The sequence below is a fragment of the Streptomyces sp. NPDC050988 genome (assembly GCF_044456225.1).
Taxonomy (GTDB): domain Bacteria; phylum Actinomycetota; class Actinomycetes; order Streptomycetales; family Streptomycetaceae; genus Streptomyces.
On record NZ_JBITFQ010000001.1, the window covers coordinates 672515 to 721666 of the forward strand.

Annotated in this window: 31 protein-coding genes, 1 pseudogene and 2 riboswitches (1 of these 34 running past the window's edge); of the genes and pseudogenes, 11 read left to right on the forward strand and 21 right to left on the reverse strand. The window is 70.7% G+C overall.

Features of this window, described 5'->3' with window-relative positions:
- Positions 1-1722, forward strand: partial view of a PQQ-dependent sugar dehydrogenase gene (locus ACIBEI_RS02945; protein ID WP_398884407.1) — the 3' portion only. 384 nt of this gene lie to the left of the window's left edge; 1722 of the gene's 2106 nt are visible here — the last part of the coding sequence; its start codon lies beyond the left edge, outside the window; it ends in the stop codon at positions 1720-1722.
- Here the strand turns inward: ACIBEI_RS02945 and ACIBEI_RS02950 are convergent.
- The 5 genes from ACIBEI_RS02950 to ACIBEI_RS02970 all read right to left on the reverse strand — a co-directional run bounded on the left by ACIBEI_RS02950 (position 1712) and on the right by ACIBEI_RS02970 (position 8647).
- Positions 1712-3184 carry a beta-1,6-galactanase gene (locus tag ACIBEI_RS02950; protein ID WP_398884409.1) on the reverse strand — a complete coding sequence of 491 codons (1473 nt, stop codon included), beginning with the start codon at positions 3182-3184 and terminating at the stop codon, positions 1712-1714. The genes ACIBEI_RS02945 and ACIBEI_RS02950 overlap by 11 nt on opposite strands.
- 170 nt (positions 3185-3354) lie before the next feature.
- Positions 3355-4611 carry a glucarate dehydratase family protein gene (locus tag ACIBEI_RS02955; RefSeq protein ID WP_398884411.1) on the reverse strand — a complete coding sequence of 419 codons (1257 nt, stop codon included), beginning with the start codon at positions 4609-4611 and terminating at the stop codon, positions 3355-3357.
- A 118-nt stretch (positions 4612-4729) separates the two neighbouring features.
- The gene (locus ACIBEI_RS02960) at positions 4730-5779 is read right to left on the reverse strand and encodes a maleylacetate reductase (RefSeq protein ID WP_398885091.1); all 1050 of its coding nucleotides are present in this window, start codon (positions 5777-5779) and stop codon (positions 4730-4732) included.
- Between the two features lie 23 nt (positions 5780-5802).
- A complete protein-coding gene (locus ACIBEI_RS02965) occupies positions 5803-6678 on the reverse strand; it encodes an intradiol ring-cleavage dioxygenase (protein ID WP_398884413.1) in 876 nt (291 codons plus the stop codon).
- Between the two features lie 184 nt (positions 6679-6862).
- Complete coding sequence (locus ACIBEI_RS02970; protein WP_398884415.1) at positions 6863-8647, reverse strand: FAD-dependent oxidoreductase; 1785 nt, start codon at positions 8645-8647, stop codon at positions 6863-6865.
- Between the two features lie 191 nt (positions 8648-8838).
- Here ACIBEI_RS02970 and ACIBEI_RS02975 point away from each other — a divergent pair, with 191 nt between their 5' ends.
- Both ACIBEI_RS02975 and ACIBEI_RS02980 read left to right on the forward strand, forming a co-directional pair.
- A complete protein-coding gene (locus ACIBEI_RS02975; protein WP_398884417.1) occupies positions 8839-10689 on the forward strand; it encodes a helix-turn-helix domain-containing protein in 1851 nt (616 codons plus the stop codon).
- Positions 10690-10864: 175 nt separating this feature from the next.
- Complete coding sequence (locus ACIBEI_RS02980; protein WP_398884419.1) at positions 10865-11935, forward strand: LacI family DNA-binding transcriptional regulator; 1071 nt, start codon at positions 10865-10867, stop codon at positions 11933-11935.
- Between the two features lie 37 nt (positions 11936-11972).
- Here ACIBEI_RS02980 and ACIBEI_RS02985 read toward each other — a convergent pair whose 3' ends face one another.
- The 3 genes from ACIBEI_RS02985 to ACIBEI_RS02995 all read right to left on the reverse strand — a co-directional run bounded on the left by ACIBEI_RS02985 (position 11973) and on the right by ACIBEI_RS02995 (position 17102).
- A complete protein-coding gene (locus ACIBEI_RS02985; protein ID WP_398884421.1) occupies positions 11973-13220 on the reverse strand; it encodes an alginate lyase family protein in 1248 nt (415 codons plus the stop codon).
- A gap of 364 nt (positions 13221-13584) precedes the next feature.
- A complete protein-coding gene (locus tag ACIBEI_RS02990) occupies positions 13585-15339 on the reverse strand; it encodes a putative Ig domain-containing protein (RefSeq protein ID WP_398884423.1) in 1755 nt (584 codons plus the stop codon).
- Positions 15340-15503: 164 nt separating this feature from the next.
- Positions 15504-17102: a glycoside hydrolase family 43 protein gene (locus ACIBEI_RS02995; protein WP_398884425.1), complete on the reverse strand. Its 1599-nt coding sequence runs from the start codon at positions 17100-17102 to the stop codon at positions 15504-15506.
- A gap of 798 nt (positions 17103-17900) precedes the next feature.
- Here ACIBEI_RS02995 and ACIBEI_RS03000 point away from each other — a divergent pair.
- A pseudogene (locus ACIBEI_RS03000) lies at positions 17901-18935 on the forward strand (RNA polymerase sigma factor); the annotation flags it as partial.
- A gap of 147 nt (positions 18936-19082) precedes the next feature.
- Here the strand turns inward: ACIBEI_RS03000 and ACIBEI_RS03005 are convergent.
- The 4 genes from ACIBEI_RS03005 to ACIBEI_RS03020 form a co-directional block, all read right to left on the reverse strand.
- Positions 19083-21470 carry a SpoIIE family protein phosphatase gene (locus tag ACIBEI_RS03005; protein ID WP_398884427.1) on the reverse strand — a complete coding sequence of 796 codons (2388 nt, stop codon included), beginning with the start codon at positions 21468-21470 and terminating at the stop codon, positions 19083-19085.
- Between the two features lie 120 nt (positions 21471-21590).
- Positions 21591-23003, reverse strand: coding sequence for an NtaA/DmoA family FMN-dependent monooxygenase (locus ACIBEI_RS03010; protein WP_398884429.1), 1413 nt, complete (start codon positions 23001-23003; stop codon positions 21591-21593).
- A 22-nt stretch (positions 23004-23025) separates the two neighbouring features.
- Positions 23026-24300: an LLM class flavin-dependent oxidoreductase gene (locus tag ACIBEI_RS03015; RefSeq protein ID WP_398884431.1), complete on the reverse strand. Its 1275-nt coding sequence runs from the start codon at positions 24298-24300 to the stop codon at positions 23026-23028.
- Positions 24301-24374: 74 nt separating this feature from the next.
- On the reverse strand, positions 24375-24497 hold the full coding sequence (locus ACIBEI_RS03020) for a putative leader peptide (protein ID WP_398884433.1): 123 nt from the start codon (positions 24495-24497) through the stop codon (positions 24375-24377).
- Positions 24498-24780: 283 nt separating this feature from the next.
- Positions 24781-24926: riboswitch (SAM riboswitch) on the forward strand.
- Between the two features lie 209 nt (positions 24927-25135).
- Between ACIBEI_RS03020 and ACIBEI_RS03025 the strand changes: the two genes are divergently transcribed.
- The 3 genes from ACIBEI_RS03025 (at position 25136) to ACIBEI_RS03035 (ending at position 30397) form a co-directional block, all read left to right on the forward strand.
- Positions 25136-25846 carry a glutathione S-transferase C-terminal domain-containing protein gene (locus ACIBEI_RS03025; RefSeq protein WP_398884435.1) on the forward strand — a complete coding sequence of 237 codons (711 nt, stop codon included), beginning with the start codon at positions 25136-25138 and terminating at the stop codon, positions 25844-25846.
- A 134-nt stretch (positions 25847-25980) separates the two neighbouring features.
- On the forward strand, positions 25981-29352 hold the full coding sequence (locus tag ACIBEI_RS03030; protein WP_398884437.1) for an AfsR/SARP family transcriptional regulator: 3372 nt from the start codon (positions 25981-25983) through the stop codon (positions 29350-29352).
- A gap of 184 nt (positions 29353-29536) precedes the next feature.
- The gene (locus ACIBEI_RS03035) at positions 29537-30397 is read left to right on the forward strand and encodes a DUF4394 domain-containing protein (RefSeq protein WP_398884439.1); all 861 of its coding nucleotides are present in this window, start codon (positions 29537-29539) and stop codon (positions 30395-30397) included.
- 93 nt (positions 30398-30490) lie between these two features.
- On the opposite strand, the gene ACIBEI_RS03040 is transcribed toward ACIBEI_RS03035, so the two are convergent.
- The 4 genes from ACIBEI_RS03040 to ACIBEI_RS03055 all read right to left on the reverse strand — a co-directional run bounded on the left by ACIBEI_RS03040 (position 30491) and on the right by ACIBEI_RS03055 (position 36142).
- The gene (locus ACIBEI_RS03040) at positions 30491-31960 is read right to left on the reverse strand and encodes a C40 family peptidase (protein WP_398884441.1); all 1470 of its coding nucleotides are present in this window, start codon (positions 31958-31960) and stop codon (positions 30491-30493) included.
- Positions 31961-32055: 95 nt separating this feature from the next.
- A riboswitch (cyclic di-AMP (ydaO/yuaA leader) is annotated at positions 32056-32228 on the reverse strand.
- 268 nt (positions 32229-32496) lie between these two features.
- Positions 32497-34398, reverse strand: a complete 1902-nt coding sequence (locus tag ACIBEI_RS03045) for an LLM class flavin-dependent oxidoreductase (RefSeq protein WP_398884443.1) — start codon at positions 34396-34398, stop codon at positions 32497-32499.
- Positions 34399-34543: 145 nt separating this feature from the next.
- Positions 34544-35458, reverse strand: a complete 915-nt coding sequence (locus ACIBEI_RS03050; RefSeq protein WP_398884445.1) for an SGNH/GDSL hydrolase family protein — start codon at positions 35456-35458, stop codon at positions 34544-34546.
- Between the two features lie 153 nt (positions 35459-35611).
- Entirely contained in the window at positions 35612-36142 is a 531-nt protein-coding gene (locus ACIBEI_RS03055) for a catalase (protein ID WP_398884447.1), read from the reverse strand.
- On the opposite strand from ACIBEI_RS03055, the gene ACIBEI_RS03060 reads away from it, so the two are divergent.
- The gene (locus ACIBEI_RS03060; protein WP_398884449.1) at positions 36141-36647 is read left to right on the forward strand and encodes a hypothetical protein; all 507 of its coding nucleotides are present in this window, start codon (positions 36141-36143) and stop codon (positions 36645-36647) included. The genes ACIBEI_RS03055 and ACIBEI_RS03060 overlap by 2 nt on opposite strands.
- A gap of 54 nt (positions 36648-36701) precedes the next feature.
- Here the strand turns inward: ACIBEI_RS03060 and ACIBEI_RS03065 are convergent, their stop codons facing one another.
- Positions 36702-39941: an AfsR/SARP family transcriptional regulator gene (locus ACIBEI_RS03065; RefSeq protein WP_398884451.1), complete on the reverse strand. Its 3240-nt coding sequence runs from the start codon at positions 39939-39941 to the stop codon at positions 36702-36704.
- 161 nt (positions 39942-40102) lie between these two features.
- Here ACIBEI_RS03065 and ACIBEI_RS03070 point away from each other — a divergent pair, with 161 nt between their 5' ends.
- Positions 40103-40465, forward strand: coding sequence for a winged helix-turn-helix transcriptional regulator (locus ACIBEI_RS03070; RefSeq protein ID WP_398884453.1), 363 nt, complete (start codon positions 40103-40105; stop codon positions 40463-40465).
- A gap of 155 nt (positions 40466-40620) precedes the next feature.
- Positions 40621-41658 (forward strand): zinc-binding alcohol dehydrogenase family protein, encoded by a 1038-nt coding sequence (locus tag ACIBEI_RS03075; RefSeq protein ID WP_398884455.1) that lies wholly within the window; start codon positions 40621-40623, stop codon positions 41656-41658.
- 352 nt (positions 41659-42010) lie between these two features.
- Here ACIBEI_RS03075 and ACIBEI_RS03080 read toward each other — a convergent pair whose 3' ends face one another.
- The 4 genes from ACIBEI_RS03080 to ACIBEI_RS03095 form a co-directional block, all read right to left on the reverse strand.
- Positions 42011-42580 carry a sigma-70 family RNA polymerase sigma factor gene (locus ACIBEI_RS03080; protein WP_398884457.1) on the reverse strand — a complete coding sequence of 190 codons (570 nt, stop codon included), beginning with the start codon at positions 42578-42580 and terminating at the stop codon, positions 42011-42013.
- A gap of 222 nt (positions 42581-42802) precedes the next feature.
- Complete coding sequence (locus ACIBEI_RS03085; protein ID WP_398884459.1) at positions 42803-43060, reverse strand: anti-sigma factor family protein; 258 nt, start codon at positions 43058-43060, stop codon at positions 42803-42805.
- An 87-nt stretch (positions 43061-43147) separates the two neighbouring features.
- Positions 43148-44542, reverse strand: a complete 1395-nt coding sequence (locus ACIBEI_RS03090; protein WP_398884461.1) for an FAD-binding oxidoreductase — start codon at positions 44540-44542, stop codon at positions 43148-43150.
- Between the two features lie 210 nt (positions 44543-44752).
- Positions 44753-47920, reverse strand: a complete 3168-nt coding sequence (locus ACIBEI_RS03095) for an AfsR/SARP family transcriptional regulator (RefSeq protein ID WP_398884463.1) — start codon at positions 47918-47920, stop codon at positions 44753-44755.
- A gap of 259 nt (positions 47921-48179) precedes the next feature.
- Here ACIBEI_RS03095 and ACIBEI_RS03100 point away from each other — a divergent pair, with 259 nt between their 5' ends.
- Entirely contained in the window at positions 48180-48974 is a 795-nt protein-coding gene (locus tag ACIBEI_RS03100; protein WP_398884465.1) for an SDR family NAD(P)-dependent oxidoreductase, read from the forward strand.
- Positions 48975-49152: the final 178 nt, after the last annotated feature.

A 49152-nucleotide genomic window follows, 5' to 3' on the forward strand; every position in this document is an offset into this window, starting at 1 on the left:
GGTCTCGGCATGGGCTTCGGGTTCGTCACCTTCGACCCGCGCTTCAAGAAGAACGGCCGTTTCTACACCGTCCACACCGAACTGGCCTCCGCCACCGCCGCCGTGCCCGACATGCGGCAGGCGTCGAACACGGTGTACCACGGCATCGTCACCGAGTGGACGGCCGACGACCCCTCGGCCGACACCTTCGAGGGCACGCGTCGCGAGGTCCTCCGCATCGGCTTCGCGGGCCGGGTCCACGGCATCCAGCAGATCGACTTCAACCCCACCGCCCGGCCGCACGACAAGGACTACGGGCTGCTCTACCTCGCCGTCGGCGACGGCGGCCAGGGCGCCAGGAACAGTGAGCCGCAGAACCTGGCCCTGCCGCACGGCAAGATCCTGCGTATCGACCCGCGGGGCAGCGACAGCGCCAACGGCAAGTACGGCATCCCGTCCCGCAACCCCTTCGTCGGCACCCCCGGCGCCCTCGGTGAGATCTACGCGTACGGCATGCGCGACCCGCACCGGTTCAGCTGGGACACCGGCGGCCGCAACCGGATGTACCTCGGCCACATCGGTGAACACGCCATCGAGGCCGTCTACGAGGTGAGGGCGGGCGACAACCTCGGCTGGAGCGAACGCGAGGGCGCCTTCGCCTTCGACAAGGCCGCCACCGATCCCTGCGCCAAGATCCAGCCGCTGCCCGCCGACGACGAGAAGTACGGCTACACGTATCCCGTCGCCGCCTACGACCACGACCCGCCCGCCGACTGGAACTGCACCTCCGACGTCGGACGGGCCGTCGTCGGCGGCTTCGTCCTCCGCGACCGCGACCTGCCCGAGCTGTACGGCAAGTACGTCTTCGGCGACCTCGTCGACGGCCGGCTCCTCTACGCCGACACCAAGGACATGCGCCGGGGCGGCACGGACCTGGCCAAGCTGTACGACCTGATGCTGTACGACGAGAGCGGCACCCGGGTGACGCTGCAGGACCTGGCCGGGGACAGCCGGGTCGACCTCCGCTTCGGGCAGGACGCCGACGGCGGGCTCTATCTGCTCTCCAAGGCCAACGGCAGGATCTGGAAGGTGACCGGTACCCGGAAGTTCGCCTCCTGCGACACCGACGGCACGAAAGTCACCAACGTCATGGCCGGACACAACTGGGCCCCGGTCACGCCGTCCAAGTGGCGGTTCCCGGGCCGCGAGGCGATCCTCGCCGAGGCGGGAGTGGCCCGCCCCGGTCCCCGACGTCCCTTCGAGTACGCCCTGCTCACCGCAGGCCCCCCGGCCTTCGGCTCCGTACGGATCGACGCGCAGGTCCGTCTCGACACGCCCGTCGAGGTCACCAACCGGGACGTGATCATCGTGTTCGGCCACCAGTCGGACACGAAGTTCTATTACGCGCACCTGTCGACCGACAACACCATCTATCCGCACAACGGGATCTTCGTCGTGAACGACGCCGACCGGCTGCGTCTGGAGGACCAGTGGAACGGCACCACCGGTGCACCACCGGCCGTCACCGACTCGGCCTGGCACAAGGTGCGGGTGGTGCACTGCCCCGGCACCGGTGAGATCGCGGTCTATCTCGACGGCTCGAAACAGCCCCTGATGACGGCCGTCGACACCACGCTCTCCTCCGGCCGGGTGGGCTTCGGCTCGTTCGACAACATCGGACGGATGCGCGACCTGAAGGTCACCGGTGCGGCCGGTACAGGAGGGGCCGCCCTCACACGGTGACACCGTCGATCTCGAAGGTCTGCACCGAGGCGGCGGCGAACGGCACGCTCAGGCTCTTGCCGTTGAGGTAGGTGTCCGAGCGTGCCGTGTAGAGGTCGCCGCCGCCCGAGGTGAGCGTGTTCCAGCGCCGTACGAGCCCGCCGCTGCCACCCGTGACCGTGGTGAAGCGGGACAGGTCGAAGGTGAGCGTCTGTGCGGCACCGGAGTTGACGGCCACGATGACCAGGCGCTTCTGCGTGGCGTCGTGGGCGGCGACCGCGTAGCCGACGCCGGTGTCGAGGATGGTCATCCCGGGGCGGATGTGGCGGCTGAACTGGGCCATCACGTAGTACTTGGTCTGGACGGTGGTGGGCTGCAGGGTGCTCGCGTCGTACGCGATCATCGCCCAGCCGGTGGAGGGGTCCATCACCTGCCAGTAGACCCAGGCGGTCGGGTGCAGCCAGCGGAAGTCCAGGCACAGGTTGCTCGCCAGGGTGAGGCCGGAGCCGTCACTGTCACCGGTCTCGGAGTTCCAGAGCTTCTTGCCCGCGGTCGTCACGACATCCGTGTGGAGGAGGTCGCGGCGGCCGCCCGAACCCTGGTAGCCGTGCACGTTGACCTGGCTGACCAAGGCCTTCGTCGATGCCCCGAAGGAGTTCCAGGTCGTACGGGCCAGGTCGTAGCTGGTCTCGTCGGACGCGGAGATCCTGATGCCGGACAGGCCTCGCGTGTCGAGTTCGGTGCGCATGTACGGGAGGACGGCGGCCTGGACGGCGGCGTCCATGTGGCAGCCCTCCTGGGTGCCGGTGGCGGTCCACCAGGAGGACGAGGGTTCGTTGAAGGGGTCGACGGTCGCGAAGTTCACGCCCCAGTTGTTCTTCGCGCGCAGGGCGACGGCCGCCAGGTGGGAGGCGTGCTGCCGGTAGTTCCAGGACTGGAGGTTGTTGCCGCCGCCCGAGGCGCCCGACGGGTTGTGGTTGAGACACATCCACCACATGGGCGAGTTGGCGAACAGCTCGGTGACCGCGCCGCGTTGGACGGCCTTCACCAGGGCGGCGCGCTGGTTGGCGTCCGCCGTCCAGTCCCAGGCCGAGGAGGCGGGGTCCTCGTTGTTCCAGTCCTGCCAGTAGCCCTCGATCTGCTTGAAGGCCGGGATGTTGGGCGAGGCGACCATGGACTGGCCGCCCACGCTGTTCGGGCTGCACGCGCCCAGGTTGTAGCGGGCGATGTTCATTCCGAGGCCCGGCAGCGTCCTGCCGCCGTACGCCACGGACTTGGTGGTGAAGAAGATGTCGGCGAAGTCGTCCCGCGCGCCGAACACATTGGCCCACCATGCGAGCGAGGTGCCCCAGCCTTCCCAACTCCCGTACCTGGTGCCGGGGTTGACACTGATGGTCGCGTCGGCGCGGGCGGTGCCCGTCGCCAGCGCACTGCCCAGCAGCGTGCCGCCCGCCGCCGCCAGCAGCGATCTGCGCTTCATCATGGAGGTCTCCTGTCGCGCTCATGCCACAACCTGGTTGAAGAATGAGGCGGGGGCAAACGGTTGTCGAGACGCGTGACAGCGCTTTCTCTTTCGATAGTTTTATGGGCGCCCGTGTCACGGCTGTGGCGTATGGGAGCCCGTGTCCCCACGGCCTCATGGGCGCGCCGGCGTCACCACCGAGGGAGCTTGAGCTCGTACTCCGGGTGGACGCGCCGCATGTAACCGGTGTCGTCGCGGCCCTTCGTGCCCGAGTCGAGATGGACCCGGTGGAGCCGTTCCAGTGCGTCGTGGTCGAGTTCGACGCCGAGCCCGGGACCCGTGGGGACCTTGACCGCGCCGTCCCGCAGTTCCAGGACGCCGGGGACGACGACATCGTCCGCGAGGTTCCACGGGTAGTGGGTGTCGCAGGAGGTGTCGAGGTTCGGGATCGCGGCGGCCACATGGGTCATGGCGGCGAGGCTGATGCCGAGGTGCGAGTTGGAGTGCATGGACAGACCGAGGCCGAACGCCTCACAGACGGCGGCGAGTTCACGGGTGCGGCGCAGACCGCCCCAGTAGTGGTGGTCGGTGAGGAGGACCTGGATGGCGTCCTGCTCGACGGCCGGCTTCAGGTGCTCCCAGGCGACCACGCACATGTTGGTGGCCAGCGGCATGGGCGAGGTCTTCGCTACTTCCGCCATACCGGGAATCGTGGGGGTGGGATCCTCCAGGTACTCCAGGCAGCCGTCCAGCTCCCGTGCCACGTACCGCGAAGTCTCCACCGTCCAGGCCGTGTTGGGGTCGAGCCGCAGTGGCTGTCCCGGGAAGGCCTCGGCGAGCGCCTTCATCGCGGCGATCTCCTCGTCGGGCGGGAAGACACCGCCCTTGAGCTTGAACGAGCTGAATCCGTAGCGCTGTTGCATCAGCCGGGCCTGCTCGACGATGCCCGCCGGGTCGAGGGCCTCGCCCCACTCGTCGCCGACGGCCGGGTTGCCGTCGAGCGCCGGGTGTTCGGCCCACTTGTAGAAGAGGTACGCGGCGAAGGGCACGGCGTCACGGACCGCGCCGCCCAGCAGGTCGCTGACCGAGCGCCCGAGAAGCTTGCCCTGGGCGTCCAGGCAGGCGACCTCCACGGCGGAGGTGGTCCAGCCGCGCTCGTGGGAACTGGGCACGGTGGGCAGCAGGACGGTGTCGATCGCGGCGGCGACGGCGGTGGTGTCGAAGACGTCCATGCCGACGACGGCCCGCGCCGCGGCCCGCAGCCGGTCGCTACGGATGTCGCCGCCGGTCGACTCGCCGAGGCCCACCGTGCCGTCCTCCAGGACGAGTTGGAGGATCAGCCGCAGGGCGAGGGGCTCGTGCACACCGCTGGAGTTGAGGAGCGGCGGGTCACGGAAGGCGATCGGCGTGACGACCAGTTCGCGGATCCGACTGTCGGGGGTGGTCATGCGCGGGCTGCCTCCAGGCCGTGGTCGACGAGCTTCACACACACGCCATTCACGTCCATGAACCTGCCTCATGAATCTAGATGGCCCGCAGCCAGCTAAGAATCGTTTCAGGTGTATGTCAAGACATGGAGAACTCGACGAGAGGGGCGTCCCCCGCGAACGCCGCCCTCAGCACGGCGAGCGCGCCCTCGTGCGTGACCTCGCGCGGATTGGCGTACGCCTGCCCCGCGACCTGCTCGGCCGCGACTGCCAAGTCGGCCTCGGCCAGACCCAGTTGAGCGAGGGAGCGAGGTGCCCCGAGCTGTCCGGACAGGGTCCACAGAGCGAGCGGGGCGTTGTCGGTGTCCAGGGCGCGATCGAGGGCCCCGATCGCCTCGGGAGCGGCGGGCGCGTTGTACGCGAGGGCGTACGGCAGGACGACCGTGTGCGTCTCGGCGTGCGGCAGGCCGAACGTGCCGCCCAGCACATGGCAGAGCTTGTGATGCAGGCCCATGGTGGTCGCACCCAGGCAGGAACCGCAGAGCCAGGCCCCGTAGAGGGCGCGGCTTCGGGACTCCAGGGACGAGGGCTCGGCAGCGATCTCCGGAAGTGCCGAGGTCATCGCCCGTACGCCCTCCTCGGCCATCAGGGAGACGAGGGGCGAGGTGTCAGGGGCGTACAGCGCCTCGACGGCGTGCGCGACGGCGTTGACGCCGCTCGTGACGGAGAGGGGCACGGGCATGGAGAGGGTCAGCTCGGGGTCGTACACCACGCTGCGCGGAAGGACCGACGGGTCCCGGCCAGTACGCTTCGCGCCGTGCTCGGTGAGGCCCCACACGGAGGTCATCTCAGAACCGGAGTACGTGGAGGGCACGGCGATCAGGGGCAGTCCCGTGCGCAGCGCGATCGCCTTACCGAGGCCGATCGACGAACCGCCGCCCACGGCGACGCAGCCGTCGGCGCCCGCCTCGCGAGCCACCTCGACGGCACGGTCGGCGACCTCCACCGGGACGTGCATCCGGGCTTCGGCGTGCAGGCCCGCGCACAACTCGCCCAGCGAGTCGGCGACCCCCCGCGCGGTATCCGCGCCACGCGCGCCGGACACCACCAACACCCGCCGCAGACCGAGCCGTTGGACCTCGCCCGCCGTCGCACTCACCGAGGCGCCGGGCCGGAGGACGACCCGCATGGGCTGGGCCTCGTACGAGAAGTTCACGCTTTCGCCCCAGGAGTCAGTACGAGGTCGAATTGAGCATGCCGGAAGGGGTTCGGGACGCCGAACTCCCGTGCCAGGGAAGGGTCGTCGGTCGCCGCGAAGTCCTGGACCAGGCTGTGCTTCACCGCGAAGACCGCGTCCGAGTCGAGGTAGTCGCTGCCCGCCACGAAGATGTGTGTGGTGACGGGGGCGTGGCCCTCGGCGGTGGCGATGAAGTGGATGTGGGCGGGGCGGTAGGCGTGCCGGCCGGTGGCGCGGAGCAGGTCGCCGACCGGACCGTCGGTGGGGATGGGGTACGGGCTCGGCACGCAGGTCCGGAACCAGAAACGGCCCGCCGCGTCCGCCGTGAACAGCCCGCGGCCGTTGCCCGGTGGCTGGAGGTCAGGCTGCTGCACGTCGTAGAAGCCGTCGGTGTCGGCCTGCCAGACGTCGAGGACCGCGCCGGGCAGCGGGGTGCCGTCCTGGGAGAGCACCCGGCCGCTCACGACACACGGTTCGCCGCTGCCCACCAGGTCGATGTCGGCGCCGAGTTCACGGACCGGGGACTCGGTCATGTGGAAGGGGCCGAGGACGGTCGACTCGGTGGCGCCGGGGCCGCGGTCGGCGTTCAGGGTCTCCACCAGCATCGAAAGGCCGAGCACGTCCGACAGGAGGATGAACTCCTGCCGGGTGTCCGTGCACGTCTGCCCGGTCGCCGTCAGGAACCCGATCGCCCGCTCCCACTCCTCCTGGGTGAGCCGCGTCTCCCGCGCGAAGTCGTGAAGGTGACGGATCAGACCGGTGAGCAACTCCCGCAACCGCGGATCGGTATCCTCCCCAAGACTCCCGACGGCCTCCTCGGTGACCGCGGTCTCACTGGCATCGATGGTCATGACGACTCCTGATCCACTGTGTCCCGATTCCCACGATCACTGTCCCGCACAACCTGCCTCGCCCGGTGAGCGACGCAAGCCCTTCGCACTCAAGGGGCGCGGGGAACTGCGCGACCAGCCCCCACAAGCCCGCAGCCACACGACGACGCTCACCACCCCGAAGCCCACCCGCACAACCGCAGAGCTACCCGTGACCGAGAATCCGCCGCACCGCACCCCCGAGCAACTCCTCGGCATCGCCGACCGCCGTCGCGTAACGAAACGCCACATACCCGTCGGGCCGCACCAGCAGCACCCCCGAGTCGGAGACTTCACTCAGCCGCGCCCAGTCCCCGTACGGATCCTCGTACTGCTGCCCGGGTCCGATGACAGCGGTGGCGATATCGAGGCCGACGGCCTCCGCGGCCCGCACCCACCCCTCACCACCGATACCGGTGAACAGGGTGAAGCGCCCCCGACCGGCCGCGTCGAGCGTGGACAGGGTCCGGTCCCCGGCCGTGATCCACGCGTGGGGCAGCTTGGCGCCGGGCCGCGAGGACGGCTGGTGGTACAGCTCGGGATCGCGGTCGAACCCGGGATCCTCCGTACCGTCGGGGACGACCGCGTCCGACACGTACCGCTGATTTAGATCGACGCCGTGCGCGTTGAACTCGTACACCTTGAAGGCGATCGCCTCGCGGAGTCTGGCGCGCTGCTTCTCGGCGGCCTCGGTGGCGTCCTTGCGGGCGGCGATGTTGGCCCACAGCTGCTCGGGGCTCTGCGGGGAGAGGCCGTCGAGCGCCTCGAAGATCGGCGCGGTCTCGCCGATGGACTTGTTGGCGCGGGTGACGATCTGCCTGCCGACCGGGGCGCGCTCGGCGGTGTACGTGTCGAGGAGCTTGGGCGAGGCGGTGCCGTCGAGGACGAGCTTGAGCTTCCAGGCCAGGTTGTACGCGTCCTGGACGGAGGTGTTGGAGCCGAGGCCGTTGGACGGCGGATGGCGGTGTGTGGCGTCGCCCGCGCAGAAGACGCGGCCGTTCGAGTACGTCTCGGCGTACATCTCGTTGACCGTCCATGCCGAGGAGGACTTGATGGTCACGGGGATCTCGTCGTCGCCGACGAGTCTGCGGACGATGGACTCCGCGTACTGGGTGGTGAGGTCGGGCGCGCCCGCGGTCACGTCGTAGCCCCAGACGATCATCCACTCGTTCCAGGGGCGGACGTTGCGGACGAGGCCCGCGCCGATGCCGCCGACGGTGGCGCCGGGAGCGAGCACCCAGTACAGCGTCGAGGGCCGGTGCGCGGTGTACTTGCTCAGGTCCGCGTCGAAGACGATGTTGATGCTGCCGGCCACGCCCATCTGGCCGCCCATCGGCAGACCCGCGTCCTCGGCGACCTTGGAGCGGCCCCCGTCGGCGCCGATCAGGTACTTGGCGCGGATGGTGTACTCGTCGCCGCGCAGCCGGTCCTCGACGGTGACCGTGACTCCGTCGGCGTCCTGGACGAACGACTTGTAGACCGTGCTGAAGCGGAGGTGGGTGCCGCGCGCCACGGCGGTCTCGACGAGCACCGGCTCCATGAGGTGCTGGGGCATGTCGCACATGCGGGTCGGACTGGCGAGGTCGTGAGCGGCCTGTACGAGGGGGTCGTTGCCCCAGGAGCGGACGCGGCCGAGCTCCTCGCCGGCCAGGCTGGTGCAGAAGGTGGTGTTGCCCATCAGGTGCTGGGGCGTGGCCTGCGCGACGACGTCCTGCTCGACACCGAGGTCGCGCAGGACCTCCATCGTGCGCTGGTTGGTGATGTGGGCCCGGGGTGTGTCGGCGAGGCTCGCGTAGCGGGTGACCACGATGTTGGGCACGCCGTAGGTGCTCAGGGCCAGGGCGGCCGAGGCGCCCGCGGGGCCGCTGCCCACGATGAGTACGTCGGTCTCGACTACGGGCTCGACGTTGTGCACGGGCACGCTCCAGGGGATGAGAACAGCACCAACCATTCATGATCATGGTGCGATACGCGGGAACGCGGGTGTCTCATTACGAGACACCGACGCGGGTTTGCGGGAACCGGTGCGGGTTCGGCAGGGCACAGGTGCGGGTCCGACGGGACACCGGCGCGGGGCGCGGAACAGAGCGGGGGCGCCCCTTTGTTACCTCTTCAACCATGCCCGGTACGGTGGGAGGCGCCGTGACGACCACCGAAGAGTCCCCCGCCCGTCCCGCTCTCACGCCGCTGCGCCAGGCGCGAGAGCGGTTCCTGACGGGACGCCCGCTGCCCGACGGAGTACCGGACGAGATCGTCGCCGCCTGGCGGCGTGCCCGCTTCTTCGGCGTACGGCACGACCTGACGGAACCCGCCGAGCCCCTGCCTCCCGTGCAGTCGGCCCTGCTGACCGCCGCGCGGCCCGTGCTCGAACGGCTCGCCCCCGCCCTCGCCTCGGGGCAGTCGTCCCTCGTCCTCACCGACGAGCGGCTGCGCGTGCTCTGGTCGGCCGGGAGCGGGCCCGGCGACGAGAAGTGCCACGACATGTCCGAGCAGGAGGTCGGGCACAACAGCGCGGCCCTCGCCCTGCGCACCCGGCGTCGCGCGGAGGTGCACGGCCCCGAGCACTTCCTCGACCTCTGGCAGGACGTGTCCGCCGTCAGCGTTCCGGTGCTGGCCCCGGAGAACGGCCAGGTCCTGGGCACGGTGACCGTCGCGTGCGGCCTGTGCACCGGATGCACACCGCATCCGGGCGCCGCCCTCGCCGAGGCCACGGCGACGGCCGTCGAGGCGGAGCTGCTGGCGCGGTCCCGCACGACGGAACGAGTGCTGCTCGACGCCTTCCAGCGGGCCGCCGCGCGGCCGGGGGCGGCGGTCGTGGCGCTCGACGGCAAGAACCGGCTGCTGAGCGACGCGGCGGCGGGAATGCTGTCGCCGGGCGCGGTGGCGGTGTTGGAGCGGACCGCGGCGGCGAACGGCCCGGGGCGGGACGACACCGACCTCTCCGAGTCGTACGGCCCCTGTGAGCCGGCCGGCCCTTCTGAGGCGTACGGCGGCTCCGAGCCGACCCGCCCGCCCGAGCCCTACGACTCGGCACGGAGCAGGAACGGTTCCGCCGCCTACGACCTCGAACTCCCCGACGGCACGGGCACGGCGCATGTCACCCCCGTACGCCACGAGGGCGCCGTCATCGGTGTGGTCGCCGTGGTCGAGCCGCCCACCGACGAAGCCGTGCGACCGCACACGCAGCAGCCCCGTGTCGCGCTCGCCGGGCGCTCGGTCCCCTGGCGTCACGCGACGGCGAAGGCCGCGGAGCTGGCCCGTTCCCGGGAGCCCCTGCTCCTGACCGGGGAACGCGGCACCGGAAAGACGGCCCTGGCAAGGGAGTTGCTGAGGGCGCGCGGGGATCTGGATCCGCTGGTCGTGGACGCGGCGGAGGGCCCGGTCGATGAAACCGGCAGCTGGACAACGGCACTGGCTAGCGACCGCGCGCTCCTCCTGCGCCATGCCGAGCGCCTCGCCCAGGCCGACGTCGCCGCCCTCAACTCCCTGCTCGACGAACGCCCGGACGCGCCCCTGCTCCTCACCTACACACCCGGTACTCCCCCGGGTCCCTGTCTCCAGCGGTTGCTCGACACCCTGGCCGTCCGATCGGCGACCCTCCCGGCGCTGCGCGAACGCCCGGACGACATCAGGGAGTTGCTCCCCGAGCTGGCGCCGAAGCCCGTACCGGGACGGCCGCCTCTCACCTGGACGCTGGACGCGCTACGGGCCATGGAACGCCATCCGTGGCCCGGGAACATCACGGAACTCGCCCATCTCGTCCGGGCGTTGGCCGAGCACCGCCAGGTGGCAGGCCCGGTGCGGCGCACCGAACTCCCGGACCTCGTCCGGGAGGGCCCCGCGACACGGCAGTTGAGCCCGATGGAACTCGCCGAACGCACCGCCATCCTGGAGTCGCTGCGCCGCCACGGCGGCAACAAGGCACGGGCCGCGGCGGCGTTGGGCATCGCCCGCGCGACGCTGTACCGAAAGCTGCGAGGCTATTCGCTGTGACAGCGGAATGCCGCTCCCTGTGACTGCTGAATTCCGCCCCCTCCCCGTCCGCCGTTCCCCCTGCTAGCCTCCGGCCCGGGAACCGGTTGCCACGAGCGTTGCCGCACTTCCCAGGGGTGGGGCGTACCCGGACGGCGGACGAGTCGCTTCCGGGGCGGAGAAGAGGGGGCGGGTCATGACCAGGAAGACCACCGGCGACGTCGCGGGCCGACGCACCATCCGGGACGTGGCCGCACGGGCCGGCGTGTCGGCGTCCACGGTGTCGCGTGTCCTCGGCGGCGACTACCCGGTCAGCACCTCGACCCGTACCCGCGTGATGCGGGCGGTCCGCGACCTGGACTATGTGGCGGACGCCCGCGCCAAGGCCATCGCGGGGGCGGGCACTCCCACGCTCGCGTTCGTCCTGGACGACATCACGGGCCCGTCCTTCGCGCACATGGCACACGGCGTGGAACGCGAGGCGACCCGTCTCGGCCATCTGTCCCTCGTGTGCAGCACGGACGGCGACGCCGAACGCCAGCTGGAGTTCATCGAGATGATGCGCGCCCAGCGTGCCGCCGCGGTGATCCTGGTCGGCGGCACCGCGGACACCGCCGAGTACCGCGAACGCATGGCCCGTATCGCGGACTCCCTGGCGTCCGCGGGCTCCCGGCTGGTCCTCTGCGGCCGTCCGCCCCTGGACCCGGGGACGCCGGTGACCGTCATCGAGTACGACAACGAGAGCGGAGCGTACGCGCTCTGCGCCCATCTCCTCGCCCAGGGCCACCGCCGTGTCCTCTTCCTGGGCGGCAAACCGTCCAACACCACGGCCCAGGGCCGCGAGCAGGGCTACCTCGCGGCCCACCGGGCCCGCGGCGTCACCCCGGACCCGGCCCTCCGCCTCTTCGGCGACTTCACCCGCGACTCGGGCCACCGCCTCGTCCGCCAGGCCCTCGCCCAGGGCCTCGACTTCACAGCGGTCATGGCCTCCACCGACATGGTCGCCTCGGGAGCGCTGACCGCCCTGCACGAGGCGGGGCTCTCGGTCCCGGAGGACGTCTCGCTGGTCGGCTACGACGACATCCCCTTCGCCCGGGACCTCAATCCGCCGCTGACCACCGTCCATGTCCCCTACGAGGACCTGGGCCGGCTCGCGGTCCGCACAGCCCTGACCCGCACCCCGGACGCCCCCGACGAACACCTCCTCCTGGGCACGCACGTGGTCGTACGGGCTTCGGTGGCGCCCCCGCCGGACACACGTCGGTGACCGGCGGACCGCGCCGCCAAGTGCCGGGCGGCAGCGCCTACTTGGCGTACATCAGCGTCCCGAAGCCGAGCTGGTCGAAGCCTCCGCTGCTGGCGCCGTAGTCACCCCCGCCGCCCTCGGGCCGCGCGCTCTCGGCCATGGCGGTGATGTACGGGACGGACAGCCCGCGCCGGCGGGCGTAGTGGTAGTGGAGGATGTCCCACACCGGCCTGACCTGGCCCCGGCCCGAGGCCGAGATCACGGTGTGCGCCTGCTGGGCGCAGTTCTGGCCCGAACCCCACGTGTACCTCGTGAAGGGCACGTCCTGTCCGAGGTTGTACTTGGCGACGTACTGGGCGGCCTTCATGAACCGGTTGTCGCCGTAGCCGTACAGGTCCTCGCCCTGCGACCAGGCCATCTCGCAGAACGCGCCCATCTGGCCGATGCCCATCATGGTGTGGCCCTGGTCGCGCCCGCTCTCCTGCCACTGGGCGAGCCCCTCCGAGTCGTACACGAACGGGACGGCGTGGTTGATGGAGCCGTTGCCCGCGCCGTTCTTGAAGTAGTTCACGGCCTGGTCGTACTTGGCGGCGTCGTCGCAGAGAATGCCGATCGCCAGGACCGAGTTCATGTTGCACAGGTCCCAGTTGGCCCAGTAGTTGGTGATGCAGGCGTCGTTGTGACCGTTCAGGAACTGGTTGTTGAGCGGGTAGAAGACGTTGAGCATCATCCGCTTGAACCGTTCGAGGTCGAACCCGCTGTAGCCGCGCATGAGTTCGGCGGCGTTCGCGAACTGGTAGCCGTAGATCCCGGCGGCCAGGAAACGGTCGGCGTTCCCGGTGACCGTGGTGAGCGTGGCCGACCAGGCGTTGAGGATGTCGCGGGCCTTGTCGCCGTGGGCCGTGGTCCCGGCGATCCTCCAGCGCAGGGCGTTCTGGTAGGCGGCGTGGATGTCGTTGTACAGGAGGCTGTAGTTCTCGCCGGTGCCGCCGCGGATGATCGTGGCCTGCGGCCTGGGGGCCCAGGTGCTCGCGGAGTGGGAGTTGGCGGTCAGCCGGTTCCAGCCGGACAGCCAGGGCTCGTTCCCCGCGGCGACCCGTACCTTGGCCCGGTTGAGTTCGCCGTACGCGTGCAGCGTGCCCGGGTGGGTGAAGGTCGCCGGGGCCGCCGCCGCGGTACTGCCGGTGAGGGCCGTGGCGGAGGCACCGACCGCTAGGGCCGCGGTGAGACCACCCGCGGTCCTCAGCAGACCTCGGCGGCTCAACTCCGTGCTGGGGAGGTGCTGGTGGGGGGATGTGCGGCTCATTGTGTGCATCTCCAATCCTGGGAAGGATCAGCGGCCCGGAGGCAGCACGGGAGCACACCCGCACTGCGGGGGACCGTTCAGGTGGGGGGCGTCGCCGAAGCCGGGGATCTCTCCCTCGGCGAGGGGGTCCGGGCGACGCCGTCATCGGGGGAAACAGCCGCGCCCAAGGCAGTCCCGGTGCGCTTCGGTCACGGCACAGTCGCGGCACGGTGGGGAGGCTGACGGTCGCCGCCACCCACCCCGAGTTGCTGCCGCTTGCCTCCTGCGGGTTGGTGGCGGAGACCGAGCAGTAGTACGTACGGCCCGCGCGTACTGCTCGGTTCGCACGGAAGGCGTTTCCGGTCCCGACACGACCGACTCCCTCTCACACGTTCCGGACGGTGAGCCTGAGGGACTTGGTCGCCGTGCCCGCCGCGTTCGTGGCCGAGACGGTGACCGTGCCGGTGCCGGGCTCCTTCGGGGTCCCGGAGATCAGCCCCGTGGCCTTGTCGATGACCAGGCCCTTCGGCAGCCCCTCCGCGTCGAACGACGTCGGCAGGGCGGTCGCGGTGACGAGGTGGTTGAAGGCGCGGTTCCTGATGGCCGTCGCCTCGCCCGCGCTGGTGACCACCGGGGCCACCGTGGAGGCAGCCGTCGCCTCGTCGAGGAAGCGAAGGTTCCACACGTGCTCGTTGGCGAACATCGGCACCATGTCGGTGGTCAGGAACCAGCCCGGCTTCTCCATCCCGTCGTGCACGACCGTGCCGTTGACCGTCAGGTTCTGGAAGGTGACGTTCTTGACGGGCCGGTCGGCGTCGTAGCCGGCCAGGACCGCCGTGTCCGCATGCGTGCCGTCGTACGTCAGGTTCCGCACGTACACGTCCTCGATGCCCCGGCCGGGTGAGGCGTTGTACCGGTTGGCCATGACCCGCAGGTTGACCAGCTGGCCACGGGTGAAGTCCTCGACCCGGACGTCCTGGATGCGGACGTTCCGGATGAGGTTGGAGTCACCGGGATTGAGGGCGAGGCAGCCCTGGTAGAGCACCTGCGGCTCGCGGTGCTGGAGGACGTCGATGTTGCTCAGGACGATGTTCTCGATGACCTCGGGCTTCTCCGGGTTCCCGTGCGTGCCGATGTTCACCGGGTGTGCGACATCGGCCCACAGGGTGGAGTCGCGGACGGTGACGTTGCGGCAGTCCCCGTAGTAGTCCCAGCGGTGGGCGTAGACGGCGACACAGTCGTCGCTGTTCCGCATGAAAACGCCCTCGATCAGGACGTCCTCGCTGCTGAACACGTCGATCCCGTCGCCCCATTGGCCACAGCTGTACGAGTGCAGGTTGCGGACGGTGACCTGCCGGGACTGGCCGATGGCGCAGGAGTAGCCGGTCCTCGGGTCGAGGACGAGGATGCCGTCGATCTCGATGTTCCTGGAGAACGCCACCGTGGTGCCGCCGTCCGTGTCGTACAGGATGCCCCGGCCGATCAGCCGGGCGTTCTCCACGTCGGTGAAGTCGACCCGGGCCTTGAGCACCGCGCCGCCGGCCAGGTAGACCGTCTTCCCGCTGGGCACCCGCAGCACGTCGTCCGGGACGGTGTGGATGCCGGTGCCGAAGTAGAGGACGTCGGGGTCGTGGGCGTCGGGCCGCTGCCGCTCGATCGGGTTGGCGTGCAGATGGAGGTTGCCGTAGAGGTCCCCGTCGATCTCGACGGAGAGGTTGCGCGGCCCGGTGAGGCTGAAGCGGACGGTGTCGCCGCTCACCTCGTGCTCTACGGCGTACGACAAGGGGCGGATGCGTACGGAGCCGATGGCGCCCTTGGCGGAGGTGACCTCGACCTCGACCGTGCCGGTGAAGTCCAGGTTGGCGACCGAGGAGTTCCTGACGAGGCCCGCGCCGGTCGTCTCGTCGACGGTCCTCGTCCGGGCACGCAGAACGGGCACCGTCCGCCACCCGCCGCCGGGTGTGCGGGCCTTGACGGAGAAGCCGGTGTTGAGCGGCAGCCCCGTCGGCACGGGATGCACCACCAGCCGGTCGGCGGCCACCGGTCCGTCCTCGGCTCCATCCTCCGCTCCTGCGGTGCCGACCGCCGACGGGGTGAGGAAGGGACCTCGGCCGAGGGGAGCGACGGCGGGTGAGCGCATCAACTGGTCATCTCCTGCTTCGGGTTGTGTGCGACGACGATCTCGACAACCGGTTTCTATGAGTGGGTGCGCAGAGCTTCTTCCTGTCCGGAAACGGCGTCAAGGGTCCTCGCCGACTCTCGAAAGGAACCGGTGAGCAGGCGGTCGGCAGGTCGGCAGATCTCCTACTGCCGGCCGTCGAGCTCCCGCATCTCGAACCAGTCGAAGTCCGCCGGGGTCCGGGTCCCGCCGAGGTCCTGCGCGCAGATGCCGACGAAGGCGCCGGTGAACCGCAGCCGTTCCCCGTAGTCGTCGGAGAGCCTGCTCGCGTCCAGGACGGGGCCCACGGCATGCCAGTCCGTGCCGTCGGGCGACGCGGAGAAGCGAAGTTCCACGCCCTCGAACCGGGCCCGCAGATGCACCAACGGCCAGTCGTCCGTGGCGAGTTCGCTGTCCGGGAGTTCCCCGTACGCGCCGTCGTCGGTGAGGACCACGCCCAGGACGCGGTCCCGGCCCTCGACATGGGTGAGGCGGAGATAGAAGTGCGTCGAGGTGTCGTACCAGCAGATGAGGCCCGCGAGTTGACTGAAGTGCGAGGGGCGGAAGTCGACGACCGTCGTCGCCTCGCAGCACACCGAGGTGAGCCGCCGCGCGACCAGGCTCTGGTCGAACCGCGAGTGCGGGCTCTGTCTGCCGCGCAGCCGCAGATGTCCGGGACGCTCGCGAAGGGTCAGCCAGTCGGGGGTGGCGGGGACTCGGAGTGTGCTCCAACCCCCGTCCAGGGAGGGCGAGTCGAAGTGGTCCCGGGTGACAGGCGCGGCAACCGGTCCCGGCGCCACCCCCGTGGGCGCCGGGACCTCCAGGCTCGGCCGCCGCCCTCCGTCCGCCAGTCGCAGCCAGCCGTCGTCCGTCCAGGTCACGCGTTGCAGACAGGTCTCCCGGCCGAGGACGCAGCGCGGCCCGTCCGGCGTCCGTACGGGTCTGGAGGCCAGGTGGGCGAGGTACCACTCCCCCTCCGGCGTCTCGACCAGCTCACCGTGTCCGGCCTTCTGCAGCGGCCACTCCGGGACGTCGCGCGTCGTCAACAGCGAGCCGTCCGGGTCGAGTTCGTAGGGTCCGGTCAGCTCGCGCGAGCGGGCCATCAGGATGCCGTGGTTCCAGCCGGTGCCGCCCTCGGCGAGCATCAGGTAGTACCAGCCGTCGCGCCGGTAGACGTTGGGCCCCTCGATCAGCTCCTCGTGGGTGAGGATCGTGCGTGGCTGTCCGACCAGGGCACGCTTGTCGGCGTCGTACTCCTGGAGCAGGATCCCGGCGAAGGACGGGTGGCCCTCGCGCGGATCCCACTGGATGTTGAGCAGCCAACTGCGGCCGTCCTCGTCGTGGAAGAACGACGGGTCGAAGCCGGAGGAGTTGAGGAACACCGGCTCTGACCAGGGGCCGTCGATCGACGGGGCCGTGATCAAGTAGTTGTCGACGTCCTTGTACGGGTGCCCGATGGTCCGCACGATGCTGTACACGAGCCAGAACCCGCCCTCGTGGTGCGAGAGCGAGGGCGCCCACACACCCGCCGAGTCGGCGACTCCTCGGAGATCGAGCAGCTCGGGCCGGTCCAGGATGTGGCCGGCCCGCTCCCAGTGGACGAGATCGGTCGAGCGGTGCACGGGTACGCCCGGGAACCATTCGAAGGTGGAGGTGGCGAGGAAGTACTCCGCGCCGACGCGCAAGATGCTCGGATCCGGGTGGAATCCGGGCAGCACGGGGTTGCTGATGTGGCCCACGGTCATGCAGGTCCCTTCACACGGAGTCCGCCACGCCTCGCTGAGGCGCGCTCAATGTAGGAACCGGTTGCCGCGGGGTCAACGCTCCCATCGCGAGAGCACCACTATTCGAAACTTTCGCTGGGGCCCCGTCAGGGGCGCGGGGAACTGCGCGACCAGCCACGTACGGCCCGCACGCACCCACACGCCCCGAAGTCAACCCGCACCCCTCCCGGCCCAGCGTCCAGCCACCCGCCCGCTGCCGGTCCAGGCCGACCGCCTCGGTCAGCACGTCGAAGCGGCGGAGCACCGCGCGGCCCTCGTCGCCGGTCGCCCTCACCGCGTCCCAGCGGCTGTCCGGCGCGGGCACCGCGACCAGGCGCGCCAACAGGTCGGCGAGGATCCGCAGAGCGGCGTCGTCGTCGGTCAGCGACGACGGAGGCCGTACCGCGTGCCGTGGGGCCGTCCGGCGTCAGTGGCCAGCGGTCCAGGAAGTCCCCGGCGGCGAACTCTTCGGTGATCTCCCCGGAAGTCCGCGTGCTCATCGGTGTCGAAATATGGGCTCACCCAGCCCGTGCGGGCCACGGAATATTGGGCGTTCAGAACCCTTCGAGAAAATCAACCGCGCCGACGACGTGATTCATGTCACCCACATTTCGAGGCAATGCGGGGCCGCCGACCGGGGCTCCGGCGGGTGTACCGTAATGGGGCGAGCCTGATGAAGATTCCCACGCCCAGCAATCAGCACCGTGGACGACGAGAATTCAGGATTCCTGAAGACCGAGGGTCTTGCTCGACATTGTTGAGTTTGCACCAAGAACTGAGGCACGGGAAGAGATGTTGACCGCAATGGAGACGGATACCCCAGAACAAGGGCAGGAGACTCTTCTGGTGTCTCCGGACTACGACGCCGACGCCCCCGAGCCCCGGCTCGGCTCCGACGGCGCCTCGGTGGATCCGGTCCGGGACTACCTGAAGGTGATCGGCCGGGTCCGCCTCCTCAGCGCCGCACAGGAGGTCGACCTCGCCAAGCGGATCGAGGCCGGCCTGTTCGCCGAGCACCGGCTCGAAGAGGAACCCGATCTGGATCCGGCGCTCCGGCGCGAGCTGAAAATCCTCGTCGAGGACGGCCACCGGGCGAAATCCCACCTCATCGAGGCCAACCTCCGCCTGGTCGTCTCCATCGCCAAGCGTTATACGAGACGCGGTCTCAATTTTCTGGACCTGATCCAGGAGGGCAACACAGGTCTGATTCGGGCCGTTGAAAAGTTCGACTACGTCAAGGGTTTCAAGTTCTCGACCTACGCGACCTGGTGGATCAGGCAGGCACTGACACGGGCCCTGGCCGACCAGAGCCGCACGATCCGCATTCCCGTCCACGCGGTCGAGGTCATCAACAGAATGGCCAGGCTCCGCCGGGAGATGCTTCAGGAGCTGGGCGTCGAGCCGACGGTTGGGCAGGTGGCGGAGCGGATGGAACTGCCCGTCTCCAAGGTCATCGAGCTCGACGGGTACACCAAGGACCCGGTGTCGCTGCATCTGCCGCTGGGCGAGGACGGCGGCAGCGAACTCGGCGACGTGATCGAGGACAGCGAGAGCGTCTCCCCCTTCGACGCGGTGACGTTCCTCCTGCTCAAGGACACCATCCAGGAGATCCTCGCCCATATGACCCCGCGTGAGGCGGGCATCATCACCCTGCGGTACGGGCTTCTCGACGGGCAGGCGAAGACCCTGGAGGAGATCGGCCAGGTCTACGGAGTCACTCGCGAGCGGATCCGCCAGATCGAGTCCAAGACGATGTCGAAGCTGCGCCACCCGTCCCGCTCACAGGCCCTGCGCGACTACGTCGGGCTCGACTGAGCCGAGCCGCCCGATTCTTGACTCGGGCCCGGTGCTTGAGGCCGGCCCGACTCGTTGACTCTGCCCGACTCCTTGGCTGCGGCCCGACTCCTTGGCTCCGGCCCGATTCCTGGAGTCCGGCCCGATTCCTTGAGTCCGGTCCGGTGCTCACTGGACCGGCAGTGCCTGCTCCGCCCAGATGGTCTTCCCGGTGCCGCTCGGCCGGGTGCCCCAGCGGTCGGTGAGCTGTGCGACGAGCAGCAGGCCCCGGCCGCCCTCGTCGAAGGTGCGGGCCCTGCGCAGATGGGGCGAGGTGCTGCTGGCGTCGGAGACCTCGCAGATGAGCGTACGGTCGCGGATGAGCCTGAGCTGGATCGGGGAGCCGCCGTAACGGATGGCGTTGGTGACCAGCTCGCTCACGACGAGTTCGGTGACGAAGGCGGCCTCGTCGAGCCCCCAGCGGGTCAGCTGCTCGGTGGCGTACTGCCGGGCCGTGCCGACCAGCGCCGGGTCGGACTCCAGGTCCCAGACGGCCACCTGGTCGGCGTCCAGGGCACGGGTACGGGCCAGGAGCAGCGCCACGTCGTCGGCGGGGCGCTGCGGGAGCAGGGCCTTGAGGACGTTGTCGCAGGTGTCCTCCAGATTCCGGGCCGGGGCGGCCAAGGCCGTGCAGAGGGCGGCGGTGCCCACGTCCACGTCGACATCGCGGGCCTCGACGAGACCGTCCGTGTAGAGGGCGAGTACGGCACCTTCGGGCACGTCCAGCTCGATGGCCTCGAACGGTAGGCCGCCGACGCCGAGCATCGGTCCCGCGGTGACCTCGACGACCTTCACCGTTCCGTCCGGGAACAGGACGACGGGCGGCGGGTGGCCGGCGGAGGCGACGGTGCAGCTGCGGGACACCGGGTCGTACACCGCGTACAGGCAGGTGGCGCCGATCTCGCCGATCATCGCGCTCTCGTCGGCCGCGAGGTGTCCGACCAGGTCGTCCAGGTGTGTGAGCAGTTCGTCCGGCGGCAGGTCGACATCGGCGAGGGTCCAGACCGCCGTACGGAGCCGGCCCATGGTGACGGAGGCGTGCAGGCCGTGTCCGACGACGTCCCCGACGACCAGCGCCACCCTGGTCCCGGACAGCGGGATCACATCGAACCAGTCGCCGCCCACTCCCGCCTGCGACAGCGCCGGAAGGTAACGGGAGGCGAACTCGACGGCCGCCTGTACCGCCATCACCTGGGGCAGCAGGCTGCGCTGCAGGGCCAGCGCGGTGGTGCGTTCGCGGGTGTAGCGGCGGGCGTTGTCGACGCAGACGGCCGCCCGGCTGGACAGTTCCTCGGCCAGCGACACATCGTCCGGGTCGAAGGCGTCGGGGTGCTCGGGGGTGAGGATCCGTACGAGGACGGCCACGCCCAGTGTCGTGCCGCGGGCCACCAGCGGTACGGCCATCAGCGACAGCTCGTGGTCCTCGCCCTCGCGCAGCTTGGCGGAGCGGGCGCCGTGCCCGGCGAACCAGGTGTCGAGGCCGCTGTCGCCGCTCCGGGTGAGCACCGGTTCGCCGGTCGCCAGGGCGCGGGCGGGCGGGGAGAAGGCCGGGTAGACGTCGGCGGCCCCCAGGTCGATGGCCGCCTCCGGCACACCGGGGGTGTCGGAGTGGTGGGCGACCCGGCGCAGCTCCACACCGCCCTCCACCGGCCCCGTCGCCGGTTCCTCGCCCTGGAGCACCGAGTCCAGCAGGTCGACGCTGACGAAGTCGGCGAGCCGGGGCACGGCCAGTTCGGCCAGTTCACGAGCGGTCTGGATCACGTCGAGCCTGGTGCCGATGGAGCCGGCGGCCTCGTTCAGCAGGGCCAGCCGCTGTCGCGCCCAGTACTGCTCACTGCTGTCGAACCCGGCCAGCGCGGTGCCCAGCAGCTCTCCGGTCCGGTCCCGCACCGGCCACATCTCGAAGCTCCAGGCGTGCATGCGACGGCCGGACGGCGAGCGGGTCCAGCTCTCGTAGTGCACCGGCTGCCCGGTCTCCGCGACGATCTCCAGATGGCGCAGGAAGCCGCGGCTGTGCTCGGCGTTCTCCACGGTGTCGGGGAAGTACCGGTACTGGAACGCCTCCTCGGGCTGCCCCATGACCTGGCACGCGAAGTCGTTCATCCGCAGATAGCGCTGCCCGGTGTCGAAGATCGACATGGACATCGACGCCTGCTCGAAGGCCAGCTCGCCCAGGCCCCGCCCGTCCGCGTCCGGAGTCGTGGTGACGACGAACCCAGGCCGCCGCCCCTTCCCGCCCTGCAGCGGGCACATCCGCAGCGCCAGCTCCAGCCGCCGCCCGTCCTTGTGGCGCACGGCCACGATCGCGTCGCCGTGTGTCAGCAGAGCCCGCCGGGCCGCCGCGGGCTCGCCCGCCACCAGCTCCGACGCCGGCCGCCCGGTCACGTCCTCGGCCGTGTACCCCGTCAGCAGCCGTGCGCCCTCGCTCCAGCCCGTGACATCGCCGCTCGCGTCGACCACCGCCATGGCGTCACCGGCCGTGGCCGCCGGTCCTCCGTCGCGCGGCAATGTCACCATGTGTACAAGAATCGTCCCCTTCGGCATCCGTATCAAGCCAGCTGACCGGTTTCGACCCCCACTCCGCGGGCCCGTGCCTACACGCCCGTGCCCACACGATCGGGATGACGGCCCGTACGTTCACGAAGTCAGCCGCTCACCCCGCTCACCGAGGCCGGCGGCGGCGTCGGCGTCGGCATTCGTACGGGAATCGGGATGGGCCAGGCCCAGGTGGTCGCGCAGGGTCGTGCCCTCGTACTCCGTGCGGAACACTCCGCGCTCCTGGAGCAGCGGGACCACCGTGTCGGCGAAGGCGTCCAGGCCGCCGGGGGTGATGTGCGGGACGAGGATGAAGCCGTCGCTCGCGTCGGCCTGGACGAAGTCGTCGATGGTGGCCGCGATCGTGGCCGGGGAGCCGACGAAGGCCTGGCGGTTGCCGGTCTCGATGACCAGGTCGCGGATGGACCAGTTGTTGGCGGCCGCGCGCTCCCGCCACTCGCGGGCGGTGGCCAGCGGGTCGCGGTACATCCGGACCTGGGCCCGGCCGCGCGCGACGGTGTGCTCGCCGAGGTCGGGGTCGATGTCGGGCAGCGGGCCGTCGGGGTCGTACGCGGACAGGTCGCGGTTCCAGACGAACTCCAGGTGCTTGATGGCGGTCGCCCCGCTGACCTGCTGCCGGCGCACCTCGCGGGCCAGTTCCTCCGCCTCGGCGTCCGTGTCGCCGAGGACGAACGTCGCGGCGGGCAGGATCAGCAGTTGGTCGGGCGTACGGCCGTAGCGGGCCAGGCGTGCCTTGACGTCCGTGTAGAACGCCTGGCCGTCCTTGAGGGTGGCGTACCGGCTGAAGATCGCGTCGGCACTGGCGGCGGCGAACTCGCGGCCCTCCTCGGAGTCGCCGGCCTGGAAGATCACCGGGCGGCCCTGCGGGGAGCGCGGGACGTTGAACTGTCCCTCGATGTCGAAGTGTTGGCCCTGGTGGACGAAGGCGCCGGCCTTCGCGTCGCGCAGGAAGGTGCCCGTGTCCCGGTCGGCGACGATCTCGTCGCCGTGCCAGGAGTCGAAGAGTTCGTTCGCGGTGGCCAGGAACTCCCTGGCCCGGGAGTAGCGCTCGTCCTGCGGGAGGAAGCCGCCGCGGCGGAAGTTCTCGCCGGTGAAGGCGTCCCAGGAGGTGACGACGTTCCAGGCGGCGCGCCCGTCCGAGAGGTGGTCCAGGCTGGCGAACTGGCGGGCCACCTCGTAGGGCTCGTTGAACGTGGAGTTGATGGTGCCGGTCAGGCCGAGGTGCTGGGTGACGGCGGCCAGCGCGGTGAGGACGGTGAAGGTGTCGGGGCGGCCGACGACGTCCAAGTCGTAGATCTTTCCGCCCTGTTCGCGCAGTCGCAGCCCTTCGGCGAGGAAGAGGAAGTCGAACTTGGCGCGTTCGGCAGTGCGGGCGAAGTGCGTGAAGGAGCTGAACTCGATGTGGCTGCCGGCCTCCGGGTCGCTCCAGACGGTGGTGTTGTTGACGCCGGGGAAGTGGGCGGCCAGGTGGATCTGCTTCAGCGGCTTGCTCATGGTCCTGGGGTCTCCGTCCGGCTCAGGCGGTGGCGTTGGCAGAGGCGTTGGCGTGGGCGTTGGCGACAGCAGTCCCGGTGGCGTTGGCGGCGTAGCGGTTCGCCGGGCGGGCGAGCCCGAGCAGTCCGCGCAGGGTGTCGGCCTCGTAGGCGCGGCGGAAGGCGCCCCGGCGCTGGAGTTCGGGGACAAGCCCCTGGGTGATGGCCGGCAGGTCGTGGCCGAGGACGGCTGGGCGCAGCCGGAAGCCGGTCAGCCCGGCCGACGACAACTCCTGAAGCAGGTCGGCGAGTTGGGCGGGCGTGCCGGTGAAGACGCGGGCGTCGCTGGTGAACGGCTGTCCCGCGAGGATGTCGAGGCGGTCCTTGCGGGCGGCCGCGGCGGCCGGATCGTCGTCGAGGAACACCACCAAGTCGCCGAAGACGTGCAGGGGTTGGCCGGCGCGGCCCGCGAGGGCCTGTTCGGCGCGGATCTCGGCGACTATCGCGCGGGCCTGGTTGGTGTCGTGCGGGGTGACGTAGCCGATGTCGGCGGCGCGGGCCACCAGCCGGTACGGCACGGTCTGGTGGGCGAGGGCGCTGACGACGGGCTGGCCCTGGGGCGGACGCGGGGTGATGGAGGGGCCCTTGACGCTGAAGTGCGGGCCCTCGAAGTCGATGTAGTGGAGCTTGTCGCGGTCGACGAAGCGGCCGGTCGCCACGTCCCGAATCTCGGCGTCGTCCTCCCAGCTGTCCCAGAGTCTGCGTACGACCTCGACGTAGTCGGCCGTCTCGTCGAAGAGTTCGGTCACGACGTCCTGTGTGGCCGGGCTGTCGTAGGCGTCCAGACGGGGCAGGGTTCGGCGACCGAAGTGCGCGGCCTCGTTCTGGCGTGCCGTCAACTGCACCCGCAGGCCTGCCCGGCCGGAACTCACATGGTCGAGGGTGGCAATGGCCTTGGAGATGTGGAACGGCTCCGTGTGCGTGGCCACCACGGTCGGCACCAGACCTATGTGGCGAGTCAGTGGGGCGACCCGGGCGGCGACGAGAACGGCGTCGAGCCGGCCGCGGACCTGGTCGGTCCGCCCGTCCGGCTCGATGAAGTGCGAGGACTGCGGTCCGAGGCCGTCCTCGAAGGTCACGAAGTCGAGGAGACCGCGCTCGGCCTCGGCGACGAGACCGGCCCAGTACCCGGCGGTGAACAACTCCCGGGGCCGGGCCACCGGTTCGCGCCAGGCGGCGGGGTGCCAGCCGGCGCCGTCGAGCGCCACGGCGAGGTGCGGATGCGCGGAGGAGGGCAGGGCAGAAGGTGCTGAGGACACGAGAGGTGTGCCTTCCTGATCGTCCGTACGAGAAAGCCGGCCCTCGTCGGAGGGCGCGGCCGCGTGGATTCAGGTCAGGGGCAACAGAGCGCGCCGGCGACGCGCAGCAGGTCGATGTGCGGCCGGGAGTAGAGGCGTACGCGATGGAGCGGGGCGGCCTTCGGGACGCTGCGGCGGGACACGGTTCGCGCTCGCACGTGCGTCACCTCCGCCCTTCCGGCTCGGCGGACCGGGGGCCCGCCGACCTCGCGTGCGCGGACCCTCGATCGGGCACCGCCTCGTCGTCAACGAGCACAACAGTACGGCTGCGCCCTTTCTTCCGGCCAGCGAGAGTTCCTGTTCCGACGGCTTCCGGGAGTTCCTGTCGGGAGGCATCTCATCACGAGATACGCAGCCGGTCCCGTGGTCCGGCGGCCGGGTGCCCAGCTGCTGAGACGCCGTCTTGACGGTCCCGCGGAGCGCATCAACACTGGCGGGGACGGTCACGATTGCCAGCGCCCGTCGTGCGGGGACTCCCCGTTCGTGCGGTCATCGGCCCCGGCCCGCTGGCAGGCAACCCTTCCACCGCGACGGGGTGCCCCGGGTGACGACCGGGTTCCGCCGGAGCGGCGGGGCAAGCGTGGTCTCGCGTCTCGCGAGCCCCGACGGCAGGACCGGTGGGAATTGTCCAGGAACGGCTTGACGAGGCGCCTGCACATCGATTTGTCGCGTGTCTCCAGCGCTTACTGATCCGCCACGCGTCCGACCGATCCGGACCTGTACGGCAGCGCAGTCACTCCGTTCCGCCACTGGCGCCCACGAGGCGGCCAGGGCCCCGCGTTCCCCCTGGAGAGTCATGCCCGAGACAGTTTCCCGCGGTTCCAGCAGCACTGACACCTTCACGACGGCGGCCTCCCACACGACCGCCTGCCACTCGTCCGGCCGTGGCACGGCCGCCGGCGGCACTGCCCTCCCCGGTCCGGCCGTCCCCGGTCCGGCCGCCCGTCCGCACCGCTTCCGCGGCCGTATCGGCGTCGGTCTCGCGGGCGGCTTCTACCCGGCCCCGCACCGCTACCAGCTGTATCTGTCCGAGGCCTGTCCCTACTCGGGACGCGTGGCGGTCGTCCTCGATCTGCTCGGCCTCAAGGGCGCGCTCACCACGACGGTCCTGAAGCTCCCCGCCGAGACACCCGATGCCTTCGCGTCACTGCGCGGCGCGTACGAGGCGACCTGGCACCACTACGACGGCCCGCTCACCGCGCCCGCGCTGTGCGACCGCTGGAGCGGACGCGTCGTCAGCAACCACACGCCCGACATCCTCCGCGACCTCGCCGGCCTGCTCGCCGACGGGGCATGCGAGTCGGCACTGGATCGGCTCGACCGGCAACTCGCCGGCCATCCCTATGTGTCGGGCGACGAACTCGGCGCCGCGGATCGGGACCTCTGGGTGACACTCACCCACCTCGACCACTTCGACGCGGCGGGCACCCTCGCTCCGTACCGCCACATCGAGGAGTACGTACGACGCCTCGGCGATCACCCGGACCTCGCCGTCGACGAGCACTGAGTGCTCAGCACCGACCCACGGGCCGGTGTGACAACTGTGCGGCAGTGGGCCTGAATACGCCTTCCGGATATGCCGATAACGGGGATAGAGAAAGGGAATAGTGAGGGAGTTGTAAAACGGGGGGCGGAGAGCGCATGCGCATTCAGGTACTCGGGCCGGTCTGCGTCTGGCGGGACGGCACCCGCCTCGACCTCGGTTCGCCCCAGCGCCGCGCGGTACTCGCCCTGCTCGCCGTGTCCCGTGGACAGCAACTGCCGTTCTTCGGGCTCGCGGACGCGCTGTGGGGCGAGCGCCCGCCGGCAACCGCGTCGAACGTCGTCCAGACCCACATCAAGCACCTGCGCCACCTGTTGGAGCCGGACCGGCCACCACGCGCCCGCAGTGCGCTGCTCCCCCGGCTCGGCGACGGCTACGCGCTGCGCGTCCCGTACGACGCCATCGACCTGCTGCGCTTCAGGGACCTGGTCGCCGGGGCGGTGACCGTACGACGGGACGGCCGGCGCGGCGGCCAGGAGCGGGCTGCCGCGCTGCTGGCCGAGGCGCTCGGGCTGTGGCAGCAACCACCCCTCGCGGACCTGCCCTTCCTCTCCGCACACCCGGTGGTCGTCGCGCTGGCGGAGGAACGCCGTGGTGCGGTCGCCCAGTACGGCGAGGCCATGATCGCGGCGGGCCGGAGCGCCGACGCGCTGCCCGTCCTGGAGGAGACCGCGATCGCGCAGCCGCTGGACGAGGACGCCCAGGCCCGGCTCATCCGGGCCTACGAGGCTGTCGGCCGACGCGACCAGGCCGTCGCCGTCTACCGGCGGAGCCGCCGTCGGCTGGCCGACGAACTCGGTGTCGACCCCGGCCCCGCACTGGCCGAGGCCTATGCCGCCCTGCTGCGCCGCCGCACCCGGCCTTCAACTCCCGGTGCCGGGCATGCTCCCGCCGACGGCGATGGCACGGCAGACGCCGCCGAGTCACCCGCTCAGGTGCCCGCCCACGTACCCCCGTATCCGCCCAAGGCGCACCGATTACCCGCGCAACTCCCCGCGGACGTACCCGACTTCGCGGGCCGTGACCCGGAACTGTCCGCGCTGGACCGGCTGCTGGCCGCGGCGGCGGACAGTCCGACGGCAGGGGCCATCTCGGTCGTCTCAGGCACGGCCGGAGTGGGGAAGACCGCGCTGACCGTCCACTGGGCGCACCGCACGCGCCACCGGTTCCCCGACGGCCAGCTCTACGTCAACCTGCGCGGCTACGACCCGGACCGCCCCATGCCGCCCGGCGACGCCCTCACCCGGTTCCTCGGCGTCCTCGGGGTGCCCGGTGACGCGATCCCGCTCGACGTCGACGACCGCGCGAGCCGGTTCCGGACCGAACTGGCCGACCGGCGGATGCTGTTGGTCCTCGACAACGCCCTGTCCGAGGAGCAGGTCCGCCCGCTTCTTCCCGGCTCACCGGCCTGTACGGTCGTGGTCACCAGCCGGGACAGCCTCGCCGGGCTGGTGGCCCTGCACGGCGCCCGCCGGATCGGTCTGGGCCCGCTCCCGCCGCCCGACGCCCTCGCCCTGCTGCGCACGCTGGTCGGTGGGCGCGTCGACACCGAGCCGGGGCCGGCCGCCGCCCTGGCCGAACAGTGCGCCCGTCTCCCGCTGGCGCTCCGGGTCGCGGCCGAACTCGCCGTCGCCCACCCGCCGTCGCGACTGGCGGACCTGGTGGCGGAGCTGGCCGACCAGCAGCGACGGCTCGATCTCCTGAACGCGGGCGGTGACCGGCGTGCGGCGGTGGAGGCGGTGTTCTCCTGGTCCTACGAGCGACTCCCCGCACCGGCCGCCCGCACCTTCCGCCTGCTGAGCCTGCACCCCGGACCGGAGGCGGACGCACATGCGGTCGCGGCGCTGATCGGCGAAGCGCCGGGCGAAACAACGACCCCTGTGCCGGGCGAGGAGCCGACCCCGATGCCGGGCGAAGCACCGAGCCCTGTGCCGAGCGAAGGACCGATCCGTATGCCGGGCACCACGCGGGACGAGAGACCCGGGCACGTGCCGGGCACCAAGTCGGGCCAGGCGCCGGGCAGCGTGCCACGCCACACGCCGGAACACGTGCCGGGCCGGACGCCGGCCCACACGCGCGAGCACATGCCGGGCCGGACACCGGCCCACACGCCGGGGCACCACACGTCAGCTGCCGTACCGGGCGACGAGCACGCAGGCGCCGGTGAGACTCCGCCCCACGCCGCCGGGACCCTGGCGTTGCTGGCCCGCGCCCACCTCCTTCAGCCCGCCCGGCCGGGCCGGTTCGGCACGCACGACCTGCTGCGCGCCTACGCGTACCGCCTGACCCGTACGCATGACTCCAAGGCCGAACGGCAGGCCGCGCTGGTCCGTCTCTTCGACCACTATCTCGGCACGGCCGCGGCGGCCATGGACACGCTCTACCCGGCCGAGCGGCACCACAGGCCCGCCGTCGAACCGTCCGTCCGCGTCCCGCCCGTCGTCGGTGACGCGGCCGCGGCACGGGCCTGGCTGGACACCGAGCGGCCGACGCTGGCCGCCGTCTGCGCGGTGGCCGCGGACCGAGGCAGTCCCCGCCACGCCGTCCGGCTGGCCGCTCTGCTCTTCCGCCACCTCGACTCCGGTCACCACACCGAAGCGCTGGAGATCCACCGCCACGCCCTGCGGGCCGCCGAGACGCTCGGGGATCTGGGTGGACAGGCCCACGCGCTGACCAACCTCGGAGTCGTTCACTGGCGGCTGGCCGACGCGGGAACGGCCGAGGACCATCTCGTACGGGCCCTCGAACTGCACCACCGGACGGGCGACTTGGCGGGGCGGGCCAGGACCCTGTCCAACCTCGGCAACGTGCACTGGCGGCTGGGCAGCCTCCGCGACGCGGCGCACGACCATCAACAGGCCCTCGCCCTCTACCGGGAGACCGGCGACCAGGTGGGCCAGGCCCGCACCCTCACGAACCTCGGCAATGTCTGTCTGCGGCTGGGCGATTACGAGCAGGCGGCCGACCACCAACGGCAGGCCCTCGCCCTGCACGATCTGACAGGTGACCGGATCGGCCGCGCCCGCACGCTCTCCCACCTCGGCAACGCCCTTCTGCGGCTGGGCCGTTCGGAGGCCGCGGCCGAATGCCAGGAGCAGGCCCTCGCGCTCTTCCGGCAGTTGGGGCACCACGGCGGCGAGGCGTACGCGCTGTCCGGTCTGGGCGACATCCGGCTGAAGCAGGGCGAGTTCGAGGCCGCGGTCACCTGCCAGCGGCGAGCCCTCGAACTGTTCCGCGAGAACGGGGAGGGCTACGGGGAGGCGTCGGCGCTCAACGGCCTCGCCGAGGCGCTGCACGGCAGCGGCCGTCACGACGAGGCGCTCGACCACCACTCCACCGCCGCGACGGTCGCGTCCGTCACCGGTGAGCACGACCAGCTGGCACGCGCGCAGGCGGGCGCCGAGCGCGCCCGCCGGGCCCTCGGGCCATGGGCGGCAGCTACTGCGGCGTCGACCACATCGGGTCCGTGACCTGGCGGAGCCCCCGCCGTCCGGTCGTTCAATCACCGTCCAGTGGATGTCCAGTCCTGCCTCATAGCTTGCCGTCGCCGACTGTCGATCCGGCCTGGCGGGCCAGGCGGCAATGCCTCTGCCCCAGCACACGCTCGCGCTCACATCCACGCTCAAGCTCACGCCGACCGAGAGGGAAGAAGCGATGAAAGCAGGGCTCAAGAAGAGAATGGCCGCGGCGGTCGCGGCCGCGTCCGCCATGGCGGCACTCGTCGTGGCGACGCCGGGCACCAGCCACGCGGCGCCGCCCCGTCTGCTGGCGTTCGGTATCTCGGCCGACGGTACGCTGATGGCCTCGTTCAACACCGACGACCCCGGCACGCTCAACTGGTTCAGGCGCATCGACGGGCTCGTCGGCGACACCGCCGTCGTCGGGCTCGACTTCCGCGTACAGAACGGACTGTTGTACCTGGTCGGCAACAAGGGCGGCATCTACACGGTCCAGATCCCGCCCGCGGTCCCGAACCCGCTGGTCACCAAGGTCTCGCAGCTCAGTGTTCCGCTGCAGGGCACGAACTTCGGTGTCGACTTCAACCCCGCGGCCGACCGGTTGCGGATCATCAGTGACACCGGTCAGAACCTGGCGCACAACCTCGCCAACAGCAGCACCGCCACGAACACCCCGCTGACCACGGACGGGGCGACGACCCCCGGTGTCACCGGAGCGGCCTACACCAACAACGACCTGAACTCGGCCACCGCGACGACGCTGTTCGACATCAACACGACCTCGGACCAGGTCGTCATCCAGTCGCCGCCCGCCAACGGCCTGCTGGTCCCGACCGGCTCACTGGGCTTCGACGCCGGTGTCAACGCGGGCTTCGACATCTTCAGCGATCTGAGCGCCGGCAAGACGATCTCGAACACGGCCTTCGCCACCCTGACCCCGGCCGGTGCCTCGACGTCGACGTTCTACACCGTCGACGTGCTCACCGGAGCCACGACCAGTGTGGACCAGTTCCCCGTAGCCATCACCGACGTCGCCGTCTCGCTCGACATGAGCTGACACTTTCGCGGACCTGCCGTCTCCGGAACGAGACGATCAGGGGCCGTATCGGGCGGCGCCTCGCGCGCGCACCGATACGGCCTCCGGGTCGGGTCAGGCGGGCCGGATCACGCTGTGGATCGCCGACTCGCCGGCCCAGTGGATCGACTCCTCACGGATGGCCGCCCCCGGGCTCGGCGCGTGGACCATCATGCCGTTGCCGCTGTAGATGCCGACATGGCCGACGTGCCCGTGGAAGAGGACCAGGTCGCCGAGACGGATGTCGGAGAGGGGCACCGCCATGCCCGCGACCGCCTGATCGTTCACGGTACGCGGGAGTGCGACCCCCGCCGCCTTCCAGGCCGCCTGAGTGAGGCTGGAGCAGTCGTACGAGCCCGGCCCCATCGCGCCCCACACACAGGGCTTGCCGATCTGCTCACGCGCGAAGTCGACGGCTGTCGCGGCCTTCCCGCCGTATCCGGGGGCCGATCCGCCGTATGCCGGGGGCGCAGCGGTGTATCCCGGGGTCGGAGTGCCGTACCCCGGGTTCGCAGCACCGTCCGAACCGATGGGCACTCCCGTGCCGATCGGCGTACGGGCGTCGATGGAGGGAGCCATACCGAACGTCAGGTCCGGGCCCATGGGCAGATCCATACCGACCGACGGAGCCGGAGCGATCGGCGGAGCGATCGCCGGAGCCGGAGCAGCGGGCAGGCCCATGCCGAACGTCAGGTCCGGGCCGCCCAGTGCGTCGACAGCCGGTTCCATGCCGAAACCGGCCGACAGCGGCTGCGCCTGTGCCTGCGGCTGCCACCATTCGGCCTCGGGCTGGCGGTAGCCCTGTCCCTCGGTGGTGGACCAGGCGGTCGCCGCCGGCGGGGGCTCGATGGCCGCCACCGGCGCGCTCTGCCGGGCGGTGTGTGCGGAGAGCAGTTCACGGGCCTTCGCGAGCTTGCTCTGGTTCCGCTGCTTGGAGGTCTTCAGCGACTGCCGCGGGTCGGCGGCGGTCGCGGGCAGGAGCGCGGTGGCCTCCTGGCGCGCCTGCGGCACGGCCGGCAGCGCGGCGACGGGTCCTGCGGTCAGCTCCGCCACGGGTCGGGCGGGTGTCGCGGCGCCGGGTCCTGCGGTCAGCTCAAGGAGGGGTTTGCCTGCCCCTTCCAGCGCACGGCCGGACGACCGCTCCTCGGAAGACCGGTCCCCCTGACGCCCACCGGGGGTCTTGGGCCGCGTCTCGGTCTGGCCGCGGTCCGGCATTCTGTCGGGCGGCAGCACGGCGGGGATGAGGGGCCCCAGCTGCGAACGCCCCACGTCGAACCACTGCTTGGCGCGGTCGCTCAGAACGGGATCGGCGGCGGCGACCGTGTCGGCACGCCCACGCCCGATGTCGGGCCCGGGCGTCATACGCTCGCGCGGCCGCCCCGAGTTCATCGCCCGCGTCGCGTTGTAGTTCCCGCTGACGGTCTCCGCCTGGTCGTAGAGGCTGCTGATCCGCTGCTGGACCTCTTCGCGACTGGGCCCGTCGTCCCCTCGTGCGGGCGAGGATCCGCCGGCCGAGGATCCGCCGGCCGAGGAGTAGAGATCCACTGAGGTGGCGGCCGCCGTCGCGAGGGCGGGCCGGGGTATACCCGGGAGGTTGTTGCCTCCGGGGCGCGGGGTTCGTTCCGGCGCGATGGGAGCCGTACTCCTTCCGTGCTCCGCCTACCGAGTTAGCTGTCGGGTTCGGGCGAGGAATCCGGAAGGTATGCCCTACGGCCCTTGCCCTGTCGGGCGGTTGGGCCGATTCACCCCAAAGTTCGGTTGGGTCCCCGGTTCCGGTCGCCGCGAGGGCCACCGGATTCGGCGGAGGCCGCGCGACCCGGCGAGGTTCACCGGAGGGAGTCGTGCGTCCTGTCCGTCAACTTAGCCAACATGTGCACCTCGTGTGAAGATTGAAGGGCGAAGTGTCCGATATATAACTGTGACCTTCGTCGTACCTGGTCGAGACATCACCGGACTTCGGCGACATCTGATCCTGGCCGACCCGGATGACCGGACCCGTGGTCCACGGGTCCGGTCATCCGGCTCACGCCCCGTACGGGCGGGCCTCCCAACGGGCGTGCGAGCGGCGGCCGGACAGGCGCCTAACCCTTGCTCAGCAGCTCGTGGAAACGGTGCGCCAGGTCCGTCACTTCGTGCGGGCTGCGTGCGGTCTGCTGCAGGTCGATGAGAACCTCGTCCGCCCCGGCCGCATGGGCGGCGAGGAGGTAGTCCGAGACCTGTGCGACCGTTCCCCGGTGCGGAACGGCATCGTTCGGCGCGGCCTCGGCCGTCACCACGGGGTTCACCCGGACGACGGTGCGCAGGGCGTCGGGGTCACGTCCGTTGGCCTCCGCGATCTGCCGTATCTGGCCGATGACGTAGGCCAGTTGGGGCACCGGCAGCCCCACGCCCGCCCAGCCGTCCGCGCGACGGCCGATACGTTCCAGGGTGGCCGGAGTGAAACCGCCGAGGAGCACGGGCGGGCGGGGACGCTGCACGGGGAGCGTCTCGATGTACGCGCTCGGGATCGTCCACAGAGCGCCCTTGTACTCGGCCGACGAACCGGACGGCATGACCGAGGCGTCGGCGACGCGCAGTCCCTCGATGGACCGTACCCGCAACTGCGGGTCCACCACGGCGAGTTCGTCCATGCCCATCCGGCAGGTCCCCACCGGATGGAAGTAAGTGCTCGCCGTGGACCGCAGGTACGCGCGACAGGATTCCTCGTCCTGAACGTCGACGCCGGGGAAGGACTCGACCGTCCGCCACGGCGCGAGCGCCTCTGTACCGCCGAGTTCACGCGCGAGGCGCAGGCCGACGAGAAGCCGGTCGAGGTCCCGGTCGTCGCTGAGGTAGGCCGGATCGATCAGCGGAGCCGCGGTGGGGTCCGAACTCTGCAGGCGCAGGGTGCCCCGGCTGTACGGGTCCATGAGGGAGAACAGGATGGAGTAGCCGCCCAGGTCCGCGCCCGTCCACCGGGGCCGCAGCGCCGCTCCGGCGAAGAGCAGCAGCAGGTCGGGGGCCACGCCGTCCGAACTCCGGGTGAGCACCTGCGCCTCAGCGGACGGGCCGCTCGGCGGTTGCCGGTCGGAGCCGTGGACGACGTAGCTGGTCACGTGGTCGTGGAGATTGCCACCGACCCCCTGCAGATCGGCCACGACCTCGACGCCGACGTCCCAGAGGTGATCCACGGGACCGATACCGGAGAGCATGAGCAGGTGCGGTGACCCGATCGTGCCGGCTGCCAGGACGGTCTCCCGATCGGACAGGACGGTTCGCACCTCACCGGCGACGGAATACTCCACCCCTCGGCAGCGCCCGTTCTCCAGCACGAGCCGACGTACGTACGCGCCGGTGATCACCGTGAGGTTGGGCCTGGCCAGGACAGGGCGCAGATAGGCTTCTGCGGCGCTCTGCCGTCGGCCGTCGGCGACGTTCCTCTCCCGCCACGACACCCCCTCGCTCCCGCGACCGTTGCCGTCGTCCAGTGGCGTGTGCCCGGCCTCCACCGCGGCGCGGAACGCGGCCTCGGCGAGCGGGTTCGGGGCCGGGCTCGCCTCGATGCGCATGGGGCCGTCGGTGCCACGCACCTGGGGGTCGCGCCCCTCGGCCCGCTCGCTCCGCCGGAAGAACGGCAGCAGGGCGTTGTAGTTCCAGTCCGTCGCGCCCTGCTTCTCCCAGGCGTCGTAGCTGTCGGGGTGCCCGCGGTGGTGCACCATGCCGTTGATGGCGCTCGACCCACCGAGCACCCTGCCCCGCGGCCACGCGTGCACGGCGTCCTCGGTGCCGGCCTGGGCCGTCGTGGAGTACGCCCAGTCCACGGAGGAGCCCCACAGACCGAAGGCCGCCAGGGGATCCGGGTACGCCATCTCCGCCGGGCCGCTCGCCTCGCCGGCCTCCAGGAGCACCACGCGTGTCCCGGGCTCGCTCGACAACCGCGCGGCCAGCACGCAGCCCGCGGTGCCGCCTCCGACGACGATGTAATCGCTTGTCAGAGTTGTCATATGCGTTCTCCTGTCATCAGGTACACGTTCCTTCGGTCGTGGGATGACCAACGGGTCCTTGTGGGATGACCAACAGGTCCTTCGGACTGTTCGGGGGCGGGGCACCGGCGTTCCTCAGGACAGCCGGTGCCCCGCCCCCCTCAGGTCACCGGCGGTACGCGCGGCAGTGGAGGGCACGCTCCACCGTGGCGGCCATGGCCTGCTGACCCCGGGCGTTGGGGTGGGCGGGCGCGGCCGGGGCCGCCGCGGCCAGGGGTTCGATCCAGCGCTCTCCGGCCGGCTTGCACATGTCGTGGCCCACCGACGGGGTGTAGGTGTCGACGTAGCCCGCACCGTTCGCCGCCGCCTGGCTCGCGAGCATCGCGTTGAGCTTCTTCTCGGTGTCCCGCAGATAGGCGAAGTCACCGGCCGCGAGCGGTACGGCGGAGCTGGTGCAGCCGACCCCGTCGTCCGGGAACAGGTCGGGGTAGCCGACCACCAGGACCTTGGCGTGCGGAGCCCGCTGCCGGACGGCGTCCAGCGCCGCGGCGATCTTGGGAGCGGTGTCGTTGACGCGCTGTTCGAGCTGGTCCGTGCCGCCGCTCGTGAAGAACGTCTGGCACGGGTTGCCCGTCGGGTCCTTGGACGTCAGTCCGGCGCAGGTGGCCAGATTGCTGGAGAACCCGATGTCGTTGCCGCCCATGGTCAGGGTGACCACGTCCGTGTCCGCGCCGAGTGCGTCCAGTTGCGGCGGTCGCGAGCCCTGAGGTCCGGCCAGGGCCGTCGTCGTGGCGCCCGAACAACTGACGTCGGTCAGCTGCCAGTTCCTCGCTGCCGCGAGAAGGGACGGATAGTTCTGGTCTGACCGCGCGCACGCGGTGTCGACCTGGGTCGGTATGCCGGGGCCGGAGGCGTACGAGTCGCCCAGTGCCACATAGTCCACGGTGCGCGCGGTCGGTGCCGAGGCGCTCGCCGCTGTCGCCCCCGCGGTGGACAGGGCCATCGCGCAACACGCCACCATGGCGCCTCGCAACAGGCCGCGCCGACCGGGAGACCTCTTGGTCTGCTTGTTCAAGTCCATCCATTCGTCGGGCCCCCGAAGCACTCGTCGAATCGCTCCTGGAGTCGCTACGCCAACAGGTGTCGGATGCGGGGGCGTTGTGCTGTCATTACGTCAAACGCCGCGCGAATCAAGGTGGTTCACTCCCGAGCGGGGCCAACATGGGGCGAAGCTCTACTCGTTGTGGCTGCGTCGGAGGTGGGATTCGGCGTAGGCGTGGGCCCGGAAGGCGAGTACGGGGTCGTCGGAGAGCTGGATGCCGGTGGTGACACGGGTGGGGTTGAAGGCCTGTGTGTTCCAGGGATCCTGGTCGTCGGCGGGTGCGGTGATCTCCAGGCGCCCGGCGGTGATCTCCTTGCGGTGGCCGGGCCAGACGGTGCTGGGGTCGTGAGTGGGGTCATCGGGTTCCGCGAGTTGGATCCGCAGGTCGAACGCCACCGGTGCGTGCTCCAGGCGCTGGTGCAGTTCGTCGGTCAGGTATTGGGCGGTACGGGTGGCCGCCTCGGCGGCGGTCAGGTCGGTGCGCCCGGCCACCGGTTCCCAGCGGTACCGCACGGGCCGCCTGACCCCTGCCGCGTCGACCCAGATGAAGGCGTGGATGGCCCAGTAGGCGACGGAGGCGTAGCTGACGGGTATGGGCGGCTGCTGCGCGACGGCTTCGGCCAGGTGGGAATGGACACCGACGAACGCGTGCACCCGGGCCATGGGCGCCCGTCCGCGGTGGGCCTACCGGGCGTTGCGGCTCGCTTTCCTCGATGTGGGAGAGGGCCTCATCGACTCGGCGGACAGGAGGCTGACCGAGGTGGAGAAGATCGCCTCGGAGCTCATCTCGTACGACCTCAGGGCCGCCGTCGCCAATCTGCGGGGCGTGGTCCTGGCCGGTCAGTCGCGCTTCGCCGAGGCCGAGACCGTCTTCCGGGAGGTCTGGTCGTCACCGACCTCTCCTCGAAACCGCCGAGCGGTGGCGGGACTTGCACTCGCCGCCTGTGTGCCGCCCTCGCGCCAGGAGAGTCCCGAGGGCGCGGACCTGCGCGGAATCCTCGGCGAGGCCGGGCGTCTGGCCGATCTGCTCGTGGAGCCTCTCACCCGGAACGCGCTCGGCCGCCTTCTGGCCGACATCACGGAGTGGCGACAGGTTGAGCCGACGCGGAGACATCCCCTCCACGAGCGCCTGTCGGGCTCGCCGTCCGTGCTGGCCGCCTTCTGCTGAGGTTCAGTTGGCGTCCGGTGTCGTTCAGAGCCCTTTCCGCACCGCCGGATCGGATCACCGATGCCGGCCCGGGCCGTTCAGCACTCCGCTGAAGCCGGCCAGTACGGACGGGTTGGCGGCGAGCCATGCCCGCACCCGGTCCGCCCCGATCGCGCCGCTCGGACCGGACCGGAAGTAGGCGTCCAGTTTGTCCAGCAGGACGCCCACCGCGCGGCGGGCCAGCGGCTCACGGACCCGGTCGAGCGCCTGGACGGCGCGGTCCATCCACATTCGCGCATCACTGGACGCCGTCGGGGTGGGTGGACCGAACGTCGCGACCGCCACCAGGCCGACGGCGGACATCGCTCTGCGGTCGAGCGGTGCCGTAGGGCTGTCCCAGACGCCGGCGAAGATCGTCCGTGCGTCCGGGAAGCAGTCTCCGTAGAACGCCAGTGCTCCGCGCAGGATGGCCGCGGCGGCCCGGAGGTCGTCCGCGCTCAGTTCGTCCGCGAGCCGAACCACCTCGGAGAGCCGGTTCTCGGCCGTCTCGACCTCTCCCTCGGCGATGTCCAGGCACACGATCCTGAGTGCGGCGTACGCGTACTGGCCACGCGCGCCGATGGAACGGAGGATGCGTGCCGCCTCGGTCCAGTGCGCGCGGGCGTGGTCCCGGAGGCCGGCGCTCTCGTCCGCGTCGCCGCGGAGGGTGAGGGAGCATGCCCTGGCGAAGTCGTCACCGGAGGCGCTCGCCGCCGAGACGGCGGCCTGGCCGTGGCTGCGGGCACCGTCGATGTCGCCGACCTGGAGGCAGTACGTCGTCCAGTTGGTCAGGAGGATCGCTCGGTCCCAGTGGAACTCGGTGCCCGCGACGCCTTGTTCTGCCCGTACGAAGAGTTCCTCCACTTCGTTCCGTCCGTCCAGCATGGCGTGGAGCGGCTCGTAACAAGGCCCCAGGACGGCGAGTTCGGGGTTCTTCGCCTCACGCCAGGCCGCGTTGAACCGATCGATGAAGTAGCTGCCCTCCGCGTGCCGACCGACGACGTGGTTGAGCCAGACGAGCCACGCGAGGGCGTAGAAGAGTGCCCGCTCGTCCTCTTCTGTGGCCCGGTACCCCGCTGCGGTGTCATAGGCCCGCAGGCTGCGCTGGAGTCGGTCGATCCCCTCTTCCTCGCGGCCGCTGATGATCCAGTAACAGCCCCGCCGTGCTTCCAGCGCCAGGGCCTGAGCTGTTCTCGACCGGGTCATCATGAGATCCGAGGCGGCCCTGACGTTGGCGGATTCGGCGGTGTGCCGCCTGATCAACTCCCCCTGGCCGCCGGGCGCGTCGGCGGCGGCGCTCTCGTGCACGAAACGCAGGGCCCAGGCCATGAAGCGTTCCTCCGCCTCGGCCGCCCTTCCTTCGGCCCGGAGCCGGTCCAGCGCGTACTCGCGGACCGTCTCCAGCATCCGCAGCCGACTTCCGTCGGGCGTCGAGACGGTGAAGAGGAGGGATTTGTCGACCAGTTGGGCCAACACCTGAAGGATCTCGTGACGGTCCGCCTCGGGAAGCGGGATCGCCGTCTCCGCCATGTCGACGGAACAGCCGCCGACATACAGGGCGAGTTCCGTCAGCACCGCCTGCTCGGTGGTGTCCAGGAGGGCGTAGCTCCAGTCGAGGACGGCACGCAGGGTGCGGTGCCGGGCGGGAGCGGTCCGCTTCCCCTTGGCCAGCAGGGCGAAACGGTTGTCGAGGCGGAGTTCGATCTCGCGTACCGGCAGCAACCGTACGTACGCGGCGGCGAGTTCGACCGCGAGCGGCAGGCCGTCCAGCCTGCGGCACAGCGAACGGATGTCGTGCATCGCCGTCTCGTCCGTGGTGAAGGACGGGTCGATCATGACGGCGCGGGTGCTGAACAGTTCCGCGGCTTCGCCGTCGGGCATCGGCGCCAGGGGATACAGCGTTTCGCCCGCGACGGCCAGCGGCGCTCTGCTGGTCGCCAGCACGGTAAGTGCGGGGCACCGGCCGAGCAGTTCCGCCGCCGGCGGGGCGACCGCGTCGAGGAGGTGCTCGCAGTTGTCGAGCACGAGGAGCGCCCGACGTCCGGCCAGGAACGAGGTGACTCGGTGCACGTAGTCGTGCGGTGGTTGGTCCGGCCGGACCGACGCGTCCGACAGACCCAGGGCTCCGGCGATCGCCGCGAGGACGCCCACACCGTCGGCCGAGGCCAGATCGACCCACCACACACCGTCGTACGCGGGCTGCATCAGCACGCATGCCTCAAGCACGAGGCGGGTCTTGCCGACACCGCCCGGTCCCACGACGGTCACCAGACGCTCGCGGTCGAGGACCGCACGCAATCCGTCGAGTTCCTCGGCGCGGCCGACGAACGGGCCGAGCGGGTGGTCCGGGCCGCCTTCGCCGGGCGTCGGGCGGGAATGAGGGCGAGCCGAGGACAACCGTACGGAATCGGCGTGCGCGGAGGACGACCGCACGGTACCGGCGTGCGCAGAGGACGACCGCACGGTATCGGGGTGTGCAGAGGAGAACCGTACGGCGTCCGCGGTCGCCGCCCCTGGGCCTGGGTCGCCTGCCACCAACTCCTCGTGCAGGGAACGCAGTTCGGGGGACGGATCGACGCCCAGCTCGGATCTCAACAGCCTGCGGCCCGACTCGTACACGTCCAGGGCCTCGGCCTTGCGCCCGCAGCGGTGGAGCGCGAGCATCAGGCGCGCCCGGGACCGCTCTCGCAGCGGTGCGGCGGACACGAGTGCCGTCAGCTCGGGGACCAGATCCTCCGCGCGGCCGAGTTCGAGACCCGCGACACTCGCGTCCTCCTGTGCGCTCAGGCGCAGTTCCTCAAGACGCAGCCGCTCGGCGTCGAAGACCCGGCCCTTCAGATCGTCCAGTGCGCGGCCCCGCCACAGTGCAAGACCCTGCCGAAGCACGGCTTCCGCCTGCCGGTACGCCCCCGCCGCCAGGTGCTCCCGCCCTTCGCGGACCGCCGTCTCGAAGCGGACCGTGTCGAGCTCGTCCTCCGGCGCCAGAACGAACCGGTATCCCCCGTGCCGGGACTGCAGCCGCCCGCCCTGGTCCCGCGTCGCGAGTGCCGCGCGCAACTTGGTCACCTGGACCTGAAGCGCGTTGACCGGGTCCTTCGCCTCGCGCTCCTCCCACAGCTCGTCGATGAGGGTGTCACGGTGCACGACCGCTCCCCCGAACAGCAGCAGCCGCCCGACGAGCGCACGGGAGACGGCCCCCGGAAGGGCGACGGCACCGCTCCCGTCGGCCAGCTCCAGGCGGCCGAGCAGTCGGAAGTGCATGGCGTCATCGTTCATGTCTCAGCCTGTGTCGGTGGCGGGGGGGGAGCCGGTCGCGTTGGTCCTGCGGCTGTTCGGCGAGCGACGCCGGGCACCGGGGCCCGCCACGTCCGTGACCGTACGAGGCAGGAGGTGGTTACCCGCAAGGGATACTAGTACCCATTGGGTACCGTTGCTGTATGACAAAGACATCAGACGTCTGCCACGACCCCAAGAGCGTCTACTCCGCCGCCTGCCCCTGCCGCGACATGCTGGACCTGCTCGCGAACAAGTGGAGTGCTCTCGCGCTGGGCGCCCTCGAGGACGGGCCACGGCGCTTCGGAGCACTGCGCGGCCGGCTACAGGGGGTGAGCCCCAAGGTGCTCACCCAGACGCTGCGCCGCCTGGAGGACTACGGCCTGGTCGACCGTCAGATCTACCCGGAGGTGCCGCCCCGCGTCGAGTACAGCCTGACCCCGCTCGGCAAGGACGCCTGCGCCCCGCTCTCCCATCTGCGGACCTGGGTGGAGCAGAACATCGACCGGTTCCCGGAATCCGCCTGACGCCACGCCGTCCGGGACTCCGCACACCTCCCCCACCTCGATGGTTTCCTTTGGGAAGCAAGCTCCCTTGAAGGTTACTACCTCCCGATGGGTACCTTGCGGGTCGTGGCCGCCGAACCCTCGTCGGCCCACCGCACGAGCCGAGGAGTTCTATGATGAGTGGCACCTTGAAGACGACGACGATGCCGGCCGTCGCCTACCGCAAGAGCCTGCCGATCGATGACGCCGAGAGCCTGGTGGACGTCGAGCTGCCAGTACCGAAGCCGGGTCCACACGATCTGCTGGTCCAGGTGGAGGCCATCGCGGTCAACCCCGTGGACTACAAGGTCCGGCAGAGCAACGACCCGGGCGGCGAGCCCAAGGTGCTCGGCTGGGACGCCGCAGGCACCGTCGTCGCGGTCGGTGAGCAGGTGGAGTTGTTCGAGGTCGGCGACGAGGTCTTCTACGCCGGCGCGATCGACCGGCCGGGCACCAACTCCCGCTTCCACACCGTCGACGAGCGCATCGTCGGCCGGAAGCCCACCACACTCTCCTTCGGCGAGGCGGCGGCTCTGCCGCTGACCTCCCTCACCGCCTGGGAGGGCCTGTTCGAACGCCTCGGCCTGCGCGAGGGCGCTTCGGAAGAGACCGGCACGCTGCTGGTCACCGCCGCTGCGGGCGGCGTCGGGGCCATGGTGGCTCAGCTGGCCCGGGCCCTCACCGGCCTGACCGTGATCGGCACCGCCTCCCGCCCGGAGACCGTCGAGTTCGCCCGCCGGATGGGCGTGACACACGTGGTCGACCATCATCGCCCGCTGCCCGCACAGGTGTCCGAGGTGGCGCCCGGCGGGGTCGACCACGTCTTCGGCACCGCCGGTACGGACCGTAACCTCGCCGCGTACGCCGAAATCCTCAAGCCGTTCGGGCAGTTGCTCGCCATCGACGACTTCGGTCCCGTGGAGATCGGCCTGCTGAAGTCCAAGAGCATCTCCTTCCACTGGGAGCTCATGTTCACGCGCTCGCTGTTCCGGACCCCGGACCAGGTGGCGCAGCACCACATCCTCGACCGGATCGCCGCGCTCGTGGACAAGGGCGTCCTGCAGACCACGGCCGCCCAGGACCTCGGCACGATCAACGCCGCCCACCTGCGCGAGGCTCACCGCGTCATGGAGTCCGGCGCCGCCATCGGCAAGGTGACGCTCACCGGATTCTGAGCCCGCCGTGAACCTCCTTGTTCTCCGCCCCGTTTACAGACCGGATGAAGACCAGGCCTTCTCGTAATCATCGATGGGTGACGGGCATGCCATTTTCGAGGTTCACGCCGGAGCAGAGAATTGGCCATCTGCTCGGCTGGGCAACCGAATGGAACGAATCGGGGCGAGGACGGAGCATGTGGGCCTACTCGCTGAGTCTGGGGGGTTCTCATGCCCTTCTGAACGACTGGGTCAACAACGAGAGGCTCATGGATCTCCTCACCCGGGAAGAGAGGAGCGCGATCGACGAAGCGCGCCGGCGGGCGGCTCGGCGCGAGCCCGCTGTGGATCGGAGCACTCGGCAGAGGCACGCTCACGAGGTGTAGCCCCGCTCGGCCAGCGCGGCCCGGAGGGCCTTGAGGGCCAGGTGTGTCCGGGACTTGACCGTGCCCGGCGGTATGCCCAGCGTCTTCGCCGTCCGGGCCACGGACTGGTCCAGGAACTCCACGTGGACGAGGATCTCGCGATGCTGCAACGTCAGGTCCCCCAGGGCTTCGCGCACGATCTTCCTGGTGAGGGCCGGATCCATGCGCTCCGGACCGGGTATGGCGTTCAGCGCGGTGTCGACCGTCTCCGGAGGGCGGGCCAGCCGGGCACGGTAGCCGTCGATGACGAGATTGCGGACGACCGTGATGAGCCACGGCCTGATGCCCTCGGCCTGGGGGTTGAGGATGTCGGTGTGCTGCCAGGCGCGCAGGACGGCCTCCTGGACCAGGTCCTGGGCCTGGTGACTGTCGCCCCGAAGCAGTCCGGTGGTCATTCTCAGCAGGAACACACCGTGTTTGTCGTAGACGGCGCGGATGAACGCCTCATCGCGTGCCCTGTCACGGGTTCCGCCGTTCCGGCACGGCTGCGTGCCCCGGATTCCTGTGTTGTGCCTCATTGCCACGTTCCCCCGATGCGCCATGGGCCAAGCCCGGCGCGCCAATTCGTTGAAAACTGAACAGGGAAACCTTCGGGGGGATCTCTTGCCAACCGCTTAATGTCCGCTTGCCCGGCCCGCGTCCGCCAGGACAGGCCCGGGAAAGGCGCAGGAAAGGGCACCTCCGGTACGCGGGGCTCCGTCGGACGGAGCCCCCCAGTGCCGGGGGTGCCCAGGAGTCGTTCACTCCCGTTCGGGGATCCGGGCCAGGGCGGCTCGGACCGCCGCTTCCCGCAGTGCGGGGACCTTGCCGGACCAGCTGCCCACCATCTCCTCGTCGGGCAGTCGCCGGACAGCGGCGAGCGTCGTACGGATCTCGTCCACGTCACCCGCACAGGCCGGGCACTCCCGTACGTGGCGGGCCACGAGGCCCGCTTCGCCGGGATCGAGTGCTGCCATCACATAGGCGGCCAGTCGGGTTCTCTCCTGCTCGCATTTCATTGTTCGGTCTCCTGGAATCAAGTCGGTATCCCGGCGGTTCGGCTGTTCCACGAGTCGACTGCTCGGCGCCGGCGTGCCGGCGGAGTGCTATTCCGGAGCGATGTTGTGGTTGTTGACCCGAAACAGGTTGCGCGGGTCGTAGTGCCTCTTCAGGCCCCGCAGCCGCTCCAGGCCGTCGGGGCTGAACACGTTCTCCGCCCGGTCGTCACGACCGGCGAAGTTCATGTACGTGAGACCCGTGGCCCAGGGGCTCAGGCGCTCGATCATGCCGCCCAGCATCGCCATGCCGGCGTCGACGACCTCCGGCGGCCCGACGGTCGCGCCCCACACACTGAACAGGGCGTCCCGGGCGGCGACAGGGCTCGCCTCGGCCGGCCGAACCGCAAGCGCCCCGCCGAGGTGCCTGATCTCCAGGACCGTGACGAGGCCACCGGCGGCCACCTGGGCGCTCTCCACGAGAGAGTCGACGGCCTTGGCCGGCAACTCGGCCAGGAGGGTGCCCTGGTCCTCGTACGGGAAGGGATCCGCCGGGTCGGAGTGCACGAGGGGGAACGCGCTGTAGGGGTGGCGGCCGACCGTGTCGAGAACGCCCTCGCCGATGGCCCGGAAGGGCGCGATGAGCTTCTCGGCCTCCTCGTCGGGGCCGAGGTGGGTCACCCGGACGTGTGCGAGGAACCGGCCTCGCAGCAGTTCGGGAATCTCCGGGACCGGCGGGAAGTTGAGCAGCGCCACGGAGCAGGTGAAGGCGTTGGGCGCGTTGCGGACGACCTCGGGGAAGGCGCGGAGCACGGCCTCGACGTGCTCGGCGGGGAAGAAGATCCCGCCGCCGTAGAAGGAGGTCGCGGGGAAGAGCCCGATCTCCAGCTCGGTCACGACACCGAAGTTGCTGCGTCCGCCGCGCAGGCCCCAGAACAGCTCCGGCTCCGCCTCCGCCGAGACGCGGCGCAGCTCACCGTCCGGCGTCACGACCTCGATCCCGACGACGTGGTCGGCGGCCCAGCCGAAGGACCGGCCCAGGAACGGGCTGAGCCCGCCGCCGAGGGTGAAGCCCACGACTCCCACCAGGGGACTGGACCCGTTCAGCGGTGCCAGTCCCGCCTCCTGAGCGGGCTCCACGACGTCCGACCAGCGCGCACCCGCGCCCACGCGGGCCACGGCACGCTCGGCGTCGATCTCGACCATGCGCATCGCACTCGTCGTGACGAGCACAAAGCCTTCCTCGGCGGGGAACGGCTGGTGCCCGGTGGCCATGACCCCGACGGCCAGGTCACGCCCGGCGGCGAACGCGACCGCGGCCTGCACATCGGCGGCGCCGGCCGCCGCGACGACCAGACAGGGCCGCTGCCGCGAACGCAGGTTGAACGCCGCGACCGCCGCCGCGTAACCCTCGTCGCCCGGGGCGAACACTGATCCCTCTACCCGGCCGGCCAGTTCGGCGACGGTGTCGTCCCCAAGAGTGATCTGGCCCTGGTGCTCGGTCATGGTGCTGTGCCTTTCGTCGGAAGGATGGCCCTGGCCGACGGTCACTTGGGGGAGCGGGGGAACCGGCTCCGCTCCGCGACGCGACACAAGGCGGAGGCATCCCGGGGCACCAAGTGCCGTCTGACCGCTGCTACGGCGCGCATTCCGAAGAGGTTCACCCTTCACGTACCGCCTGCCGTCGGCAACGCCGGCCGCGGCCCGGGGGGCCGCTCAGCGGAAGGCGGCCAGTACGGAGGGACTGCCCGAGAGCCAGACGCACACCTGGTCCGTGCCACCCCGCCCGTTCACCCCGGACCTGTGGTGGGTGTCCAGCCTGTGGTGGGTGTCCAGCCTGTGGTCGGTGTCCAGCCTGTGGTGGGTGTCCAGCTTGTCCAGCAGCACGCCCACCGCATGCCGGGCGAGCGGTTCCAGCAGTCCGCCGTGCGTCTCACGCGCCCGGTCGGTCCAGGCCCGCGCGTCGTCCGAGGCGGTGGGACTCGGCGGACCGAACGTCGCCGTGACCGCCAGACCGATGGCCGAGACCGCTCTGCGGTCGGGCGGCGCCCCCGGACAGCGCCAGACACCGTGGAAGATCCGCTCGGCGTCCGCGAAGCGGCCGTCCCGGAACGCCAGCACACCGCGCAGGTTGGCGACGGCCGCCTGGAGATCGTCCGCACTCAGTTCGTCCGCGAGCCGGCTCACGTCCACGAGCCGCTGCTCGGCCAGGGCGAACTCTCCCTCGGTGAGGTCCAGGCAGACCAGCCTGAGCACCACATACGCCCAGCGGGTACGCGCCCCGACGGCACGGAGGATCCGGGCCGCTTCGGCCCACTGTTCGCGGGCCCGGGCGCGGAGGCCGTCGCTCTCGTCCGCGTCGCCGCAGAGAGTGAGGGAGAAGACCCGGGCGAAGTCGTCGTCGGCCGCGCGCGAGGCCGTCACCGCGATCAGACCGTGGCGGCGGGCCCCCTCGGTGTCCCCGTGTTGCAGGCAGTAGGTCGACCAGTTCGTCTGCAGGACCGCCCGGTCCCAGTGGAATTCCGTGCCCACCACCGCGGCCTCCGCCACGGCGAAGAGGTCCTCCACGTCGTCGTGTCCGTTGAGCATCGCGTGGAGCGCGGCGTAGCAGAGGCCCAGGACGGCGAGGTCAGGGTTCCTGGCGTGCTGCCATGCCGCCTTGTGCCTCTGCGCGTAGGAACCGGCTTCCGCGTGATGTCCGGCGACGTGGTTGAGCCAGGTGAGCCAGGCGATTGTGTAGAACAGTGCCCACTCGTCCTCCTCGCTGGGCTCCGCGTGCCGCTGTCCGGCCGTCGAGTCGTACGCCTGCAGACTGCGTTGGAGCCGGTCGATTCCCTCTTCCTCGCGGCCGCTGATGAACCAGAAGTAGCCGAGACGTGCCTCGAGGAGCAGGGCCTCGGCCTCCCTGGACCTGGCCGTCATCAGGTCCGATGCCGCTCTGATGTTGGCGGACTCCTCGGTGAGCCGCCTGGCCCACTCCTTCTGGTCACGGGACGAGATTCCCTCGCTGCCCTCACGGACGAGGCGTGCGGCCCACGTCATGAGGCGCTCTTCGGCTTCGGGCGCCCGGCCCTCCTCCCGGAGCCGGGTGAGCGCGTACTCGCGGACCGTCTCCAGCATCCGCAGTCGGTTCCCGTCGGGTGTGGAGACCAGGACGAGCAGGGACTTGTCGACCAACTGCCCCAGCACATGCAGCAGTTCGGCACTGTCCGCCTCGGGCAGCGGCACGACTGCCTCCATGAGATCGAGAGAGCAGCCGCCCACGTAGAGGGCCAGTTCCGTCAGCAGCCTCTGCTCGGTGGTGTCGAGGAGGGCGTAGCTCCAGTCGAGAACGGCGCGCAGGGTGCGGTGCCTGGCCGGCGCGGTGCGCTCCCCCTTGGTCAGCAGGGTGAAGCGGTTGTCGAGGCGGGCCTCGATCTCACGAACGGTCAGAAGCCGTACGTGCGCGGCCGCGAGTTCCACCGCCAGCGGCAGTCCGTCGAGCCTGCCACAGAGGCGGCGGATGTCGTGCAGCGCGGTCTCGTCCGGGGCGAAGGACGGATCGATCATGGCGGCGCGGGCACCGAACAGGTCCGCGGCCTCCTCGTCCGGCATCGGCGCCAAGGGGTACAGCACCTCGGCGGGGACCTCCAGCGGTGCCCTGCTGGTGGTCAGCACGGTCAGCGAGGGACACCGGCCCAGCAGCGTCGCCACGAGCGGGGCGACCGCGTCGAGCAGGTGCTCGCAGTTGTCGAGCACAAGGATCGTCCGACGTCCGGCCAGGAACGACGTGAGCCTGTGCACGTGGTCGTACGGCGGCTGGTCCGGCCGGACGGAGGTGTCGGACAGCCCGAGCACGGAGGCGACCACGGCGAGAACGTTCGCGTCGTCGGCCGGGGCCAGATCGACCCACCAGACGTTGCCGCGGGACGGTTGGACCAGCGCACACACCTCCAGCGCGAGACGTGTCTTGCCGACGCCTCCGGGGCCCAGTACGGTCACCAGCCGCTCGCGGTCGACGACCTCGCGCAGCGCGGTCAGATCCCCGCGTCTGCCGACGAACGGGCCGAGCGGCCGGATCGGAGTGCCTTCGCCGGATGCCGGCCGGACATCCGTACGCGTCGACGGCAGGCGGACGGACGCGGCGGCCGGCCCTTGCAGCGACGGATCGTGGCGGATCATCGCGGCGTGCAGGGAGCGCAGTCCGGAGGAGGGCACGACGCCGAGTTCGGACTTGAGCAGCCGTCGGCCCGTCTCGTAGACCTCCAGTGCTTCCGTGAACCGCCCGCAGCGGTAGAGCGCGAGCATGAGACGGGTCCGGGACCGCTCGCGGAGCGGTGCGAGGGACACAAGGGCCTTCAGCTCGGGGACCAGCTCCTCCGCCCGACCGACTTCGAGGCCCGCCGTGGCGACGTCCTCCAGAGCGCCCAGCCGCAGATCCTCCAGGCGCGTCCGCTCGGCTTCGAAGACCCGCCCCTCCAAGCCGTCCAGGGCGCGGCCACGCCACATCGACAGCCCCAGCCGCAGGTGGCTCTCGGCCTTCTCGTACTCCTCCGCCGCCAGCTGCGCACGGCCCTCCCTGACCGAGGCCTCGAAGGCGGGCACATCGACCTCGTCCTCCGGCCCCAGGACGATCCGGTATCCACCGTGGCCGAACAGCAGGCGACCCTCCTCGCCCCGCGCCGCGAAGGCGGTGCGCAGCTTGGCTATCTGGACCTGCAGCGCGCCGACCGGGTTCTTGGTCTCGCGCTCCCCCCACAACTCGTCGACGAGGGTGTCGCGCTGTACGACCGCCCCGTGGGCGAGCAGCAGCCGGCCCACGATCGCCCGGGAGACGGCGCCGGGAGGGACGACCGCGCCGTTGGCATTCACCAGCTCCAGGCGGCCGAGCAGTCGAAATCGCATGACCGCCATCCTGCCGTGGACGGCCGAATGCCCCGAAGGGCCTGTCGGCGCGTCGCGGGGTCACTGGTTGGACGACGCTTCCACACCTCGACCCGTCACGAGCCCGGCCCGGGTGTCACCCGTCGCCGAGTGGGCATACGCAGCGAGGTCGTGCCCGTCGGCGTCGACCGGAGTGGCGGGGCGATCGTCCTGCCGCCAGGCTGACGGCAGACGTACCGGCACGCAGCACGGACAGGACTCACAAGGGGACTGGTTCCACATGCAGATCGATCTGACGGGCCGCACCGCCCTGGTGACGGGCTCGACGCAGGGCATCGGCGCGGCGATCGCCGCCGGACTCGCGCGCTCCGGCGCCCGGGTGGGGGTGAACGGCCGAAACGAGAAGCGGGTCGCGGAGGGCGTGGCGCGGCTGGCGGCGGAGGTACCCGGTGCGGACTTCGTTCCGGTGGCCGCCGACGTGGCGAACGAGGAGGGCGCACAGCGCGTCCTGGAGACGCTGCCGGAGCTGGACATCCTCGTCAACAACCTCGGCATCTTCGGCTCCGCCGACCCGCTGGAGATCAGCGACGAGGAATGGCGGCGCTATTTCGAGGTGAACGTGCTGGCCGCGGTACGGCTGACCCGTATGTATCTGCCGGGCATGACCGAGCGTGGCTGGGGCCGGATCCTGAACATCGCCAGTGACTCGGCGGTCGTCATCCCGGCCGAGATGATCCACTACGGCATGTCCAAGACCGCGCTCCTCTCGGTCGGCCGCGGCTTCGCGAAGCAGGCGGCGGGCACGGGGGTGACGGTCAACTCGGTCATCGCCGGCCCCACCCACACCGGCGGCGTCGAGGACTTCGTCTACGAACTCGTGGACCGCGACCTGCCCTGGGACGAGGCCCAGCGCGAGTTCATGCGGAAGCACCGGCCGCAGTCCCTGCTGCAACGGCTGATCGAGCCCGAGGAGATCGCCCACATGGTCGTCTACCTCAGCTCCGACCAGGCCTCGGCCACGACGGGCGGAGCCCTGCGCGTGGACGGTGGCTACATCGACTCGATCCTGCCCTGACGCCGGTCGAGGAACGCCGAACCTCGGCCGGCCCTCAACCGACCCTCAGCCAGCCCCGGAAACGATCGAAGGGTGGGGTGGGGTTTAGGCCCATGGCCCCCAGCAACCGCCGCACCGTAGTCGAGGGGCGGCACGGATTTTTAAAAGCCCCCCCAATAACCCCCACAAAAACCCGGCC

What these genes read in the sequence shown, in the direction of transcription:
- ACIBEI_RS03010 (WP_398884429.1), bottom strand. Translation starts at nt 23,003, where the DNA reads ATGAGCAAGCCGCTGAAGCAGATCCACCTGGCCGCCCACTTCCCCGGC.
- ACIBEI_RS02980 (WP_398884419.1), top strand. Translation starts at nt 10,865, where the DNA reads ATGACCAGGAAGACCACCGGCGACGTCGCGGGCCGACGCACCATCCGG.
- ACIBEI_RS03065 (WP_398884451.1), bottom strand. Translation starts at nt 39,941, where the DNA reads ATGAACGATGACGCCATGCACTTCCGACTGCTCGGCCGCCTGGAGCTG.
- ACIBEI_RS03055 (WP_398884447.1), bottom strand. Translation starts at nt 36,142, where the DNA reads ATGGCCCGGGTGCACGCGTTCGTCGGTGTCCATTCCCACCTGGCCGAA.
- ACIBEI_RS03070 (WP_398884453.1), top strand. Translation starts at nt 40,103, where the DNA reads ATGACAAAGACATCAGACGTCTGCCACGACCCCAAGAGCGTCTACTCC.
- ACIBEI_RS03090 (WP_398884461.1), bottom strand. Translation starts at nt 44,542, where the DNA reads ATGACCGAGCACCAGGGCCAGATCACTCTTGGGGACGACACCGTCGCC.
- ACIBEI_RS03030 (WP_398884437.1), top strand. Translation starts at nt 25,981, where the DNA reads ATGCGCATTCAGGTACTCGGGCCGGTCTGCGTCTGGCGGGACGGCACC.
- ACIBEI_RS02950 (WP_398884409.1), bottom strand. Translation starts at nt 3,184, where the DNA reads ATGATGAAGCGCAGATCGCTGCTGGCGGCGGCGGGCGGCACGCTGCTG.
- ACIBEI_RS03005 (WP_398884427.1), bottom strand. Translation starts at nt 21,470, where the DNA reads ATGGTGACATTGCCGCGCGACGGAGGACCGGCGGCCACGGCCGGTGAC.
- ACIBEI_RS02995 (WP_398884425.1), bottom strand. Translation starts at nt 17,102, where the DNA reads ATGACCGTGGGCCACATCAGCAACCCCGTGCTGCCCGGATTCCACCCG.
- ACIBEI_RS02970 (WP_398884415.1), bottom strand. Translation starts at nt 8,647, where the DNA reads ATGGTTGGTGCTGTTCTCATCCCCTGGAGCGTGCCCGTGCACAACGTC.
- ACIBEI_RS02990 (WP_398884423.1), bottom strand. Translation starts at nt 15,339, where the DNA reads ATGCGCTCACCCGCCGTCGCTCCCCTCGGCCGAGGTCCCTTCCTCACC.
- ACIBEI_RS03050 (WP_398884445.1), bottom strand. Translation starts at nt 35,458, where the DNA reads ATGGACTTGAACAAGCAGACCAAGAGGTCTCCCGGTCGGCGCGGCCTG.
- ACIBEI_RS03035 (WP_398884439.1), top strand. Translation starts at nt 29,537, where the DNA reads ATGAAAGCAGGGCTCAAGAAGAGAATGGCCGCGGCGGTCGCGGCCGCG.
- ACIBEI_RS03025 (WP_398884435.1), top strand. Translation starts at nt 25,136, where the DNA reads ATGCCCGAGACAGTTTCCCGCGGTTCCAGCAGCACTGACACCTTCACG.
- ACIBEI_RS02955 (WP_398884411.1), bottom strand. Translation starts at nt 4,611, where the DNA reads ATGACCACCCCCGACAGTCGGATCCGCGAACTGGTCGTCACGCCGATC.
- ACIBEI_RS02985 (WP_398884421.1), bottom strand. Translation starts at nt 13,220, where the DNA reads ATGAGCCGCACATCCCCCCACCAGCACCTCCCCAGCACGGAGTTGAGC.
- ACIBEI_RS03095 (WP_398884463.1), bottom strand. Translation starts at nt 47,920, where the DNA reads ATGCGATTTCGACTGCTCGGCCGCCTGGAGCTGGTGAATGCCAACGGC.
- ACIBEI_RS03045 (WP_398884443.1), bottom strand. Translation starts at nt 34,398, where the DNA reads ATGACAACTCTGACAAGCGATTACATCGTCGTCGGAGGCGGCACCGCG.
- ACIBEI_RS03100 (WP_398884465.1), top strand. Translation starts at nt 48,180, where the DNA reads ATGCAGATCGATCTGACGGGCCGCACCGCCCTGGTGACGGGCTCGACG.
- ACIBEI_RS02965 (WP_398884413.1), bottom strand. Translation starts at nt 6,678, where the DNA reads ATGACCATCGATGCCAGTGAGACCGCGGTCACCGAGGAGGCCGTCGGG.
- ACIBEI_RS03075 (WP_398884455.1), top strand. Translation starts at nt 40,621, where the DNA reads ATGAGTGGCACCTTGAAGACGACGACGATGCCGGCCGTCGCCTACCGC.
- ACIBEI_RS03085 (WP_398884459.1), bottom strand. Translation starts at nt 43,060, where the DNA reads ATGAAATGCGAGCAGGAGAGAACCCGACTGGCCGCCTATGTGATGGCA.
- ACIBEI_RS02960 (WP_398885091.1), bottom strand. Translation starts at nt 5,779, where the DNA reads ATGCGGGTCGTCCTCCGGCCCGGCGCCTCGGTGAGTGCGACGGCGGGC.
- ACIBEI_RS03080 (WP_398884457.1), bottom strand. Translation starts at nt 42,580, where the DNA reads ATGAGGCACAACACAGGAATCCGGGGCACGCAGCCGTGCCGGAACGGC.
- ACIBEI_RS03060 (WP_398884449.1), top strand. Translation starts at nt 36,141, where the DNA reads ATGGGCGCCCGTCCGCGGTGGGCCTACCGGGCGTTGCGGCTCGCTTTC.